The sequence below is a fragment of the Alteromonas profundi genome, assembly GCF_010500865.1.
In the GTDB taxonomy this organism is placed as follows: Bacteria; Pseudomonadota; Gammaproteobacteria; order Enterobacterales; family Alteromonadaceae; genus Alteromonas; species Alteromonas profundi.
In genome coordinates, this window is record NZ_JAAAWN010000014.1 from 1 (window position 1) to 57671 (window position 57671).

General features: G+C 45.5%; 51 protein-coding genes, 3 tRNA genes and 1 pseudogene (1 of these 55 running past the window's edge). 45 read left to right on the top strand and 10 right to left on the bottom strand.

The window, feature by feature from the left end; genetic code table 11:
* Window positions 1-125: 125 nt before the first annotated feature.
* From GTH32_RS11405 to ppnP, 32 genes and pseudogenes are all read left to right on the top strand, one after another.
* Window positions 126-533: pseudogene (locus tag GTH32_RS11405) on the top strand (flagellar basal-body MS-ring/collar protein FliF); the annotation flags it as partial.
* Window positions 534-546: 13 nt separating this feature from the next.
* The gene (gene fliG, locus GTH32_RS11410) at window positions 547-1587 is read left to right on the top strand and encodes a flagellar motor switch protein FliG (RefSeq protein WP_163085818.1); all 1041 of its coding nucleotides are present in this window, start codon (window positions 547-549) and stop codon (window positions 1585-1587) included.
* 92 nt (window positions 1588-1679) lie between these two features.
* Window positions 1680-2462 carry a flagellar assembly protein FliH gene (gene fliH / locus GTH32_RS11415; protein ID WP_163085820.1) on the top strand — a complete coding sequence of 261 codons (783 nt, stop codon included), beginning with the start codon at window positions 1680-1682 and terminating at the stop codon, window positions 2460-2462.
* Window positions 2455-3789, top strand: a complete 1335-nt coding sequence (fliI, locus tag GTH32_RS11420; RefSeq protein WP_163085822.1) for a flagellar protein export ATPase FliI — start codon at window positions 2455-2457, stop codon at window positions 3787-3789. Before fliH ends, fliI begins: the two co-directional genes overlap by 8 nt.
* A gap of 11 nt (window positions 3790-3800) precedes the next feature.
* Entirely contained in the window at window positions 3801-4247 is a 447-nt protein-coding gene (fliJ, locus tag GTH32_RS11425) for a flagellar export protein FliJ (protein WP_163085824.1), read from the top strand.
* Window positions 4248-4507: 260 nt separating this feature from the next.
* The gene (locus GTH32_RS11430) at window positions 4508-6910 is read left to right on the top strand and encodes a flagellar hook-length control protein FliK (RefSeq protein WP_163085826.1); all 2403 of its coding nucleotides are present in this window, start codon (window positions 4508-4510) and stop codon (window positions 6908-6910) included.
* A gap of 146 nt (window positions 6911-7056) precedes the next feature.
* Complete coding sequence (gene fliL, locus GTH32_RS11435; protein ID WP_163085829.1) at window positions 7057-7590, top strand: flagellar basal body-associated protein FliL; 534 nt, start codon at window positions 7057-7059, stop codon at window positions 7588-7590.
* Window positions 7591-7603: 13 nt separating this feature from the next.
* On the top strand, window positions 7604-8662 hold the full coding sequence (gene fliM, locus GTH32_RS11440) for a flagellar motor switch protein FliM (RefSeq protein ID WP_163085831.1): 1059 nt from the start codon (window positions 7604-7606) through the stop codon (window positions 8660-8662).
* Window positions 8663-8679: 17 nt separating this feature from the next.
* Window positions 8680-9081 carry a flagellar motor switch protein FliN gene (fliN, locus tag GTH32_RS11445; RefSeq protein WP_163085833.1) on the top strand — a complete coding sequence of 134 codons (402 nt, stop codon included), beginning with the start codon at window positions 8680-8682 and terminating at the stop codon, window positions 9079-9081.
* A 28-nt stretch (window positions 9082-9109) separates the two neighbouring features.
* Window positions 9110-9529 carry a flagellar biosynthetic protein FliO gene (fliO, locus tag GTH32_RS11450; protein WP_163085835.1) on the top strand — a complete coding sequence of 140 codons (420 nt, stop codon included), beginning with the start codon at window positions 9110-9112 and terminating at the stop codon, window positions 9527-9529.
* Window positions 9522-10280 (top strand): flagellar type III secretion system pore protein FliP, encoded by a 759-nt coding sequence (fliP, locus tag GTH32_RS11455; RefSeq protein ID WP_163085837.1) that lies wholly within the window; start codon window positions 9522-9524, stop codon window positions 10278-10280. The genes fliO and fliP overlap by 8 nt, the downstream gene beginning before the upstream one ends.
* An 8-nt stretch (window positions 10281-10288) precedes the next feature.
* Window positions 10289-10558, top strand: a complete 270-nt coding sequence (gene fliQ / locus GTH32_RS11460) for a flagellar biosynthesis protein FliQ (RefSeq protein ID WP_013785095.1) — start codon at window positions 10289-10291, stop codon at window positions 10556-10558.
* 1 nt (window position 10559) lies between these two features.
* Window positions 10560-11339: a flagellar biosynthetic protein FliR gene (gene fliR / locus GTH32_RS11465; protein ID WP_163085839.1), complete on the top strand. Its 780-nt coding sequence runs from the start codon at window positions 10560-10562 to the stop codon at window positions 11337-11339.
* Between the two features lie 47 nt (window positions 11340-11386).
* The gene (flhB, locus tag GTH32_RS11470; protein ID WP_163085841.1) at window positions 11387-12511 is read left to right on the top strand and encodes a flagellar biosynthesis protein FlhB; all 1125 of its coding nucleotides are present in this window, start codon (window positions 11387-11389) and stop codon (window positions 12509-12511) included.
* A 123-nt stretch (window positions 12512-12634) separates the two neighbouring features.
* Window positions 12635-14734, top strand: coding sequence for a flagellar biosynthesis protein FlhA (gene flhA, locus GTH32_RS11475; RefSeq protein WP_163085843.1), 2100 nt, complete (start codon window positions 12635-12637; stop codon window positions 14732-14734).
* Between the two features lie 30 nt (window positions 14735-14764).
* Window positions 14765-16168 carry a flagellar biosynthesis GTPase FlhF gene (flhF, locus tag GTH32_RS11480; protein ID WP_163085845.1) on the top strand — a complete coding sequence of 468 codons (1404 nt, stop codon included), beginning with the start codon at window positions 14765-14767 and terminating at the stop codon, window positions 16166-16168.
* The gene (locus GTH32_RS11485; RefSeq protein WP_163085847.1) at window positions 16165-17031 is read left to right on the top strand and encodes a MinD/ParA family ATP-binding protein; all 867 of its coding nucleotides are present in this window, start codon (window positions 16165-16167) and stop codon (window positions 17029-17031) included. The genes flhF and GTH32_RS11485 overlap by 4 nt, the downstream gene beginning before the upstream one ends.
* Window positions 17028-17759, top strand: a complete 732-nt coding sequence (locus tag GTH32_RS11490) for an RNA polymerase sigma factor FliA (RefSeq protein WP_163085849.1) — start codon at window positions 17028-17030, stop codon at window positions 17757-17759. Before GTH32_RS11485 ends, GTH32_RS11490 begins: the two co-directional genes overlap by 4 nt.
* A gap of 36 nt (window positions 17760-17795) precedes the next feature.
* Window positions 17796-18179 carry a chemotaxis response regulator CheY gene (cheY, locus tag GTH32_RS11495; protein ID WP_163085851.1) on the top strand — a complete coding sequence of 128 codons (384 nt, stop codon included), beginning with the start codon at window positions 17796-17798 and terminating at the stop codon, window positions 18177-18179.
* A 34-nt stretch (window positions 18180-18213) separates the two neighbouring features.
* On the top strand, window positions 18214-18969 hold the full coding sequence (locus GTH32_RS11500; RefSeq protein WP_163085852.1) for a protein phosphatase CheZ: 756 nt from the start codon (window positions 18214-18216) through the stop codon (window positions 18967-18969).
* Between the two features lie 12 nt (window positions 18970-18981).
* Window positions 18982-21222, top strand: coding sequence for a chemotaxis protein CheA (locus GTH32_RS11505; RefSeq protein WP_163085854.1), 2241 nt, complete (start codon window positions 18982-18984; stop codon window positions 21220-21222).
* 29 nt (window positions 21223-21251) lie between these two features.
* A complete protein-coding gene (locus tag GTH32_RS11510; protein WP_163085856.1) occupies window positions 21252-22382 on the top strand; it encodes a protein-glutamate methylesterase/protein-glutamine glutaminase in 1131 nt (376 codons plus the stop codon).
* Between the two features lie 53 nt (window positions 22383-22435).
* Window positions 22436-23200 carry a ParA family protein gene (locus GTH32_RS11515; RefSeq protein WP_163085858.1) on the top strand — a complete coding sequence of 255 codons (765 nt, stop codon included), beginning with the start codon at window positions 22436-22438 and terminating at the stop codon, window positions 23198-23200.
* A 6-nt stretch (window positions 23201-23206) separates the two neighbouring features.
* Complete coding sequence (locus GTH32_RS11520) at window positions 23207-24013, top strand: chemotaxis protein CheW (RefSeq protein WP_163085861.1); 807 nt, start codon at window positions 23207-23209, stop codon at window positions 24011-24013.
* A 17-nt stretch (window positions 24014-24030) separates the two neighbouring features.
* On the top strand, window positions 24031-24519 hold the full coding sequence (locus GTH32_RS11525) for a chemotaxis protein CheW (RefSeq protein ID WP_163085863.1): 489 nt from the start codon (window positions 24031-24033) through the stop codon (window positions 24517-24519).
* A gap of 91 nt (window positions 24520-24610) precedes the next feature.
* Window positions 24611-25054: a DUF2802 domain-containing protein gene (locus GTH32_RS11530; protein WP_163085865.1), complete on the top strand. Its 444-nt coding sequence runs from the start codon at window positions 24611-24613 to the stop codon at window positions 25052-25054.
* A 92-nt stretch (window positions 25055-25146) separates the two neighbouring features.
* Window positions 25147-26085, top strand: a complete 939-nt coding sequence (metA, locus tag GTH32_RS11535) for a homoserine O-acetyltransferase MetA (protein ID WP_163085867.1) — start codon at window positions 25147-25149, stop codon at window positions 26083-26085.
* A gap of 3 nt (window positions 26086-26088) precedes the next feature.
* On the top strand, window positions 26089-27159 hold the full coding sequence (locus GTH32_RS11540) for a homocysteine S-methyltransferase family protein (RefSeq protein ID WP_163085869.1): 1071 nt from the start codon (window positions 26089-26091) through the stop codon (window positions 27157-27159).
* 8 nt (window positions 27160-27167) lie between these two features.
* Window positions 27168-29792 (top strand): methionine synthase, encoded by a 2625-nt coding sequence (metH, locus tag GTH32_RS11545; protein WP_163085871.1) that lies wholly within the window; start codon window positions 27168-27170, stop codon window positions 29790-29792.
* A 17-nt stretch (window positions 29793-29809) separates the two neighbouring features.
* Complete coding sequence (locus tag GTH32_RS11550; protein WP_163085873.1) at window positions 29810-30409, top strand: DUF938 domain-containing protein; 600 nt, start codon at window positions 29810-29812, stop codon at window positions 30407-30409.
* Between the two features lie 329 nt (window positions 30410-30738).
* Window positions 30739-32760 (top strand): methyl-accepting chemotaxis protein, encoded by a 2022-nt coding sequence (locus GTH32_RS11555; protein WP_163085875.1) that lies wholly within the window; start codon window positions 30739-30741, stop codon window positions 32758-32760.
* 169 nt (window positions 32761-32929) lie between these two features.
* Window positions 32930-33214 (top strand): pyrimidine/purine nucleoside phosphorylase, encoded by a 285-nt coding sequence (ppnP, locus tag GTH32_RS11560; protein WP_163085877.1) that lies wholly within the window; start codon window positions 32930-32932, stop codon window positions 33212-33214.
* Window positions 33215-33241: 27 nt separating this feature from the next.
* Here the strand turns inward: ppnP and GTH32_RS11565 are convergent, their stop codons facing one another.
* Together GTH32_RS11565 and GTH32_RS11570 are read right to left on the bottom strand one after the other, a co-directional pair.
* Window positions 33242-34141, bottom strand: a complete 900-nt coding sequence (locus GTH32_RS11565) for a LysR family transcriptional regulator (protein WP_163085878.1) — start codon at window positions 34139-34141, stop codon at window positions 33242-33244.
* Window positions 34142-34258: 117 nt separating this feature from the next.
* Window positions 34259-35209, bottom strand: a complete 951-nt coding sequence (locus tag GTH32_RS11570) for a hydrogen peroxide-inducible genes activator (protein WP_163085880.1) — start codon at window positions 35207-35209, stop codon at window positions 34259-34261.
* 131 nt (window positions 35210-35340) lie between these two features.
* Here GTH32_RS11570 and GTH32_RS11575 point away from each other — a divergent pair, with 131 nt between their 5' ends.
* Together GTH32_RS11575 and GTH32_RS11580 are read left to right on the top strand one after the other, a co-directional pair.
* Window positions 35341-35994 (top strand): carbonic anhydrase, encoded by a 654-nt coding sequence (locus GTH32_RS11575; protein ID WP_163085882.1) that lies wholly within the window; start codon window positions 35341-35343, stop codon window positions 35992-35994.
* An 11-nt stretch (window positions 35995-36005) separates the two neighbouring features.
* Complete coding sequence (locus GTH32_RS11580) at window positions 36006-37643, top strand: SulP family inorganic anion transporter (protein WP_163085884.1); 1638 nt, start codon at window positions 36006-36008, stop codon at window positions 37641-37643.
* 176 nt (window positions 37644-37819) lie between these two features.
* Here the strand turns inward: GTH32_RS11580 and GTH32_RS11585 are convergent, their stop codons facing one another.
* The gene (locus tag GTH32_RS11585; protein WP_163085886.1) at window positions 37820-39904 is read right to left on the bottom strand and encodes a M13 family metallopeptidase; all 2085 of its coding nucleotides are present in this window, start codon (window positions 39902-39904) and stop codon (window positions 37820-37822) included.
* A 1-nt stretch (window position 39905) separates the two neighbouring features.
* A complete protein-coding gene (locus GTH32_RS11590; RefSeq protein ID WP_163085888.1) occupies window positions 39906-41141 on the bottom strand; it encodes a GNAT family N-acetyltransferase in 1236 nt (411 codons plus the stop codon).
* 100 nt (window positions 41142-41241) lie between these two features.
* Here GTH32_RS11590 and GTH32_RS11595 point away from each other — a divergent pair, with 100 nt between their 5' ends.
* The 9 genes from GTH32_RS11595 to GTH32_RS11635 all read left to right on the top strand — a co-directional run bounded on the left by GTH32_RS11595 (window position 41242) and on the right by GTH32_RS11635 (window position 49400).
* The gene (locus GTH32_RS11595; RefSeq protein WP_163085890.1) at window positions 41242-41691 is read left to right on the top strand and encodes a RecX family transcriptional regulator; all 450 of its coding nucleotides are present in this window, start codon (window positions 41242-41244) and stop codon (window positions 41689-41691) included.
* A 181-nt stretch (window positions 41692-41872) separates the two neighbouring features.
* Complete coding sequence (gene alaS / locus GTH32_RS11600; RefSeq protein WP_163085892.1) at window positions 41873-44470, top strand: alanine--tRNA ligase; 2598 nt, start codon at window positions 41873-41875, stop codon at window positions 44468-44470.
* A 134-nt stretch (window positions 44471-44604) separates the two neighbouring features.
* Window positions 44605-44796, top strand: coding sequence for a carbon storage regulator CsrA (csrA, locus tag GTH32_RS11605; protein WP_163085894.1), 192 nt, complete (start codon window positions 44605-44607; stop codon window positions 44794-44796).
* A gap of 629 nt (window positions 44797-45425) precedes the next feature.
* Window positions 45426-45516 (top strand) — tRNA-Ser (locus GTH32_RS11610).
* A 39-nt stretch (window positions 45517-45555) separates the two neighbouring features.
* Window positions 45556-45632 (top strand) — tRNA-Arg (locus GTH32_RS11615).
* Window positions 45633-45684: 52 nt separating this feature from the next.
* A tRNA-Arg gene (locus tag GTH32_RS11620) sits at window positions 45685-45761 on the top strand.
* 416 nt (window positions 45762-46177) lie between these two features.
* Window positions 46178-46438 (top strand): OadG family protein, encoded by a 261-nt coding sequence (locus GTH32_RS11625; RefSeq protein ID WP_163085896.1) that lies wholly within the window; start codon window positions 46178-46180, stop codon window positions 46436-46438.
* A gap of 16 nt (window positions 46439-46454) precedes the next feature.
* On the top strand, window positions 46455-48266 hold the full coding sequence (gene oadA / locus GTH32_RS11630) for a sodium-extruding oxaloacetate decarboxylase subunit alpha (RefSeq protein ID WP_163085898.1): 1812 nt from the start codon (window positions 46455-46457) through the stop codon (window positions 48264-48266).
* A 3-nt stretch (window positions 48267-48269) separates the two neighbouring features.
* Window positions 48270-49400 (top strand): sodium ion-translocating decarboxylase subunit beta, encoded by a 1131-nt coding sequence (locus GTH32_RS11635; RefSeq protein ID WP_163085900.1) that lies wholly within the window; start codon window positions 48270-48272, stop codon window positions 49398-49400.
* A gap of 153 nt (window positions 49401-49553) precedes the next feature.
* On the opposite strand, the gene GTH32_RS11640 is transcribed toward GTH32_RS11635, so the two are convergent.
* Window positions 49554-50477, bottom strand: a complete 924-nt coding sequence (locus tag GTH32_RS11640; RefSeq protein WP_163085902.1) for a LysR family transcriptional regulator — start codon at window positions 50475-50477, stop codon at window positions 49554-49556.
* A gap of 108 nt (window positions 50478-50585) precedes the next feature.
* Between GTH32_RS11640 and GTH32_RS11645 the strand changes: the two genes are divergently transcribed.
* Together GTH32_RS11645 and GTH32_RS11650 are read left to right on the top strand one after the other, a co-directional pair.
* Window positions 50586-51614, top strand: a complete 1029-nt coding sequence (locus GTH32_RS11645; protein WP_163085904.1) for a zinc-binding alcohol dehydrogenase family protein — start codon at window positions 50586-50588, stop codon at window positions 51612-51614.
* Between the two features lie 229 nt (window positions 51615-51843).
* Window positions 51844-52740 (top strand): L-dopachrome tautomerase-related protein, encoded by an 897-nt coding sequence (locus GTH32_RS11650; protein ID WP_203565471.1) that lies wholly within the window; start codon window positions 51844-51846, stop codon window positions 52738-52740.
* Window positions 52741-52822: 82 nt separating this feature from the next.
* Here GTH32_RS11650 and GTH32_RS11655 read toward each other — a convergent pair whose 3' ends face one another.
* The 5 genes in view from GTH32_RS11655 to GTH32_RS11675 are tightly spaced (at most 1 nt apart) and all read right to left on the bottom strand, a layout consistent with a single transcriptional unit that may run on beyond the window.
* Window positions 52823-53629, bottom strand: a complete 807-nt coding sequence (locus GTH32_RS11655) for an ATP-binding cassette domain-containing protein (protein WP_163085906.1) — start codon at window positions 53627-53629, stop codon at window positions 52823-52825.
* On the bottom strand, window positions 53626-54621 hold the full coding sequence (locus tag GTH32_RS11660) for a peptide ABC transporter ATP-binding protein (protein ID WP_163085908.1): 996 nt from the start codon (window positions 54619-54621) through the stop codon (window positions 53626-53628). Before GTH32_RS11660 ends, GTH32_RS11655 begins: the two co-directional genes overlap by 4 nt.
* A gap of 1 nt (window position 54622) precedes the next feature.
* Window positions 54623-55516: an ABC transporter permease subunit gene (locus GTH32_RS11665; RefSeq protein WP_163085910.1), complete on the bottom strand. Its 894-nt coding sequence runs from the start codon at window positions 55514-55516 to the stop codon at window positions 54623-54625.
* A complete protein-coding gene (locus tag GTH32_RS11670; protein ID WP_163085912.1) occupies window positions 55503-56534 on the bottom strand; it encodes an ABC transporter permease subunit in 1032 nt (343 codons plus the stop codon). Before GTH32_RS11670 ends, GTH32_RS11665 begins: the two co-directional genes overlap by 14 nt.
* Window positions 56531-57671, bottom strand: the 3' portion of a protein-coding gene (locus GTH32_RS11675) for an ABC transporter substrate-binding protein (protein WP_163085914.1). Its footprint extends 482 nt past the window's final position; 1141 of the gene's 1623 nt are visible here — the last part of the coding sequence; its start codon lies off the right edge, out of view; its stop codon occupies window positions 56531-56533. Before GTH32_RS11675 ends, GTH32_RS11670 begins: the two co-directional genes overlap by 4 nt.

The following is a 57671-nucleotide window of genomic DNA, read 5'->3' on the forward strand; positions in this document are numbered from 1 at the left end:
GCTGTCGCTTGCCGAATACGATTCACTATGCGACAGTGGAAAGCTGCACTCAAATGGTACAGCTCTATAGTAGACGGGGCCTGGGCCGGATGTGCATGAAATTAAATTCGTGGGGATCCCTCAGGGTTAGTGTACCCTTTACGCGTATGGATTCTGGTGTGTTAGAAGAAGCGCCATTGTGGGAGCAACCCGGATTTTTGCCTATACTAAAACTTATCGTGGGTGGGTTAGTTATAATAGTGCTTATCATTTTTGTGATAAGACCTATGTTACGTCGTTTGATAAATCCAGATGAGAGCAAAGATGTTGAAGACTTTGATGCTGATGAAGGGCTGGATCTTGGTGATGAAACGATTAGTATGCTGTCTTCAGACTTCGATGAAGGTCAGGTAGGCTTCGCGGCCGATGGTTCACTAATGTTACCTGACCTGCATAAAGACGAAGATGTATTAAAAGCGGTTCGTGCGCTCGTTGCAAACGAACCTGAATTGTCAGCCCAAGTTGTTAAGGGCTGGCTGATGCAAGATGAGTAAGTGAGAGCGTATTATGGCTGAAGAACTCGCCAATATTGAAGAGCCGTCATACGACGTCAGTAAACTTGAAGGTGTTGAGAAAGCGGCAATCTTATTGTTGAGTTTATCAGAAGAAGATGCGGCACAAATCCTTAAGCATCTTGAGCCTAAGCAAGTGCAAAAGCTAGGTTCAGAGATGGCTAAAGTTGATGATATGACACAGACAAAAATTACTGCTGTGCATAAACACTTTATTGAAGAAATTCAAAACTACAGCACCATTGGTTTCCAAAGCCAAGATTTCGTCAAGCGTGCGCTTACTGCTGCCTTAGGTGAAGACAAAGCCGCGAACCTTATTGATCAAATTCTAATGGGAAGCGGCGCTAAAGGCCTGGACTCGTTGAAATGGATGGACTCGAAGCAAGTCGCCAGTATTATTCGTAACGAACACCCCCAAATTCAAACGATTGTGTTGTCGTACTTAGAGCCTGAACAAAGCGCCGAAATTTTGGCACAGTTTCCTGAGAAAGTGCGTCTTGACTTACTGATGCGTATTGCAAATCTTGAAGAAGTGCAGCCTGCTGCGCTGCAAGAGCTTAACGAAATTATGGAGAAACAGTTTGCTGGTCAAGCGGGTACCCAAGCGGCGAAAATGGGCGGCCTGAAATCTGCAGCAAATATCATGAACTACCTCGATACGGCTATTGAAGGGCAGTTAATGGATGCTATCCGCGAGCAAGATGAAGAAATGAGCCAGCAGATTCAAGATCTTATGTTTGTGTTTGATAACCTGATTGATGTAGACGATAAAGGTATTCAAGCTATCTTGCGTGAAGTACAGCAAGACGCCTTGTTGAAATCTATCAAGGGCGCAGACGAAGAGCTTAAAAACAAGATCATGAAAAACATGTCGAAACGTGCCGCTGAGATGCTATCTGACGATTTAGAAGCCTTAGGGCCCGTGCGTATTTCAGAGGTCGAAACCGCTCAAAAAGAGATCCTCTCTGTGGCCAGACGATTATCCGATTCAGGCGAGATTATGCTTGGCGGTGGTGGTGGCGAAGAGTTCTTGTAAACGCGTTATGAGCTCTTTTTTCGTCTATTTTGTTGCGGGTGCGTCTACGTGCATTGTGCTCAATAGTCATTTTAATTCAGCTAGGTAGTCACATGTCATCTACTAAAGGGTTTAGCGAGAACGAACGCAGCGAAGCAAAGAAATGGGACATTCCGTATGTAGAGGCGAAAGCAAAACAAACGGACGACGGCAAAACCAATGCATTAAACTTTCGCTCAGATTGGAAATATGAACCACCGGAGGAGGAGCAGGAGATTCTGCCGCCTACTGCCGAGGAAATAGAGGCCATTCGTCAGGCTGCACATGATGAAGGTTTCGCCCAAGGCAAAGCGCAAGGTTTTGAAGAAGGGAAACGAGAAGGATTAGAGCAAGGGTTAGCTGAAGGTCGCGAGACCGGTTACAACGAAGGATTAGCGCAAGGGCAGGAAGAAGGGCGAGGCGATGTTCAGGCCCAGGCTGAAGTATGGCAACAACTTGCCGAAAAATTACATGCCCCTTTATCACAAGCTAATGATGAAACCAGAGACCAATTAGTTAAGCTCGCGGTCACCTTAGCACGCTCGGTACTTAAACTTGAGCCTGTGACTAATTCTGATGTCATCTTACAAGCCCTAAGTGAGGGCATGAAAGCGCTGCCTATCAATCAAACCCGCTACCAAATTCATATGCACCCAGAAGATATCGAATTGGTTACCTCTCACTTTGGTGAGCAAACCATAAAAGATAAAGGCTGGTCGTTTGTAAGTACACCTACCATGCAGCGCGGTGGTTGCGATATAACCACTGAGCATAATGCGGTAGATGTTTCTATCGAACGTCGCTGTCGTGATGTTATTGATAAGTTTTTACTGAACCAAGGGTTATCTGATGACTAGTCCCTGGCACGAGCATTTAACGTCGTTAACTAAGCAGGTAACTTCGCCTCCTATTGTGGCGGCGGGAAAGCTTGTACGGGGGATAGGCTTAACGTTAGAAGCTATTGGATGTCAACTGCCGGTGGGAAGTCAGTGTTTAGTGCAGACCATTGAAGGTGAGATAGAAGCGGAAGTCGTGGGTTTCGGCGATGATATTACCTACCTAATGCCTACCGAAGCGGTGAGGGGGATAGTCCCCGGTAGCCGCGTTATGCCGTTAAATCGCCAAGGTGGTTTGCCTGTGGGAATGGGCCTATTAGGCCGTGTTGTCGATGGTAACGGTCAACCTCTTGATGGTTTAGGCGAGATAGAAGCAGAAAGCCGAGCGCCCACTACCCGCCCACCCATGAACCCATTATTGCGCCGTCAGATTACCCAACCGATGGACGTAGGTGTACGCGCAATTAACGCACTTAATACCGTCGGCGTAGGCCAGCGTATGGGGTTATTTGCCGGCAGTGGTGTGGGTAAAAGTGTGCTACTTGGTATGATGACGCGAGGCTGTGAAGCAGATGTAGTGGTGGTGGGCCTAGTGGGGGAGCGGGGGCGAGAAGTAAAAGAGTTTATTCACGATATTCTCACCGAAGAAGAGCGCGCCCGCGCTGTTGTGGTTGCTGCGCCGGCGGATACCTCGCCATTAATGCGCTTAAAAGGCTGCGAGGCGGCGGTGACTATCGCTGAATATTTTCGCGACAAGGGAATGAATGTCCTACTTCTTATCGACTCTCTTACCCGTTATGCCATGGCTCAGCGAGAAATTGCCTTAGCCGTGGGCGAACCCCCTGCAACTAAAGGGTATCCACCTTCCGTGTTCGCCCGCTTACCTGCGCTGGTTGAAAGGGCGGGTAACGGTAGTGAAAAGCAAGGTTCTATTACTGCTTTTTATACGGTGTTAACCGAAGGTGATGACTTACAAGACCCAGTAGCAGACGCGGCCAGGGCTATATTAGATGGTCACGTGGTGCTTTCCCGCGCGCTTGCTGATAGTGGACATTATCCTGCCATAGATATTGAGGCGTCGATCAGTCGAGTGATGCCTATGGTGGTCAGTGATGAGCATCAAACGATGGCGCGGCGTATACGCCAGGTGTACTCGAACTATAAGCAAAATCAAGATCTCATATCCATAGGAGCTTACGCGAAGGGTTCTGACCCCCGCATCGATTTAGCTATAAGGGCAGAGCCTGCTATCAATGCATTTTTGCAACAGGGGATGAAAAACACATTGCCCTATGATGAATGTTTAGAGGGCATGGCGGCGTTAGCGAAAGGGCTAGGGAATGGATAAGGAGCGTTATTGTGTCTAAACAGTTAGAGCGTCTTGCCGAGTTCGAACGAGAAAAAGAGCAACAAGCGGCCCAATTATTTCAACAAGCACAATTAAACGTGAATCAACAAAAGCAAAAGTTGACGAGCTTAGAGCATTACAAACTCGATTATATACGCGGCATTCAACGCACCGGACAAGCAGGTGTCAGCGCCCAGCATTATCAACAACATTTATCGTTTGTAGGCAAACTCGATAAGGCCTGCGAACAACAAATGAACGTAATAGCACGCGCTAACATGGCAGCAGATCAACGCAAACAAGTGTGGCTAAAGCAGCAGCAAAAAGTAAAAGCAGTAACTCTTTTGCTAGATAAAAAGCAACGCGCCGTTCAAGTGAAGGAAGCGAAGGCTGAGCAGGCAATGATGGATGAATTTGCCAGTCAGCGTTTTTTCCGCGCGAAGAAAACGTCTTTCTAAACCCTATCGTTACCTCTCCATAAGGGCCTGGCGCCACGCCGCGCAGAAATAAATATCCGAAGTGGAACGCTCCTTGCAAAACCAGCATATATAAATGCCTATGGGGTGGGTAAAGCGAGCTAATTGATCGTGTACTCATCTCACTTTGTACCAAGATGAAATATTAAAAATCAGCGTAATATCAACGCAATAAGAATATCGTTTAGGTACAACAATAATAGTTTACTGACTGTATAGTCACTGTAGGACGGTAAAAACATATGATGCAACAAGTTGCCGCGAGTCATTCAGAGGTTGCCGCTTTACCCTTTTCTGCCAGTAGCACTGCGAAAGCGGTAGAGGCGGGCTTAGAAGCTGAAAAAAGTACAGATAACAGTCAGGCGTTTCAGGCACTGTATCGTGATGCAAAGTCAACAGGCGCCCAGCCACGCAATCATCACGATAATGCGCGGCAATCGCAAAACACAGATACAGCATCGTCGTCACTAGCGGGGAAACGAGATTCCTCCACCGACGTCAATACGGATTTACCTGATGCACATACAGATGCTACAGATACAGATGGCCACCAATCTGCTACCCCGGTGGCAGGTAAACGAGATACCTCTACCGATGTAAATACTGACCTTCCCCCGAGACACACAGATACATCCACTGATGATGCTAGGAATGTCGCTCGCCTAGAGAGTGAAAAACGAGACAGCGCTACAGACGTACATACCGATCTGCCGTCGGCGCCAACGGATAGTAACGAGGAGGGGATTTCTCAGCAGGTTACGATTGTTCCCGATAACGATCAACAATTATCAGGCGGTTTACACCCAGCAGATAATACCTCTGGGGAAGGGACAATCCCTGCCACATTGAATGGGTATTCCCAGCCTCATCAACAAGAGGGTATAGACGAAGTATATGAGGTGGATAAAAACGGGAAAAAGTTAGCAGATCCTATTTATACCAGCCTGCCTATCGATGAAGAAAGCGCATCAGCGAGTGATTTCTTAACGCAAAGCCAAGCCGACAAAGCGGCAAATCAAACCGATACATCTTGGGTTGATTTTATCGATGCGGTGAGAAAAACTCAGGGCAATACCTCACTTGAGAAACCGGGACAGGATGGTGGTGTCAAGCATGATGACATGAGCGAGGCGCTTGCTGCTTTGGGTATGTCTGCGAGTAATAGCGCAGAAGATACCGAACTAAGTGCGCTAATGCGTCAATTCAGTGGCGAAGGTGTAGATGCTGGTGGTCTAAACGAGACAGAGACGGTAAAAATAGCCGAGCAGCTATTCACGCAGTTATCGACAGACGACACTAAGCTTAGCGAAGAAACTATCGCCTCTTTAAAAGCACTTGCAGCAGCCTTGAGCGACATGAGCGGTAGCACAAAGGCGCCATCTAGCGGCGAACTAAAAAACGGCGAAGTAAGTGATGAAGCATTATCACTAGATGCATTGCTTGCTCAATTCGCGGCCCCATCTGAGAAAACGGCCACACATCCAAGCAGCACTGGCGAACAAGATGTTGACAGTAACCTACGCGATGGCGAAGCCTTAGCCGATGAAACTACACCTAACCAAGCCCTAAGTGAAGATGAGCAGCTCATTCTTAGCTTATTCAACGATGCATTAAATGAAGCCGCGCAGCGGGTTTCTGACGCGCAAAGCAGTGCGGCACAAACTAGCAGTACCGAGCAGGGTTTAACCAATAGCGCCGAGCCTACGTTGGCGGGGCAAACGCCTTTTGCTAGCAGCACTATAACGGGGGAAACGGTGGAAGAATCTGGCCGTTTATTATTAGATTCACTCGCCAGCCTTAGCCCTCAAAGTGCGCAAAAGGCCACAGAAGCCCTTGCTGAACGTGTGGTTTCTAGTTTACCTGTAGCCTCTAGCACCAATCAGCAAGAGGCAATAAAAGGTAATATCATCGCAGGTATTAATGAGTATCAACAGCAGGTAGCGCAAGGCCGAGAGCCTGGCATCGACCTTTCAACTATCGTCGAGCAAGCGGCCCTTGATGCAGGTTTACCTTTAGCACACGCTCAGCAGCTTATGGCAGGCGTAGAAGCACAGGCTGGTCAGTTTTTACAGTTAGTTCACAACACCCAAAGCGCCGCACACAACGCCCTTGCAACCCAGTTTTTAACGGTAGACAGCCAGATAACCGAAACCCAACAAATACGCAGCGAAGCGTCAAAATCTCAACAGCAATTCGAGGGCTTTGATAAGGCCGTCAATATTCATAAGCCGGAAGGCCAACAACAGTTAAACGAAAAAATTCGCTGGATGGTTAATGCGCGTAATACCATGGCGGAAATTAGACTGGACCCTCCAGAACTTGGCAGTATGCAAGTTAGAGTGAATGTGTCCGGCGATGCAGCCAGCGTCAGCTTTGTAGTGCAGTCGCAACATGCGAAAGAAGTGCTGGCTGATGCCATGCCGAAGTTGCGAGATATGTTAAGTGAACAGGGCATTGAGCTAGGTGATGCCCAAGTACGAAAAGATAACTCATCTCAAAGTGGCGAACAAAATGGCCAGCAACTTGCAGGTTCAAATAACAACGATGGCGCTGCCGATGCTGACGGTATTGCCGCCGGTGAGGGACAAATTATTGAGCAGGCGGTAAGCCGAGAGGCGAAAGGTGGGATTGATTACTATGCATAATCAGAGAAAGTCGCGCATTTGTTGATGCGGGCGATAGTATTAGGCGAACGATTGCTCGTAAATGCGAAATATCGCCCTTCTCAGCATTGCCATTTATAGCTGAAACTTGATAATACCTACCTAGACGTAATATTAACGGAATAAACATGGCTGACGAAGAGTTACAAATTGAGGAAGGCGGCAATAAAAAAAGCAAAATGATGCTTATTATCATTCTTGCCATTGTGCTAGTAGGTGGGGGCGCAGCCGCTTATTTTTTCTTGTTTGCAGGGGATGATTCGCCAGCAGTTGATCAACTCGCAGAGGTAGATCAGCAAGCTGCATCGTCAAGTAGGGCCGCCTCAGCGAATGCTGAGATAGGCACAGCGCTATATGTAGCCATGCCACGGCCCTTTGTATTCAATGTGCCGGGGACCGGGCGAGATAGGTTAGTGCAAATTAAAGTGCAGTTGTTAGTACGCGGCAGTGATAACGAAGAGTTGGCGAAAACGCATATTCCGCTTATCGAAGGCGCACTATTACAGGTGTTTAGTAGCGCAAATGCCGATGATTTAGTCACCGAAGCCGGTAAAGTCGAGTTACGTGAGCAAGCCGTAACAGAAGTGAAAAAAGTACTACGAGATTTAACGGGAAGCGACGTGGTTGAACGCGTTTTGTTTACCGGTTTCGTAATGCAATAACAGGTATAAAACTGTGAGTGATTTACTATCTCAAGATGAAATCGATGCCCTATTACACGGGGTAGATGATGTAGAAGAAGAAGAGGTTGGCGGCGCCGACTCTGACGCTTCTACACTCGAGTACGACTTTTCCTCGCAGGACAGAATTGTGCGTGGGCGAATGCCTACGCTTGAAATTGTGAACGAGCGATTTGCGCGGCATATGCGCGTTAGCCTTTTTAATATGATGCGTCGGTCTGCTGAAGTGTCGATAAACGGCATTCAGATGATTAAGTTTGGCGAGTATATTCATACGCTATTCGTGCCCACGAGTTTGAATATGGTGCGGTTTCGTCCATTAAAAGGTACCGGGCTTATTACTATGGAAGCCCGCTTAGTTTTTATTTTGGTGGATAACTTTTTTGGCGGTGATGGACGATATCACGCCAAAATTGAAGGGCGCGAATTTACGCCCACAGAACGACGTATTATTCAGATGCTACTGAAAATCATCTTTGAGGATTACAAAGAGGCGTGGGCGCCCGTTATGGATGTGTCGTTTGAGTATCTCGACTCAGAAGTTAACCCAGCGATGGCGAACATTGTCAGTCCAACGGAAGTGGTTGTTATAAGCTCGTTTCATATTGAGTTAGATGGCGGGGGAGGCGATTTCCACGTTTCACTACCCTATTCAATGTTAGAGCCTATACGTGAATTGCTAGACGCTGGTGTTCAAAGTGATAAAGAAGACACAGACTTACGTTGGAGTAAGGCACTGCGTGACGAAATTATGGACGTGAAGGTGGCACTTACCACCCACATGTTGGACGTTGATGTGCCACTTCGTGATGTTATGGAGTTTACGCCGGGTGACATTATTCCAGTGGAAATGCCGGAACACATTACGGTGCTTATTGAAGAGTTGCCAACGTTTAGAGCGAAACTAGGACGTTCACGAGACAATCTCGCGCTTAAAATAGTAGAAAAAATTGCAAGGCCGACTTCTGTGAAGTCTGAGCTACAGTTATTAACCCGCGGCGGGCGCATTATTGATAATGACGCAGAGCTGCAAGTACTCGAAGAAGACCTGTAAGGTAAGGGGAGACTCCCATGAGTGAAGATGGTATGGACGACTGGGCTGCTGCGATGGCAGAACAGGCAGAATCTGAAGATGCGGAACAAGATGGTGATGACGTGCGGGTTGCCGAACTTGACGAATTAAGCGACGATGCGCCTATCAGCCAAGAAGAAAAAAAGAAACTGGATACAATATTGGATATCCCCGTCACCATTTCGATGGAAGTCGGTCGTAGTCAAATTAGTATCCGAAATCTGTTACAGTTGAACCAGGGCTCTGTGGTTGAACTGGATCGTGTCGCCGGTGAACCATTAGATGTATTGGTAAATGGCACGTTGATTGCTCATGGTGAAGTAGTAGTGGTCAACGACAAATTCGGTATCCGGTTAACAGATGTTATTAGTCAAATTGAGAGAATTAAGAAGCTTAGATAAATCTTCTTTTAAAATAAGGGGTTGCGCAATGCTTCCCCTATTATTTCCCGGGTTTGTTAGCGCACAATCCACCCAGTCGATAACGAACCCCACGTCGGTACTGTCAATTTTCTTATCGTTATTATTAGTTGTAGGCATTATTTTTGCGCTCGCGTATATTGCGCGACGGTTTAGTGTCGCAAGCTTAGGTAATCAGCATGTCAAAGTGGTGGCGAGCATGGTTGCAGGCACACGGGAAAAAATAATGGTGATTCAAGTAGGTGACGAACAGCACCTTATTGGTGTCACCAGTCATAATATCTCCCATTTAAGTAAGCTTGAAAATAACATTGTGATACAAAAAGACGGCTCCAACGGAACCGGGAAAGACCAGTTTAAGCAAAAATTAGTTGCGGCTATGGCAGGTAAGATAGACCCTAACCATAAGGGAGATAACACGGATGCGTAAATATACCCTGGCCCTAATAGCGTTATTAGGCACCCTCTTTTTTGTCGATACCGCCTTCGCGCAACAGGGTATTTCAGCGGTAAAGGTAGTGACCAATGACGATGGAACACAAGACTACAGCATGACACTACAAGCGCTGTTTATTATGACAGCGCTCAGTTTAATACCGGCGTTTATTATGATGATGACATCGTTTACCCGTATTATTGTTGTGTTATCTATTCTACGCCAAGCAATCGGATTGCAGCAGTCGCCCTCCAACCAAATACTCATAGGCGTAAGCTTGTTTCTATCTATGTTTATTATGGCGCCGGTATTTGAAGAGGTGAACGAGCGAGCATTGCAGCCCTATTTAAACGAAGAAGTGACAAGTCTTGAGGCTATAGAGCAAGCAAAAGGCCCAATGCGCGCTTTTATGCTTTCTCAAACCAGGGTAAAAGACTTAGAAACCTTTGTGCGCATTGCAGGCGATGAGGGTAAGTATGCCGATACGGATGAAGTTCCATTGACTATATTAATTCCCGCCTTCGTTACCAGTGAATTAAAAACCGCTTTTCAAATCGGATTTATGTTATTTATTCCTTTCCTAATCATAGATTTAGTAGTGGCATCTATACTTATGGCAATGGGGATGATGATGCTTTCGCCAATGATTGTTTCTCTGCCGTTTAAGCTTATGCTATTCGTGCTGGTGGATGGTTGGAATCTCATTTTTGGTACGCTTGCCACAAGCTTTGGTATGGGCGTCTAGGGGGACATATGTCACCAGAAGTATTTGTAGAAATACTCCGCGAAGCCATGTTTATGGTAATTGTTTTGGTGTCTGCGGTTATTGTTCCCAGTTTGATTGTAGGGTTAGTGGTTGCCGTATTTCAGGCCGCTACATCTATTAACGAACAAACCATGAGCTTCCTTCCGCGTTTGCTCGTCACCTTACTTGCATTAAGCTGGGGAGGTAACTGGCTGGTGCAAAAACTAATGGACTTTACTTTCCACATGGTCGAAATGATCCCGCAGGTGGTGGGGTAATATGGAAGTTGAGCTGGCCACTATTAACCAGTTTCTCGCTGATATGTTAATGCCATTTATGCGTATTAGCGGCTTATTTGCCGCCATGATAGGTTTTAGTGGTAAGTCGGTTCCTACCCCCGTGAAAGCATTGTTGGCCATAATGCTGACACTTATCATTATGCCAGTGGTGCCGCCATCACCGGTAACTGATTTGGTAAATGTAGGGACATTCGTGCTCGGTATTCAGCAGCTTATAATAGGCATAGGTATAGGCTTCATTTCGATGATGGTGCTAAACACCTTTGTTTTAGCGGGCCAAATAATTGCAATGCAAACAGGTTTGGGGTTTGCCTCAATTGTTGACCCAGTAAATGGAATTAACGTGCCCGCAGTGGGCCAATTTTACTTAATTCTTGCCACCTTATTGTTCTGGACCTTTGACGGTCATCTAGCAATGATCCAAATGATAGTGATGAGCTTTCAGGCGTTTCCGATTGGCGAAGCGTGGTGGACGGGAGAGCAGTTTCGCAGTATCGCCCACTGGGGGGGCTGGATGTTTATTTCTGCTGTCACCTTATCGTTGGCGCCTATAGTGTCGCTATTGATAGTTAATCTAGCCTTTGGCGTTATGACGAAAGCCGCCCCCCAGTTAAATATTTTCAGTATTGGTTTTTCTATAGCTCAGGTAATGGGGCTACTGATTATTTGGGTGAACCTCGATAATTTCACCGTGCATTTTGAAACTCAGTGGATACGCGCTCAGCAACTTATGTGTGAACTGCTAAGGATTTGTCCGTGATGCATTTAACTTCGATAGCGCCTACTAACTTGAAGCGAAGCGACTAGATGGCTGATTCAAGCGAAAAAACAGAAGACCCCACGGGGAAAAAACTCGACGATGCCCGAAAAAAGGGCCAGCTTGCGCGATCAAGAGAACTTTCCACTACCTTGGTGTTGGTGGTGAGTGCGTTTATGTTTTTAATGGTAGGGGGCTGGATAGCTGAGTCAGTTTTTAAGCTTACCCAACGTATGTTTGTTCTTTCTCGTGATGAAACTTACGATACGACACATATGTTTGCTGCGTGGGGCGAGGCCTTTTCCAGCATAGCGGCGCCGGTATTAGTGTACATGGTAGTGGCTATGATAGCCGGGATATATGGCTCTATCGCCTTAGGTGGCTTTAACTTTACGTGGGAAGGGGCGAAGTTTAAAGGCAATAAAATGAACCCGTTAAGCGGGTTTAAACGCATGTTCGGTACCAACGGCTTGGTAGAATTAATCAAATCTATCGCTAAGGTGGTGGTTATTATCGGGATGGCCATTACAGCGTTATTGTTCTTCCAAGATGAAGCGCTTCACCTTGATATGGAAGTGTACCCAGGCAATTTGTTTCACGCTATGGATATGCTGCAGTGGGCGTTTCTTATGCTGGTATGCGGTATGATCCCTATTGTCGTCATCGATGTGCCTTATCAAATGTATAAGCACAACGAAGAAATGAAGATGTCGAAACAAGAGGTTAAGGACGAGCATAAGAATGCGGAAGGCGATCCTATGGTTAAAGGTAGAATACGCCGTTTACAATATCAAGCAGCGACTAAGCGTATGATGCAGGATGTACCTAAAGCCGATGTTGTGGTAACTAACCCCACTCACTATTCGGTTGCTATAAAATACGACGAAAGTGGCCATCGCGCCCCCGTTGTTGTTGCTAAGGGCGCTGATGAGCTGGCCATGCACATTCGTAAAATAGCCACAGCCAATGATGTTCCACTAATACCTTCGCCGGTGTTAACCCGTGCCATTTACTACTCAACAGAGGTTGATGACGAAATCCCCAACGGCCTATTTATGGCTGTGGCACAAGTATTAGCGCACGTTTACCAGCTAAAGGCCCACCGTGAAGGTAAGGGCAAACGACCTAGTCCGCTTAAACGAGATCTTCCAATACCACCAGATTTGCGCCGTTAAGTTAGTGTTTTATTAGGCGCTAAGCGCCCCGTATTTGCCCCGTTAGAAAAGCTGGCACGTTAGTTGTAATACTCGCTACAGATAATCAAAAGCGTCAATTTTCTGTTAGAGAGACTTCCTTAAATGCAGTTATCCGGTTACCTTCAGCGATTCGACAAAAGTCAGCTGCAGAACTTTACGAGTGGCTTGGGCGCACCCATCGTTTTACTCGCTATTATGGGCATGGTTATTTTACCCATGCCTCCGTTCTTATTAGACGTACTATTTAGTTTTAATATCGCCCTTTCTTTGGTCATTATCTTAGTGGCGGTATTAACCCAAAAACCCGTCGATTTTGGTATTTTTCCTTTAGTTCTGCTTATCGCAACCGTATTACGCTTGGCGCTAAACGTCGCCTCAACCCGTGTTGTATTACTCTACGGCCACGAAGGGGGAGATGCCGCCGGTAAGGTTATCGAAGCCTTCGGTGCTGTGGTTATCGGGGGTAACTATGCAGTGGGGGTTGTCGTTTTTGCTATCTTGCTCATTATCAACTTTAAAGTGGTTACAGCAGGGGCTGGACGTATCTCAGAAGTAAGTGCTCGCTTTACGCTTGATGCTATGCCAGGAAAGCAAATGGCTATCGATGCAGACTTGAATGCTGGGTATATCGACCAAGATCAAGCCCGCGCACGTCGTGAAGAAATTACCGCAGAAGCCGACTTCTATGGCTCTATGGACGGTGCGTCTAAATTTGTTAAAGGTGACGCCGTTGCCGGTCTGTTCATTATGTTAATTAACATTGTAGGCGGCTTGTTTATCGGTATGTTTCAGCACGATCTAAGTTTTGGACGTGCCATCGAGGTGTATACCATATTAACAATTGGGGATGGCTTGGTTGCGCAAATCCCATCGCTACTACTTTCCGTGGCTACCGCCATTATCGTTACCCGAGAAAATGAAACCCAAGAAATGGGTAAAGAAATTCGCGGTCAACTTGGGAATAATCAAGCCCTCTATATAGCCGCGGGCGTCTTGTTCGTAATGGGGATTATTCCAGGTATGCCCCATGTGGCCTTTTTAGGTTTCGCAGTATTAATTGCTGGCATTGCGTTTTGGCAGGGGGTAACAGCGAAGCGCAAAGCGGCACAACCGGTTGAGCCTACAGGCATGGTAAAAGATGAAAGCGTAGCGCCTGAGGTTAAAGAGCTCGGGTGGGATGACGTTCAGCAGGTAGATACCATAGGGTTAGAGGTGGGTTATCGACTTATCCCACTGGTAGATAAGTCGCAAGGCGGCGAGCTACTTACCCGAATTAAAGGGGTAAGGAAAAAGCTGTCGCAAGAGTTGGGGTTTTTGATCCCGCCTGTGCACATTCGCGATAACTTAGATTTAGAACCCAATACCTACACCATAGCGATGTTAGGTGTCACCATTGGTGATGCACAAATTAGTCACGAAGAAGAGTTGGCGATAAATCCAGGCCAAGTATTTGGAAAACTTGAAGGACGTGCCACCCAAGACCCAGCCTTTGGTTTAGACGCGGTATGGATTAAACCCAGCAAGCGTGAACATGCGCAAACCTTAGGTTATACGGTAGTAGATGCCGCCACAGTAGTTGCAACACACCTTAGCCAATTGCTTACCAACAATGCTTATCAGCTTTTAGGCCATGAAGAAGCACAGCAGTTATTAGATATGTTGGCGAAGCAACATCCGAAATTGGTGGAAGGCTTAGTACCAGATATATTGCCGCTTAGCACCATGGTTAAAGTGCTTCAAACTTTATTGTTTGAAGGCGTGCCTATTAGAGATATGCGCACCATAGTGCAAACCCTTAGCGAGTACGGGCCCCGTAGCCAAGACCCAGATGTATTGGTTTCTGCCGTACGTATTGCGCTTAAGCGTTTAATCGTCCAGGAAATTACCCAAGGCGCCAAAGAAATACCTGTCATAACCTTGGCGCCAGAGTTGGAACAGATGTTGCACCAGTCTTTACAAGCAGGTGGCGAGGACGGCGCTGGTATTGAACCAGGACTGGCAGATAAGTTGCAAAAATCATTGCAACAAGCGAGTCAGCAACAAGAACTTGAAGGTGAGCCTGCGGTATTACTCACCTCCGGCATGTTGCGCCCAGTACTTTCTCGCTTCTTAAAATACTCCGTTGCAGGCCTACATGTACTTTCGTACCAAGAAGTGCCTGACGACAAGCAGATAAAAATAGTCAGTTCGGTAGGTCAATAATCTGACGCTGGGTGATTGGAGAAGGTTGCAATGAAAATCAGACGTTTTTTTGGTAAAGACATGCGTGAAGCTCTGAGTCAGGTAAAAGCAGAGCTGGGAAGCGAAGCAGTTATCATGTCAAACCGAAAGGTGGCCGATGGAATTGAATTAGTCGCGGCCTATGACAAAGAGCCTGAAGGGCAATTCGCGGTAAAAAAACCGGTTCAACAGGCGGCTGCTAAGCCAGCGCAACAAAAAACCACCCCAAGTTTAAGTGAAATTATTGGCGACGATGGCCCTGATAGTTTAAAAGCGCTATTAGAAAAGCAACACGGTGGTAATAAACCCCAAGCTAAAGGCTACGAAGACGCACCCCGTCCAGTAGGTGGCAATCCGCAACACGCCAATGATATTGCATCGCACCTCGATTTTTCCGATGCGTTTATCGATGATGTTGAAGAGCAGCAGACTGCGAACGAATTTCCTGCACATCAAGCCGCGGGAATAGAAGACGTACCGCAGGTGCCATCAGCAGAGCTTTCGCAAATAAAGGAAGAGTTGGCCTCGTTACGTAACGTACTGCAACATCAAGTCGCCGACTTGATGGAAGCCAAGCAGCGCCGCCAGCAACCCGTTCACCATTATCTTATTCAACGTTTGACCGATATGGGCTTAAGCCCCGCTCTCGCAAGCCAGCTAATTAGCTATACGCCATCACACTATAACGAGCGTGATGCATGGGTATACCTTTTAAACCTATTGGCTAATCGTATTAATACAACAGGTAACGATATACTCAGCGAGCAAGGTGCAGTTGCATTAGTTGGTCCAACCGGCACGGGGAAGACAACAACAGTTGCAAAATTGGCTGCGCGTTACGCACAAAAATATGGCGCAGACTCGGTAGCAATGATTACCATAGATACTTATCGTATTGCTGCCTTTGAACAATTGGCAACCTATGGCAAAATCATCGGTTGTACCGTGAGAAAAGCACAAAGCAGTGAAGAACTCGCTGATTTGCTATTTCAATTACGGCACAAGCGTTTAGTGCTTATTGATACTGCGGGCTTTAGTCAGCGTGACAGTAGATTAATTAAACAAATTCAGCAATTTGACAATGGGCAAATGCAATCAGTGAAAAAATACTTGGTCGCGCAAGCGAATACCCAATATCCTGCATTGCAACGCATCATTGAAGCGTATGATGGTATTGAATTAAGCGGTTGTATCTTCACTAAGTTAGACGAGTGCTACTCTTTAGGAGAAGTGCTTAGTGCAGCGGTTGAATATCAACTTCCTGTAAGCTATGTGACGGACGGGCAGAAAGTTCCAGAAGATATTAAGGTAGCGGAAGCAAAATCTTTAGTATCTGCTGCTGCAAAGCTTTATAAAAAGTACGGTTTGAATCATACTAGTACCAATAATGTGATCAGAACAGCGCGAGCAGTATGATTGATGATCAAGCGAGTAGCTTACGAAAAATGAAGCAATCACGGCTAATTAAGGTTATCGCCGTCACCGGTGGTAAAGGTGGCGTGGGAAAAACCAATATTACCCTTAACACCGCTATTGCGATGGCTAAGCAAGGGAAACGTGTCATGGTATTGGATGCAGACTTAGGTCTGGCCAATGTTGATGTGATGCTAGGACTTAGGGTAGAAAAAAACCTATCTCATGTTCTTTCCGGCGAATGCACACTCGATGAGGTGTTAGTTACAGGGCCCCACGGAATAAAAATAGCACCAGCTACGTCTGGTTCTCAGTCTATGGCGGAACTCTCCCCTACAGAACATGCTGGGCTTATTCGTGCATTTAGTGAACTTCGTTCACAGATAGATGTGCTAATAGTGGATACTGCGGCCGGTATATCCGATATGGTACTTAGTTTCTCTAAGGCATCTCAGGATATCATGGTGGTAGTATGCGATGAGCCTACCTCTCTTACCGACGCCTATGCCCTTATCAAGATTCTTAATCGCGAACATGGCGTGTTTCGCTTTAAAGTTGTGGCCAATATGGTTCGCGATGTACGTGAAGGGCAAGAACTGTTTAGCAAATTGTCAAAGGTGACCGGGCGCTTTTTAGATGTAGCATTAGAATTAGTAGCAACCGTTCCGTTTGATGAAAATATTCGCAGAGCTGTGAGAAAGCAAACCTCTATTGTTGATGCCTATCCAAGTTCGCCTGCGGCAGTGGCAATCAGTCGTTTAGCGACTAAGGCACTCACCTGGCCTATTCCTTCTCAGCCAGGGGGGCATTTAGAGTTTTTCATTGAACAGTTAGTTTCAAACAAAGCAGTAGGAAATCAGCGTTGAACAGTAAGGCAGCCGCTTATCGACAACAAACCGATAAAGCGCAATTAGTTGAGCGACATGCGCCGTTAGTTAAGCGTATTGCCCACCACCTAATTGCGAGATTACCTGCCAGTGTATTAGTGGACGATTTAATCCAATCTGGCATGATAGGATTACTTGAAGCCGCACGAAATTTTGACGGCTCTAAAGGGGCCAGTTTTGAAACGTTTGCAGGTATTCGTATTCGCGGTGCCATGCTAGATGAAATAAGAAAAGGCGATTGGACACCCCGTTCGGTACATAAAAATGGACGCGCTATTACCGAAGCGATTTCTCAAGTTGAAGGAGAAACGGGGCGCGACGCGCGCGATGTAGATATTGCTGCAAAACTGAATGTTAGCATGCAAGACTATCACCAGATGTTAAATGAGGTAAATGCAGGTAAGCTTGTCGGCATTGAAGATTTAGGTGTATCAGAAGACGTTATATCCACTGATAAAAATCGCGGCATTGATGCACCCCTTGATGACCTTATGCAAGGCGCCTTCCAAAAAGCGTTAGCACAAGCTATAACCACGTTACCAGAGCGAGAAGCTATTGTACTGTCGTTATACTACGATGAAGAACTTAACCTAAGAGAAATAGGTGAAGTGCTTGATGTGAGTGAATCGAGAGTCAGTCAAATTCATAGTCAGGCCATGTTAAAACTCAAATCTCGAATGAAGTCTTGGCGAGCTGACGAAGAATAGATATTAATAACAATTAACCCCTCACTGGAGGCTATTTTGGATAAAAATATGAAGATTCTTGTGGTTGATGATTTTTCCACCATGAGACGTATCATAAAGAACCTGCTTAAAGATTTGGGTTTCGCCAATATCCAGGAAGCGGACGACGGCAATACCGCGTTACCTATGCTTCAGCAAGGCGACTTTGACTTTGTCGTCACCGACTGGAATATGCCTGGCATGCAAGGTATTGATTTGTTGCGTGCTATCCGCGCCGACGAAAAACTAAAACACCTGCCTGTATTAATGGTAACTGCGGAAGCCAAAAAAGAACAAATTGTTGCCGCCGCACAAGCGGGCGTTAACGGATATGTTGTCAAACCTTTCACGGCCGCAACCTTGAAAGAAAAACTCGATAAAATTTTCGAACGTTTAGGTTAATCCAGGCGCTCACAAGAAAAATGAGGTTTACTGGATGACAGCAAACGTAAATGTGCCCATTTCCCTAGACGAAGCTAAACAGTTAGTCAGGTATTTGGAAGAAGGTGACAATGCGTCAGCGAGTGCCATCTTAGAAGCGGTTTCAATGAAAGAGTCGATAGAGCTCTTTGCAGAGGTAGGAAAATTAACCCGTCAACTTCATGACGCGTTAAATAACTTTCAAATTGATGAACGCATTAAAGATCTCGCCAACGACGATATCCCAGACGCACAAACTCGTTTGACCTACGTTATTGAAGAAACAGAAAAAGCCGCCAATACCACGATGGACGCTGTTGAAGAAAGTATGCCTATCGCCGAGACTTTGTCAGGGCGAATTGAAAAGGTGATGCCAGAGTGGAAAAAGCTGATGAGCCGTCAAATAGAACTAGGCGAGTTTAAAGCCCTGTGTGGTGATCTCGACGAGTTACTTGAAGAGGGCGTAGATCAATCAGCCAAACTAACCCAGTTACTTACCGAAGTGCTAATGGCACAGGGGTATCAGGATTTAACCGGACAAGTTATTCGCCGGGTTATAGATTTGGTGAAGGAAGTAGAAGAAAGCTTAGTGAATATGCTTACCATGTTCGGTGAGCCTGAGTCGTCAGATACGACCAAACCAGCGGTCAAGACAGTCAAAAAAGCCGATAATGTTGTGGCAGAAGGCCCTATTATCGATGCTGAGAAACGCGATGACGTTGTTTCGGGGCAAGATGACGTCGATGATCTTTTGTCTAGCTTAGGTTTTTAGGGGAGCAGGCGCATGTCGTTTGATGTTGACGAGGAAATATTACAGGACTTTCTGGTGGAAGCCGGAGAGATACTTGAACAATTACAAGAACAACTCGTTGATCTTGAGAACCACCCAGAAGACGCTGATTTACTTAATGCGATTTTTCGCGGCTATCATACAGTAAAAGGCGGGGCTGGCTTTCTTTCACTTACCGAATTGGTAGAAATTTGCCACGGAGCGGAAAACGTATTTGACGTTATGCGTAATGGGCAACGTACACTTACACCCGAGTTGATGGATATTATTCTACAGGCAACCGACGTTGTTGTAGATATGTTTGAAAAGGTGAAATCGAGAGAACCTTTGGTTCCCGCTGATGCGCAACTTGTCGATACACTTCATAAACTCAGTCACCCCGAAACCCCTGATGAAAATATTTTTGCTACGGACAGTGAAACGCAACAATCCAGTGAGCCAGTGGAAGAGTTTTCAATAGAGAAACCAGCCACAGACCCATTTTCATCAAAAAGTGACGGCGGAATTGACGAGATTACTGAAGACGAATTTGAAGCATTATTAGACGAGCTCCATGGCGCTGGTGGCCCAAGCGGTAGCAAGCCCACTACAGCCGCACCTACGCCAGTTGAAGCCGAACCTTCAACCGCCGGTGATGATATTACCGATGATGAATTTGAAGCCTTGTTAGATGAGCTTCATGGAAAAGGTCAGTTTGGCAAAGAAGATACGCCGCCAGCGCCAGCTGCACCTGTAGTGACAGAGCCCTCTACAGATACTACCAGTAATGGTGATGAAATATCGGACGATGAATTTGAAGCTTTGCTAGACCAATTACATGGCGCAGGACAGGGGCCATCAACGTCGGTAAGTGCGCCCACCAATAAGCCGCCTGTAGATACAAAGGCGACTGATGCCATAAATAAGGCGAAGCAAGAACAGCAAAAATCCACGCCAGCGGCCCCCGCTAAAGCACAACAACCTGCTGCGAAGAAACCAGAGGTTAGTGCGCCTGCTGCGCAAAACAAAGGCAAGAAAGAAGACAAAAAAGACGACAAAAAAGCGTCTCCTTCAGCGCCTCAGGGTGAAACTACAGTTCGTGTAGATACCAAGCGACTCGACCAAATTATGAATATGGTAGGGGAATTGGTATTGGTGCGAAATCGGTTATTAAGTTTAGGCATTAACTCAAACGATGAGAGTATGTCGAAGGCAATCGCCAACCTCGATGTAGTTACCGGAGACCTACAAGGCGCGGTAATGAAAACCCGTATGCAGCCAATTAAGAAAGTGTTTGGCCGCTTCCCTCGGGTAGTACGCGATCTTGCCCGTAGTCTTAAGAAAGAAATTACACTTGAGCTTGAAGGCGAAGAAACAGATTTAGATAAAAACTTGGTAGAGGCGTTGGCTGATCCTTTGGTTCACTTAGTGCGAAACTCAGTGGATCACGGTGTAGAAATGCCTGATGAGCGCGTGGCAGCAGGCAAGCCTCGGATGGGAACAGTTAAACTGTCTGCGTCCCAAGAAGGGGATCATATCCTACTTACCATTGAAGATGATGGTAAGGGGATGGATCCTGAAAAGTTAAAAGAGATTGCTATTAGCCGTGGGGTGCTCGATGCAGATGCCGCCGCACGCATGTCAGATGTTGAAGCGTTTAATCTTATCTTTGCGCCAGGCTTTTCGACCAAAACTGAAATAAGTGATATTTCAGGTCGGGGCGTGGGCATGGATGTGGTAAAAACTAAGATTAACCAGCTAAATGGTACGGTTAATATCGACTCACAGCTTGGTAAGGGTACGCGCCTTGATATCAAGGTACCACTAACATTAGCCATACTGCCTACGTTAATGATTGTTGTTGGTAAACAAACCTTTGCGTTACCCCTTGGGGCGGTGAACGAAATTATTAATATGGACATCAAAAAGACCAATACGGTAGATGGCCAGTTAACAATGATCGTGCGTTCAAAGGCGATCCCACTCTTTTTCTTAGCAGAGTGGTTAATACGTGGTCCAAAGGATATCGAAAGGGACAAAGGCCATGTAGTTGTTGCCCAAATAGGAACACAGCAAGTGGGTTTTGTAGTTGACGCGCTAATTGGTCAAGAAGAAGTGGTGATAAAACCGCTGGACGCGTTACTCCAGGGTACTCCGGGAATGGCGGGTGCAACGATCACTTCCGATGGCGGTATCGCACTCATTTTAGACGTTCCAAGTTTACTCAAGCGCTACGCACGTAAACCCTTGAAGTAAGACGACGAAGCAAATAGGAATAAACATCCATGGTCTTTAAAGTCCTGGTCGTGGACGATTCAGCTTTTTATCGTCGTCGAGTACGTGAAATACTTGATGATGATAGAGAGCTAGAAGTCATTGGCGAAGCCAGAAATGGTCGTGACGCCTTAGAAAAAATTGAAACGCTATCACCTGATGTCATCACAATGGATGTTGAAATGCCGGTGATGGACGGGATTTCGGCGGTGAAAGCAATAATGGCATCGCGCCCTCTTCCTATTCTAATGTTTTCCTCGCTTACCCATCATGGCGCGCAGGCGACCCTAGATGCCTTAGAAGCCGGCGCCCTCGATTTTCTACCGAAAAAATTTGAAGATATTGCTAAAGATAGAAAAGATGCAGCGCGATTATTGTGTACTAAGGTACGTTTAATTGCACGTAGGGGTTTAGGTCTAAGACGATTAACCACTAAACGCATAGAGCCAAGAAAGCTTCCCGACAATGCACCAGCGCCAAGGTTGATACGATCATCTGGCTTATTGTCGGGTAGGCAAGGGGCCGCTTTGCAGCCTACTGTTTCGTCTGTCAAAGCCTCCGGAAAGCATTATCATTGTTTAGCCATAGGTGCGTCCACCGGCGGTCCTGTAGCCCTTCAAAAGGTCTTAGCCCCCTTACCGGCTAACTTCGCCTATCCCATTGTATTGGTTCAGCATATGCCAGGAACCTTCACCACCGCTTTTGCCCAACGATTAAATGGGCATTGCAACATTAATGTGAAGGAAGCTGAGCACGGCGATATATTGAAACCGGGCTGGGCTTATTTGGCACCCGGTGGGCGACAACTGTTAATTGAAGCAAAAGGCCCTTATAAAACCATCGCCATTACCGATGCTAATCCGGGCGGGAAGATAAGTTATAAACCCAGTGTCGATTTAACGTTTGGGTCATTAGCAAAAGCCTATGGTGGTGACGTGTTAGGCATTATTCTTACCGGTATGGGAGCTGACGGTAGAGAAGGTAGTCGATTACTGAAAGATAAAGGGGCCACCATATGGGCGCAGGACCAAGATTCCTGTGTCGTTTATGGTATGCCACAGGCGGTAACTATGGCCAATATTTCGGTGAAAAGTATTAATATTGATGATATGAGTAACTGTATACAAACTGAAATGAAGTAAATGTTTTCATTGAAAAGGCGTATACACGCATGCGTTGTGCTAGGAATTGCTAAATGAAAGTGTGGACCGTCGCAAACCAAAAAGGTGGTGTAGGTAAAACCACTACTACCGTATCGCTCGGTGGCTTGTTAGCACAGGCGGGAAAGCGGGTGTTAATGGTAGACACAGATCCTCACGCGTCATTAAGCTACTATTTCGGCATTGATACCGAGGCGTTAAGTCACTCGGTATACGATATTTTTATTCAATCTCGGAACATTACTGCCGATAAGGTATTGGATTGTTTGTGTCCGACCAAACTAGATAATTTGTATGTGCTACCTGCTACCATGGCATTAGCAACCCTAGATAGATCTATGGGAAGCGAACAGGGGATGGGGTTGGTATTGAAAAAAGCATTGGCAAAAGTAGCGCATGAATTTGATGTGGCCATTATTGACTGTCCTCCTGTGTTAGGGGTGCTGATGGTTAATGCCCTTGCTGCATGCAATAAAGTTATTGTGCCAACACAAACAGAATACCTTGCATTAAAGGGGCTAGATAGAATGATACGAACCATGGAAATCATGGGTAGGTCGTTGCAAAAGTCCTTCGATACGGTGATTGTACCTACCATGTTTGACAAGCGTACCAATGCAGCCCTCGCATCGCACAAGCGGCTTGTTTCTGATTACGGTGAGCGTGTATGGCGGGGAGTGATCCCCGTAGATACTCATTTTAGAGATGCCAGTTTAGTACAGTTGCCTATTTCGGTTGCCTACCCGAAGACACGAGGCGTAAGCGCATATGCTAAACTACTAGAGGCGCTGGAGAAATAACGTAACATGAGTAAGCAATCACCCTTTGCACGTGAAGACGTTATGGAGGCATATCTAGATAGCCTTCTTAACGAGCAGGTAAAGCCTGACGATGCTAGCGTTCGTGCCTCTCGCTTGCTTGAACAAGCAGCGCAACAGATTGCCGATGAAAGTCAGACATCAGGGGTGGATATAGGTCTAGGGGAGCAAGAGATTGCACAAGACACCCCTCAAGTTTCATCGATTGATGATATAGATGTAGCCAGGCAAGACGATGCGCAGTTTATTGAAGATATAAACCAACAGGTTGCAAGTGACGATGCGAATACCATTGATGATAGCGTAGTAAGCAATCCAAAGCTGGCATTAAAAGATAGACTCGATGAGCATTTTCAGGCGCTATTTTTTGACGTTGCCGGGTTAACCCTAGCCGTGCCGCTGATTACGCTTGGTGGTATACATCAATTAGGTAAAATAGGCCCCTTATTTGGTAAGCCTGACTGGTTTATGGGGGTGATGCTACATCGAGAGGAAAAACTCAATGTAGTGGATAGTGCAAGATGGGTAATGCCAGAAAAATATGATGAAACACTCGAACAATCGCTTAACTACCGATATCTTATTATGTTAGGCGAGAGTCAGTGGGGGCTGGCTAGTGAAAAACTAGTCAACACAGTCACTCTATCAAAAGCTGACGTCAAATGGCGTGAGTCTGTAGGAAAACGTCCTTGGCTAGCCGGGATGGTAAAAGAAAAAATGTGCGCGTTAATCGACGTTAGCGAATTAATAATTATGCTTAACAAAGGCTTAGGCAGTAACGACCAGACGCCATAGTATTGGGAGCCAGGTTCATGAGCGATGAAAGAACAAATAGTAACAACACTGATAACGATGAGATCCTTCAGTGGGTAACCTATCGTTTAGGTGAAGAGACGTATGGGATTAACGTAATGCAGGTTCAAGAAGTATTACGTTATACCGAGATAGCCCCCGTGCCCGGTGCTCCAGATTACGTTTTAGGGATCATCAATTTACGGGGTAATGTAGTCACTGTTATTGATACACGTGCTCGCTTTGGGCTGCCGCCGGCGGAAATGACCGATAACACCCGTATTGTGATTATAGAGTCAGACGAGCAAGTTGTTGGTATCTTGGTGGATAGTGTAGCCGAGGTGGTTTACTTGCGATCTTCTGAAATTGATAGTGCGCCAAATGTAGGCACTGAAGAGAGTGCTAAATTTATCCAAGGCGTGAGCAATCGAGATGGCGAGCTACTTATCTTAGTCGATCTTAACAAGTTGTTAAGTGATGAAGAATGGGACGAATTAAGTAGTATATAAACGCGTCTTAATCACAACGACAAAAAAGAGCAGCATGTGTTGTCTGCTCTTTTGTTTCATCTTTTCTAGGGTGTAAAGAGGCATAGTTCACATGGAAATGCAGTGGGTAGCGCCAACGACAATTGAACTTGCACTAATCGTGGTTGTTATTATTTTAGCCGCGCTGATAGGCGTGATATTTGTAAAGATAAGAACGGTCTATCAACTACTTCACACTCATGAGCAGCAAAACGCACAGAAAATAGCCGCCGCGGAAGCAGCAGTGCGTAACTTTGCCCACCAACAAAACGAAGACCAAGCCCGCAGTCTTGTGGTCACACGTCATATTCAATCATTGCAACAAAAGTTTGATGAATTTGAAAGCCAAATTCGAGAATTGAAACTGCAAGATCCTTCCCTGCGACTTTATCAACGCGCTGCAGAGCTAGTAAAACAAGGCGCTTCTATAGAAGAGGTGATGGAAGCCTGCGATATTCCCCGCGCTGAAGCAGAGATGCTAAGTATGGTACATAGACAACCCGACACAGGGTTATAGAAAATTCATTTGGACGTCTAGACGTAAAGATGTTGACATACTCTGGTTAATTGCCACAATACAGTCATAGTAAATAATGACTGGAGCTTTGTATGCCGATTCGTATCCCCGACCAACTCCCCGCACAAAATGTGTTATTAGGTGAAAATATTTTCACTATGGATATGGACAGGGCTGCAAGCCAGGAAATTCGTCCATTAGAAGTTGGTATTTTGAATTTAATGCCAAATAAAATTGAGACTGAAGTACAACTGCTCCGCCTACTGTCTAATACGCCGCTGCAAATTAATGTAGACTTTATTCGTATTGATAATCAAGCACCAAAGCACACGCCGCAGTCTCATATGGACGCCTTCTATCACGACTTCTCTTCAATAGCGAATAAGAAATACGATGGCCTTATCGTAACTGGGGCCCCCCTTGCTATGCTTGATTATGAAGAAGTGAAGTACTGGGATACTATGACCACTATCCTTGAATGGGCGCAGCGCCATGTAAACTCAACACTGTATCTTTGTTGGGCGGCCCACGCGGCCATGTATCACTTTTACGGTGTAACCCGTAAACTGCGTGAAAATAAATTCTCTGGGGTGTTTTCTCATCGTGTAAACGACCCTAATAATGAGCTTCTACGTGGTTTCGACCCGGTGTTTTATGCCCCTCACTCACGGTACGGTCATATAGACACATCGTTATATAATAAGGCAGATGGCTTGCAAGTGGTGGCAGAGTCTGATGATGTGGGTGCATATATTGTGGCGTCCCATGATAAGCGTATGGTGTTTGTTACTGGGCACCCTGAGTACGATCCCGATACTTTAAAAGATGAATATTTTCGTGATCTGCAGTCAGGTCAGCAACCCGCAATTCCGAAGAACTATTTTACGAATGACGACCCGACCCAATCACCCATAGTACAATGGCGCTCCCATGGAAGTTTGTTATTTACCAATTGGCTAAACTATTACGTTTACCAGACCACGCCATATGATTTAAACCAGCTTGCTGAAAAACCGCAGCCTAAGAGGTAACCCGTGAGCCGACAAACCACTTCAAACCAAAAGCGCGCCCTATTACTAGAGGCAGCGAAACAGCGTATTCTTATTCTTGATGGTGCAATGGGTACCATGATCCAAGAACATAAACTGGAAGAAGAAGACTATCGCGGTACACAGTTTGCCGATTGGCATTGTGATGTAAAAGGAAATAACGACCTGCTATCGGTTACCCAGCCAGATATTATTTATAATATTCATTGTGACTATTTTGCCGCTGGCGCAGATATTGTAGAAACCAATACGTTTAATGCCACCACGATAGCCATGGCAGATTACGATATGCAAACCCTATCACGGGATATTAATTTGGCGGCTGCGAAAGTAGCACGTAAAGCCGCAGATGCGTTTACCGCCAAAACACCCGAAAAGCCCCGGTTCGTTGCGGGCGTTCTTGGGCCCACGAACCGCACCGCCTCTATCTCTCCCGATGTAAACGACCCGGGAAAGCGTAACGTTACTTTTGATGAATTAGTTGAAGCGTATACTGAGTCCACCGAAGCGCTTATCGAGGGCGGTGTAGATTTGATCATGTTAGAGACTATTTTCGACACCCTTAACGCTAAGGCCGCGGCCTATGCGGTGGAAGGTGTATTTGAAAAACTTGGGGTGTCGTTACCGGTTATGATCTCAGGTACCATAACCGATGCATCTGGTCGCACATTATCGGGGCAGACAGCTGAAGCGTTCTATTACTCTATGTGTCATATTTCACCATTCTCCTTTGGCTTAAATTGTGCGTTAGGGCCCGACTTATTACGCCAATATGTAGAAGAAGTCGCTAATGTTAGCGAGTGCTTAGTATCGGCGCATCCTAATGCCGGACTGCCCAATGAATTTGGCGAATATGATATGGAAGGGCCGGAAATGGCCGCCCATATTAAAGAGTGGGCGACCTCTGGGTTGGTCAATATCGTGGGCGGTTGTTGCGGAAGTACCCCGCAACACATTGCAGAAATAGCCAATGCCGTGGCCGATATTAAGCCCCGCATCGTGCCGACACTAGCGCCAAAAATGCGTTTGTCGGGCCTTGAGCCATTTGTACACTAGGAGGCAGTGTGAGCGCAGATTTTTCAAATTTTATTAATATCGGTGAACGTACCAATGTTACTGGTTCTGCTCGCTTCAAGCGTTTAATACTTGAAGGCGATTATGAAACGGCCTTAGACGTCGCCCGTCAGCAAGTCGAAAATGGAGCACAAATCATCGATATTAATATGGATGAAGCCATGCTCGATTCTGAGCAAGCGATGGTGACCTTTTTAAATTTAATTGCTTCTGAACCTGATATTAGCCGTGTACCAATTATGATCGACTCCTCAAAGTGGGATGTTATCAGAGCGGGGCTAAAGTGTGTGCAGGGCAAAGCTATTGTAAACTCTATTAGCTTAAAAGAAGGGGAGCAAAGCTTCCTATCGCAAGCCAAAGAGATAAAACGTTTTGGTGCTGCTACCGTGGTAATGGCATTTGATGAAAAAGGTCAAGCCGATACCAAACAGCGCAAAGTAGAAATATGCCAGCGCAGCTATAAGTTACTGACCGAAGAAATAGGGTTTCCGCCAGAAGACATTATTTTTGACCCAAATATCTTCGCTGTCGCCACAGGCATAGAAGAGCACGATAACTACGCAGTGGACTTTATCGAGGCCACGCGAGAGATTCGTAAAACGTGCCCCTACGCCCACATTTCAGGCGGTCTTTCGAATATTTCTTTCTCATTTCGTGGCAATAACCCCGTGCGTGAAGCCATGCATTCGGTGTTTCTTTATTATGCTATTCGCGCCGGTATGGACATGGCAATTGTCAACGCGGGGCAACTAGAAGTTTATGATGAAATTCCAAAAGAACTGCGCGATGCAGTAGAAGATGTAATATTAAACCGGCGTAGCGATTCAACCGAACGCCTTCTTGATATAGCGCCAAATTACCAAGGCGATGGTAAAGCCGCAGCAAAAGATGACCTGAGTTGGCGTGAACAGCCGGTTACTAAACGTTTAGAGCATGGGCTAGTAAAAGGGATCACCGATTATATAATCGAGGATACTGAGGCTGCGAGGTTAGAAGCAGAGCGCCCCCTTCATGTTATTGAAGGGCCGTTGATGGATGGAATGAACGTGGTAGGTGATTTGTTTGGTGAAGGTAAAATGTTCCTTCCCCAAGTAGTAAAGTCAGCCCGTGTAATGAAAAAAGCCGTCGCGCATCTTCAGCCCTATATCGAAGCCGAAAAGTCCGATGGTGCTAAGAGCAACGGCAAAATATTACTGGCAACAGTAAAAGGCGATGTACACGATATTGGTAAAAATATTGTGGGTGTTGTACTTCAATGCAATAATTTTGAAGTTATTGATTTAGGCGTAATGGTGCCTGCGGCAACCATCCTTCAGATTGCAAAAGAAGAGCAGGTAGACATGATTGGCCTATCAGGCCTTATTACACCTTCACTTGACGAAATGGTGCATGTCGCCAAAGAGATGGAACGTCAAGGCTATGAAATTCCATTGCTTATTGGTGGTGCGACAACGTCTAAAGCGCATACCGCAGTTAAAATAGAACAAAATTATCATGCCCCTGTAGTGTACGTTCCAAACGCCAGCCGTGCGGTAGGGGTATGTCAAAAGCTATTAAATAAGGGATCTCGCGATATATTTTCAGCTGAGTTAAGCCGCGAATATGACAAGGTACGAGAGCAGCATGCACGGAAGAAACCCCGCAGCAAACCTGTGCCGTTGGCCCAAGCAAGGGAAAATGCGTATCGGCCAGACTTTACTGTGCCCCCTATAGTTCCTAATAAGTTGGGCGTAACCCCAGTTACTGTAGATTTAGCTACGCTTCGCGAGTATATCGATTGGACACCGTTTTTCTTAACCTGGTCTTTAGCTGGAAAGTACCCGCGCATTCTTGAAGATGACGTGGTGGGTGAGCAGGCGCGCTCGTTGTTGGCTGACGCAAATGAAATGCTTGACAACGTAATTGAAAACGGTCAATTACAGGCCAAAGGGGTTGTGGGGTTATTTCCTGCAAACCGGGTTGGCGACGATATCGAAATTTATAAAGATGAGGATCGAACACAGGTTATAGGGGTGGCTCATCACTTACGACAGCAAACGCTAAAAGAAAAGTTTGCAAACTATTGCTTGTCAGATTTTGTCGCTGAGAAAAGCGCTAATATTGCTGATTACATTGGCGCCTTTGCAGTAACGGGTGGCATTGGAGAAGATGAATTAGCAAATAGCTATATTGCTGCGGGCGATGACTATAATGGCATAATGGTCAAAGCAGTTGCAGACAGATTGGCTGAAGCCTTTGCTGAGTATTTACATGAAAAAGTTCGCAAAGAATACTGGGGTTATGCATCAGATGAGGCATTATCTAATGACGATCTTATCCGTGAAAAATACCAAGGTATTCGGCCGGCGCCTGGTTATGCAGCGTGTCCAGAGCATACTGAAAAACAGTTGATTTGGGAATTGCTTGATGCGCAAAAGCATACTGGAATGAAGCTAACGGAAAGTTATGCAATGTGGCCTGGCGCTTCAGTATCGGGGTGGTATTTCTCTCATCCTGAGTCGAAATACTTCGCGGTCGCTAAAATTCAATCGGATCAGATGGAAGATTATGCCGCACGTAAAGGATGGACCTTAGAAGAAGCCGAGAAGTGGTTGGGGCCAAACTTAAATGACTAGTTACTCGCGATAATGCCATGATGGAAAAACCATTTAGCCAAGCTTGCGAAAACAACAAGCACCCCATTTTGCGGGTGCTTAGTCGTGCCTTTAGCCAAACCCAGCGTGTTTTAGAGATAGGTAGCGGCACTGGCCAGCACGGCGTATTTTTCGCACAAGGTTTGCCCCACTTAAACTGGCATTGTAGTGATCAGGTTGGCTACCATGGCGGTATTAATCGTTGGATAGCTGACGCTGGATTAAACAATATCCTGCCACCCACTTGTTTTAAAGTGGGTGAGGATGAATTCCCAGGTATTACCGAAAACCTCACATTTGATGGCGTTTTTAGCGCAAATACGGCCCATATCATGCAAAAGCATGAGGTTGTACAGCTTATGTCATTAATCGACAAGCACCTCCCCAAAGAGGGTGTATTTTGCCAGTATGGCCCCTTCACCCGCGACGGTGAATTTTCCTCGCAAAGTAACGTTAATTTTCATCATGATCTGCTTCGCCGTGGTTGCGGCGGATACCGTGATGTTAATGAATTAACGCAGTGGGCGCCCTCCCTTACATTAGTAACTGTCCACAGTATGCCCGCGAACAATCTGCTTTTAGAATGGCGAAAAAACTAGCTTTCTGTCTGTTTACCGCGCAATCTTTTAATTTGTTTTAAATTATATACGTTAGTTTAATTGTGTTTTTCAAAATACATAGTTGTAAAGCGGCGCATTCTATTACACAGTAAGAATATCAACCTCATGGGTCCACGATAGGTTATTTCACCAGGGCCTCTATACGCTATTTCTTTCTTCATCATTTGATGAATATGCAGCATGACGCTACCAAGCTATAGAGAGACAGCGAATGCTTACCTGATGTGGAAATTTTATACTCTTGTGTTCACAACGAGGTTGGTGCGAAGTTAATCCTAAATAACAATAAAAAATTTTGAGAAGTACCTATGACAACGCTTTCACTCCAGAAAAAATTCATGTTAATTGTCGGCGGAAGTATTGCTGTTATGCTACTTATCGCTGCTATCTTTCTCGTTAATTTGGTTGCCGATAGCACACGCACAAGAGTAGAGCAGGAAGTGTCTTCCTTAGTTGCTCGGGAAGCTAACGCTGTGGAGGGGTTTTTTAGTAAATACGGGGGAGTCGCCGACACGTTTCTAAGTAGCCCGTTCGTAACAGACTTTTTTTATCAACATACGGCTCGGGGCATTAACGACCAACAACTTACCAATAGCACACGTATCTATCAACTATTTAGTAATATCAGTGACGCAGACCCAAATATTAAATCGGCGTTTTTCGGCTCCGCCATAACAGGTGAGTATTTTTATGAAGAAGGGCGGGTAGGTGTTGATAGTAGTGGAGAGCATGCAGGAGACCCAGCCTACGGTTACTTCACAACTAAGCGTCCGTGGTTTAACACCGCAGTGGATAAGGGGCAGTTGTACGTCACGCCACCGGCTGTTGATTCTCAAGACGGCAGCGTGTCAGCGGTAGTACAAGCGCCGGTATATTCTAAGGGCAAGCTTATTGGGGTTGGCGGTGTTGATATTCTTATCAGCACAATTGGTAGTGTTATCGATAGTATTCGCTACGAAGGACAAGGCACCGCGTTTTTACTCGATGATGAACAAAACATTGTTTATTTTCCAAAGCAAGAGGAGGCGCTACCGTTAAGTTCGCCTATTGCCGATTTTGACAAGGTGTTCCCCCAATCGTCTTCTTTTTCATCGTTGGCCACCACTATCGCCAATAGCAAAGAAGGGATAAAAACGGTAACGTGGAAAGGGCAAGAATATGTTGCTGTTTTTCGCCACGCCTCTTTAACTACACCTACCATGGATTGGTCGTTAGGTATTTTGATACCAGCGAGCATTATCAATACGCCAATCAATAATGCGATTACTGCTGCGGTAATTATTGCTGCGGTAATTATCGTCTTAATTGCGGTTATCACCTTTTTAGCCAGCGCTAAAATTACTCAGCCTTTGGTGAAAATGCGTAATGCAATGGCGGAAATTGCCAGTGGTGATGGTGATTTAACGCAACGATTAGACGTATCCAGCCACGATGAGATTGGCGCACTAGCGAAGGAGTTTAATAAATTCACCGATAAATTGCGTAGTTTGCTAAAAGATACCGCAGAAAATACGAAAGCGGTGGCGGCGGCTGCCGATCATCTAAGGGATGTGTCGCAAAATACCAGTAAAGAAATTAATCAAGGCCGCAACCAGGTAGATAATGTGTCGACAGCGGTTACTCAGATGACTGAAAAGGTTGTTGAAATATCGAGCAATCCCTCTCAATCAAGTCGAGCGGCTACCGAAGCTGACGCGCTTGTGCGAAGCGGCCAACAGCAAGCTAAAGAGGCGGTGGCAGAAATTCACGCATTGGCAGCATCAGTCACTGAAGGGGTGGAAGTGGTAAGCGGTCTTAGTAAGGAATCTGACAATATTGGCGCCGTGATTGATGTAATTAACAGTATTGCCGAACAAACGAATCTGTTGGCATTAAATGCCGCAATCGAAGCCGCCCGGGCAGGTGAACAAGGCAGAGGGTTTGCTGTAGTGGCTGATGAAGTTCGCTCGCTGGCTAGCCGTACACAAAAATCTACCACAGATATCAGAGGCATGGTGGAACGTTTACAACATATGGCAGAGCAGACCGATACGGTAATGAACAACGGCAAAACACGCTCTAAGCTTAGTGTGGAGAAAACAGAAAAGGTGGTGGCTACGTTAGGGCAGATTAACCAAGCTATAAGCCAAGTACACCAACAAAGTACCCACATTGCTAACGCGACGGAGCAACAAACCGACGTGGCACAAGAAATTAACGCCTCGTTACTTGCTATAACTGACTTAAGCGATAGAACGAGTCAACATGCAGAAGAACTGGCGGTTGAAGCCACACAACTTAGTGGCGTATCGAACGATCTGAATGACCTGGTAGGCCAATTTAAAATATAAGGTTATTTCGCGATAAGGTGCTTCCATTACGCGCAATGTCGTGAAGGAAGCACAACCTTTGAATAAGGCTAATTTTTACTAACTTATTTGAATATAGTTGTTTGCTATCAATGCATAACGAGCAGAAGTAAGTTACTGTGAGAGCACTTTTTTTAACGAAGGAAAAATTATGTCTTTTTCAGTAAACCACTATTTCGATAATAAAGTGACCTCAATTGCGTTTGAGTCGGCGAATGGCCCTGTCACCTCCGGTGTTATGTCTCCCGGTGAATATACGTTCGACACGAGTAAACGTGAACTAATGAAAGTAGTGGAAGGTGAACTTACTGTTCGTTTACCGGGTAATGATGAGTGGCAGTCATTTCCAGCGGGTAGCGAATTTAATGTAGACGCGAATGTTTCGTTTGACGTGAAAGTCGCCTCTGCTACGGCATACCTATGCTTCTATAGCTAGTTCGCCTATAGGGTATAATGGCACGCGCTAATCGTTATTCACGTTATTGTGGCTTAATGCAAGTTCGATAAATGCGTCCACAAAGCCTAGTGGGTCACTGTCTTTGCGGTGGCCCAAGTAGAGGGTCTTCTTTAAACCGTGCTCGCCTAAGGGCCTATAGCCGAGTTGCTGTACCTCTCTTGATTCATCAATCAACCACTTTGGCAACGCTGTTATACCACGTCCCGACGCCACCATTTGCAAAATTATTTCCGTAGTTTCTATTTTCCTATGATCTTTAACCGTGCAACCAGCCGGGGTTAAAAAGTGGGAAAATATATCTAAACGGCTTTGCTCTACGGGGTATGAAATAAGTGTTTCTTCGGCTAATTGGTCGGGGCGTACATACGGCTGGGTAAGTAGGCTATGCCCACGATGCATAACAAGTACCTGTTCGTAATCGAATACTGCAGTATAGTTTATGGTTGCTAGGTGTAATGGGTCTGGGGTAAGAAGTAAGTCTATATCATACCCATGCAACGCCTGAAGACCGCCAAAAGAAAACGCCCTACGTACGTCCACATCAACATCTGGAAAGGCCTTTAAAAAGGGGGCCACCACTTTAAGTAGCCACTCAAAACAGGGATGGCATTCCATACCGATACGCAAGGTACCTTGCTTACCCTCGGCTATTTTTCGTAATTGCGCCTCGGCGTGCTCAAATTGGGGAAGTACCCGGTTCGCCAAACTTAATATGCTCTTGCCTGCTTGGGTTAATACCAGGGTTCTTCCTTCTTTTCGCCATATAGGGACATTAAAGGAGTTTTCCACTTTTTTCATGGCGTGGCTTAATGCTGACTGGGTTAAAAATAGTGCTTTTGCTGCTTCTGTCATGGTTCCATGCTGTGCAATAGCGCTAACTATTCTCAAATGTTGACGTTCTATCATGTTCGCTATGAATTTTTCTCATTAGTTTAGACGAAATGTAGCATAACTGTTCATTGCTTTGTTGGGATTTGATGCGGCGACGGAGGTTCTCGCATAACTAGCGCACGCATTGAGGCACTACTCATCGTAATTTACGATCTTCACTGCGTTAGACAGCCTCGAGTAAATAATATCTCTTATAATACTGCTAATCTCTCGAAATGTTTGTCGACCTGGCGCGGTGTTACGCCACGCTAACGCGTGCTGACGCTCAATGGGCATGCCATCAATTTCACACACATGCAGTGCTTCGGGGTTATGTAGTTCTGAGTGAATATAAAGCCCGGGTAAAAAAGCCACCCCCATGCCCATAACAACCATCTGTCGTAGCGTATCTAAGCTGGTACCTTCATAGTCTCGTTGTAAGCTGGCGCCAATTTCATTGCATATATTTAGTACTTGATGGTGAAAGTGGTGTCTATCTTCCATGGTGAGTACTTTTTCACCGCGCAGTTCGCTTGCTTTTACAAATGCCTTACCTGCTAATTTATGGTCCGAAGGCACCACAAATTTAAGCGGCTCTTTAAACAATGGGCTGGTAATAAGTTGCGAATTTTCACCGGTAAGCGGCGATAATATTAGGTCGTATTCGCCGTGAAGTAGTCCTTGTTGCAGTGCCTGAGGTGCCGCTTCACGGACATAAAACCGCAATCCCGGCTTCTTTTGATGTAACTCGGGTAGTACATGAGGCAATAAGTAGGGGCCTAGGGTAGGTGGGATCCCTAAGCGGAAAGTAATCACTTCGCCTTCGGCAAGATCCCGAGCGGTTTCACTGAATCTTTGGGCTGAAGCCAGCACTTCTTCTGCTATTTTTAAAAGCGACTTCCCTTGCGGCGATAATAGCGTTCCAGTGCGCGAACGTTCGAATAAGACTAAGCCTAAATGCGCCTCTAGCGCACTAATCTGACTCGTCAGGGTAGGTTGACTTATACCAAGTACCGCCGCTGCTTGGCGAAAACTCAAGTACTTTGCTACGGTAACAAAATAGCGTATTTGGTTAATTGATGGAATTTTACCGTTTAAGTGCATGGTGGTCCTATTAAAAATAAGAGTAAAATACGAACCTGATAGTCAATGTCTATCACGAGTTGGTATATTAATCTATCAGGTGACACTCACTTACACGATAAATGAAAATAATTACTATAGTGGAGAATATTATGGATCACGTCATCTCAGGTGTTGCTAAATTCCAGAAGGAAGTGTACCCCGGCAAGAAAGCGAAATTTCAAAAGTTGGCGAACGGACAGAATCCAGAAGTCCTATTTATCACGTGTTCAGATTCACGTATCGATCCTAACTTAGTGACGCAGACCGACCCAGGTGAGCTATTTATTTGTCGAAATGCTGGCAACATTATTCCGCCTCATAGCAATCAAACAGGGGGAATGACTGCTTCTATCGAGTTTGCTGTGGCAGCATTAGGCGTTTCTCATATTGTGGTATGTGGCCACACAGACTGTGGCGCAATGAAAGGCGCAATTAACCCAGACGGTCTTGATTCGCTCCCCCATGTGAAAGAATGGTTAGGTCACTGTCGCGTGGCTACGGATGTGGTTAAAGAGCGCTGCGGCTCCAACGAACTTTCTTTAGATGATTTAGAAGCGGTAACGAAAGAAAATGTTGTTCAGCAAATTCAACATCTCCGTACCCACCCATCAGTGGCGGCAAAAATCTCTACTGGTCAAGTGAAATTGCACGGTTGGGTTTATAATATTGGAAGCGGCGAAGTGCTTTGCTACAACGAAGAAAATGGCGAATTTAAAGCGATGGACCAAAGCGCTGCAGAAGCGCAATTAGCGCGTAAAGAATAGGAGCTGGTCTTATGATTAAGCTTAACCTTAGTAATCTTCGTGGTGATTTTACCGGTGGTTTAACCGCCGGTATTGTTGCCTTGCCTCTTGCATTAGCATTAGGGGTAGCGTCTGGGCTTGGGCCTATGGCTGGCTTGTATGGCGCAATCGCAGTAGGTTTTTTTGCTGCGCTATTTGGCGGCACGCCGTCTCAAATTTCCGGGCCAACAGGCCCTATGGTTGTTGTATTAGCAGGCTTGTTTGCGAGTTTATCCGGTGATGCGAGCCTTATTTTCACCGCAGTGGTGCTTGCAGGTGTTTTCCAAATTGTGTTTGGGGTACTCGGTGTAGGTCAATACATTCGTTTAGTCCCTTACCCGGTCATTTCCGGCTTTATGTCGGGAATTGGCGCTATTATCATTATTTTGCAATTGGGCCGTCTATTAGGTCACGAGCCTCCAGGCGGTACTATCGGAGCGCTGAGTTACCTACCCACAGCGTTGGCTGACATTAACTTTTATACCCTAGCCCTAGGGGTGGGAACCTTGGTTATTGCCTATAAATGGCCGCCTGCATTGGGTAAATTTGTGCCGGGCGCGCTAGCGGCGTTAATTATTGGTACCTTAGTGAGCCTTGCGATTAGTGTTCCTGTGCTTGGTGATATTCCTACTGGCTTACCAAGCTTACATCTACCCGTATTTGACCAAAGTAAAGCGCTACTTATTATAGAGGCGGCGTTTATTCTTGCCATATTAGGGGCTATAGATAGCTTGCTTACCTCATTGGTTGCAGACAACATGACACGCACCCGTCATGACAGTAATAGAGAACTGATTGGTCAAGGTATTGGTAATACAGTAGCAGGCTTAATCGGAGGTATTTCAGGCGCTGGTGCCACTATGCGTACTGTGGTGAATATTCGTAGCGGCGGTAAATATAATATATCAGGTATGGTGCATGCACTTGTACTGCTCGCTATAGTGTTGGGTTTAAGCCCCTTAGCGGCGCAAATTCCTCATGCTGTACTTGCCGGAATTCTGGTTAAAGTTGGCTTAGATATTATTGATTGGAGCTACTTAAAACGCGCGCACAAAGGCCCTCGTTGGGATTTTGCGCTTATGCTTACCGTTTTGGGGTTAACCGTATTTGTTGACCTTATTACTGCCGTGGGTGTGGGTGTTGTTTTTGCCGCGCTCGCGTATGTAAGGCAAATTGCGCAATTACAAATTGAGGAACTTAGAAAAATTCCTGAAGCGCTTAACGATCCGAAAGAAAATGCGCTACTAGAAAAGTTAAAGGACAAAGTCACTATATTCAGTTTCGGCGGTCCTCTAAGTTTCGGCGCTGCAGCTGATGTAGGACATCATGTTCGCGAACGTGTGAAGCCAGGTTCTAAAGTTACCATCCTTGATTTCACCCGAGTGCCACTGATGGATGTGTCAGCAGCTATGGCTGTTGAAACGGTTACCTCGGACGCTAAATCTGCAGGCAGACAGCTTGTCATTTGCGGTGCGAATGCTGACGTGAACAAGGTATTGGAAAGTATAAACGCCCATCACCCTGAAATCGTCGCCTTTGATAACCTTCATGACGCACTTGTTTATGCAGAAAAGCAGGTAGCAGGAACTGATAGCACAAACCCACGCTTTCAAGCCGCCACCCAAGTGTAAATAACCCTTTTGTTCCCATCCCTTTTTGAGCCCTCTTATGAGGGCCTTTTTTTACCTAAAATGGCGCGGTGAGATAGCGTGCAAAACAAAAAAAACGTATAAGGCTATCCTTATACGGTTTTTATATTTACACAGGCAAGGTTGTCATAGCCGTTGCCTTTATGTGAAGTTTTGAATTACCAGATACGTACTCTTTCTTCAGGTGCAAGATACAATTCGTCTTCTGGCTGAACATTAAAAGCTTCATACCATGCATCATGATTACGAGGCGCTTGTGCTCTATAGCGACCAGGCGCATGAGTACCGGCACGTAACTGGTTCAGCATGCTTTGCTCGGTACGTTTTTCACGCCATACTTGTGCCCATGCGAGGAAGAAACGCTGATCGCCAGTAAGCCCGTCAATAACAGGGGCTTCTTTACCGTTTAGGCTAAGTTTATAAGCGTGGTATGCCATTGCTAGCCCACCTACATCACCAATATTTTCACCTAAGCTATTGCGGCCATTTACGAAGTTTCCTTCTATTGGTTCATATTGACTATATTGGGCAGCGAGCTTATCAGCTTTTTCATCGAAAGCTGCTCTATCTGCATCTGTCCACCAATTGCGTTGGATACCATTAGCGTCTGATTTAGAGCCTTGGTCGTCGAAGCCATGGCCCATCTCATGGCCTATAACCGCGCCAATTGCGCCGTAGTTTACAGCAGGATCTGCATTTGGATCGAAAAATGGCGGTTGAAGTATGGCAGCGGGGAAAACAATCTCGTTGAACGAGCTGTTATAGTACGCATTTACCTGTTGTGGCGTCATACCCCAACGCTCACGATCGGTTTTTTCTAACTCTTTATCCACCGATTGCTGGTGGAAGAAAGAACGTAAATTTCTAACATTGCCAATGAGATCATCAGAACTTATGCTAAGCCCATCAAAGGATTGCCATTCATCTGGGTAGCCAATTTTAGGATTAAACGCCATTAGTTTTTGTTTGGCATTAGCTTTAGTTTCTTCACCCATCCAATCAAGGCTATCAATACGCTCGTCAAGCGCAGCTCTTAGGTTTTCAACCAATGCGGCCATTTGTTCTTTTGAGCTTTCTGGAAAGTATTCCTTCACATAAAGCTTGCCGATTGCAAAACCAAGAGATTGTGTACCTGACATTTGGCTTACAGCGCGCTTCCAGCGTGGGCGAGGTTCTTTTTGACCGCTTAAGGTAGTGCCGTAAAAGTCGAAGTTGGCCTGGTAAATATCTTGTGATAATAAGCCCGCGTTATTTTTAATTGTATGGTAGGTTAAATAGGCCTTCCATTTATCCAAGCTCGTTTCATTGATAATTTCAATGGCATCTTTTACCGGTTGTGGCTGCGTAATATTAAGTTCTGGAACCTTATATCCCATCTGGGCAAAGTAAGTGTCCCAGTCAAACCCGGGATAGTCATCCGACAACTTGTCACGCTCAATCTGGTTAAGAGTAAGATCGCGATCTCTACGCTTTTCCCGTGGCCACTGAATTTCAGCAATCTGGGTTTCAAGAGCAAGAATTTCAGCGGCTTGTTCTGCTGGGTTTTCTACCTCAGCGAAACCTAACATTTGTTCGATATGTGCTACATAGGCTTCACGGATTTTTACAAAGCGCTCGTCATCACTTAAATAGTAGTCGCGATCAGGTAGGCCTAGACCACCCACGCCCACACTCAGTTGATACTCATTAGGGTCTAGACGGTTGTACCACATGCTACCATTAATGGGTGAGCTTGCGCCTGTTAGCCATGCGTTACCGAATACTTCAGTCAGATCTTGTTGTGAGCTTATTTGGCTAATTTCTGAAAGCACATCAGAAATAGGGCTTAACCCTTTTTCATTGATGGTATCTACATCCATATAGGCAACGAAGAAGTCATGTACTAACTGCTCATCTTCGGTGAGGGTGTCTTTTTCAAGCAAACTATCAATAATGTTTTTTACTTGCTTTTCGCTGCGTTCAGCTAAACCAGTGAAGGCACCATAGCGTGTTTTGTCCGCGGGTAACTCGTAATTGTCGTACCATGAGCCACTGGCATACATAAAGAAGTCATCGCCAGGTTTGACGTTTTCGTTACGGGCAGATAAATCAACCCCAAAGCTGCCTAATTCAGCTTCATTAGTACCTGCGGTATCAGCCGTCGCGGCGTGATCTGAGACCTGTTTTTCTGGCGTTTCAGGTTGACTACATCCAAGTAGGCCCAAAGAAGCGGCAACTGCCGCGGCGAGGAGTGTTTTTCTCATTTTATTTTCTCATTGTTGTCGTTGTTGTGTTTGTCCTTAACCCAGAGGCTAAGGGGTCAGAAACACTTGTTGTTTTAAGTTTTGGTGTAAAAAGGCTATTAAACGGTAAAACATTTCTTGCTTGATTAAAATATTGCGTCATTTGACGAGTATCTTGTTGTAAAAATTCTGCTACAGCTTGTTGAAAGGCCGGATGGAAAAGCAAATGTTGTGATTGGCAATAAATAGGCTCGAAGCCTCTTAATAATTTGTGTTCGCCTTGCGTACCAGGGTTAAAAAGGGGAAGACGATGCAAAATAGCAAATTTGATACCTTCGAAGTAACAGGCTGCGAAGTGTAGACCATCAATCTCTTTTAGCGTCCCCCAGTAACGACCATATAGCCCAGCGTCGTTAAATAAAAATAAGGCGCAAGCAACCGGTATTTCATTTTCATATGCGGTTACAAATAACAGGTTCTCTGCCATTGTGGAACATAATTGCTCGAAGAAGTCTTGGTTTAAATAGCCTAGGTGACCGCTACGTTTTAAGTATGTGGCTTGATAACATTTCACAAAAAAGGCCACTACCTCGCTATCAATTTCCTCGGCTGAGGTATGAGTAAAGGTAATACCTGCTTCACGAATTCGTTTTTCAGTCTTTCTGATCTCCTTACGCTTTCTTGCTGTTAGCACAGTAAGGAAGTCGTCGAAGGTATCGTAATCATAATTGTGCCACTGAAATTGCACAGCATAGCGAGTTAACACGTTTTTTGATAATGATAAGTGCGCTTGGGAGGCTGAATCAGTAAACAGCCAATGCATAGAAGATACAACGCCATTGTCGTAGGCTTCGATGGCCGTCTGAATACGAGAAAGGAGTACGGGAGTTAACGGGTAATCCCGCTTTACCAGCATCCGAGCGCCAGTGACAGGTGTAAATGGGATCGCCGCTACCCATTTGGGGTAGTAGCTAATTCCATGCTGGTGATAGGCGTTGGCCCAACCTTGATCGAAAACGTATTCGCCATAACTGTGGGTTTTTAGATAGCCCGGAACAAGTAAGACAATTTGGTGGTTTTCTTTAACCACAATATGCATAGGTTGCCAGCCAGAAGCGCTATTGCAACATTCACTTTGTTCTAGCGCATTTAGAAACGCGTGGCGCAAAAATGGACCTTCACCCTCTGAAAGTGCATCCCAGTCTGTGGGGGCTATATCAGAAATTCGATGTACAATACTTACTTGGCTATTTGTCATTAATACGGCTTTATACTGAAGTGGGCAAGACTAAACACTATCATTGTCGATACAATAGCAGCATACAGTAAAACAATGAACATAGTTGATAGGGTCTACAGTGTCAGACTTTGACAGAAAACTCATTACAGACGCGATTACTCGCATGCTTGCAAGACGAGAGCATAGCTATAACGAAATTTGCCAAAAACTTTCGTTAAAGGGGATAGAAAACGAAGACTTTATCCCCATTTTAGAAGAATTCAAGCAAGCCAACATCCAGTGTAATAGGCGTTTCGCTGAAAGCCGCGCCAGAGCGCTTTATTTAAAAGGCGCTGGGCCGCGCAAAATAAAACTCGATTTACAGCAACATGGTGTTGATGAAGCCGATACCGAAGCCGCGTTTAATGAGATTCAGCCAGATTGGTTTGCGGCAGCGCATAAAGTAAAAGTAAAAAAATTTGGTGCCGACAAAGCAACCGACTTTAAACGTGCGATGAAGCAAAAACAGTTTTTACAATACCGCGGTTTTTACCACGAACATATTGAGTTTGCCGTGAACGGGGAATAATCGCCGTTTTTCTGCAAATTACCGCCACAAAGGTGGCATTTTTATTGGCTGGCATACTGCACCGCACTTAACAAAAAAGTGACATTCGTGGTATTGTTGAGCACCTCCGTGCGGCGTTATTGGCAATTTGAGCTGGCTGCATCGCACTTTTATTAATTGTATTAAGGAAGTTAGGTTTTCAATGACATTATCAACTGCTGACTTACGCCAAAAGTTTTTCGATTATTTTAAAAGTCATGGCCATCAGACCGTCTCAAGTTCGTCCCTGGTGCCGGCAGATGATCCTACGCTCCTGTTTACCAACGCGGGCATGAATCAGTTTAAAGACACTTTCTTAGGTACTGAAAAGCGTAGTTATACCCGCGCGGTATCCTCACAGCGATGCGTACGCGCAGGGGGAAAGCACAATGATCTGGAAAACGTAGGCTATACCGCACGCCACCATACGTTTTTCGAAATGCTCGGTAATTTTAGTTTCGGTGACTATTTCAAAAAAGAAGCAATTACTTTTGCGTGGAACTTTTTAACCCAAGAATTGCAACTGCCGAAAGAGAAGCTTCTGGTCACGGTGTATTCTGAAGACGATGAAGCTTTCGATATTTGGGAAAATTTTATTGGGGTACCAAAAGAAAAGATCATTCGTATAAGTACCTCGGATAACTTCTGGTCAATGGGCGATACAGGGCCGTGTGGCCCTTGCTCTGAAATATTTTATGATCATGGCGAACATATCTGGGGTGGCCCTCCTGGTACGCCTGAAGAAGACGGTGATCGTTTCATTGAAATCTGGAACCTTGTTTTCATGCAATATAATAAACAAGCTGACGGTACTATGGAACCTTTGCCTAAGCCTTCGATAGATACAGGCATGGGGCTTGAGCGTATTTCAGCGATATTGCAAAACGTTCACAGTAATTACGAGATTGACCTGTTTCAGAACCTTATAAAAGCTGCCGCTGAGATAGTGGGCACCGACGATTTGCATAATAAGTCGCTGCGTGTAATTGCCGATCATATTCGTTCTTGTAGTTTCCTTATTTGTGATGGTGTGATGCCCTCGAATGAAGGTCGCGGCTATGTGCTACGCCGTATTATCCGCCGAGCGGTAAGACACGGGAATAAAATGGGTGCCGAGGACATTTTCTTCTACAAATTGGTTGCGGCGCTAAGTGAGGAAATGGGGGCGGCATATCCCGAGTTGGTTGATCAACGTCCAGTTATCGAAAAAGTACTAAAAGTTGAAGAAGAACAATTTAGTAAAACGCTGGCACGCGGTATGGCAATGCTAAATGATACGCTTGAATCGTTAGAAGGGGATACCATTCCAGGTGATGTGGTATTTAAACTTTACGATACCTATGGTTTTCCTACCGATTTAACCAATGATGTGGCCCGCGAACACGACCTTAATATCGACGTTGAAGGCTTTGAAGCCGCTATGCAGGCGCAGCGCGCTAGAGCGCAGCAAGCCAGTAACTTTGGTGCAGACTACAACGACAAACTCGTGATTGAACATCAAACCTCGTTCACCGGCTATAGCGATATTGAAGGTCAAGCCGAAGTTGTAGAACTTATTGCAGATAATGCATTTTGTGAACGTTTACAGGACGGACAAGAAGGCGTAGTCGTTCTTGATAGTACGCCTTTTTATGCAGAAAGCGGTGGCCAGGCGGGAGATAAAGGTATATTGCGGGTGGCAAATGGTGAGTTTATTGTCACCGATACCCAGAAAATGGGGAACGCATTTGCACACAAAGGCAAAGTAAAAGGCACCATTAATAAAGGCGATACCGCCACCGCCGCCATTGATAGTAGTAACCGTGAAGCGGTGAAGAAGAACCACAGCGCTACGCATTTATTGCATGCTGCCTTAAGAGAAATTCTAGGCGAGCACGTTACGCAGAAGGGCTCCCTAGTTGAAGCCACTCGTATGCGTTTTGACTTTTCGCACTATGAAGCACTTACTACCGATCAAATTGCGCTTATCGAGCGCAGAGTGAACGAAGAAGTACGCGCTAATCACGTGCTTAAAACTCAGCTTATGGGGCTGGAAGAGGCAAAAGCATCGGGTGCTATGGCCTTGTTTGGTGAGAAGTACGATGAGAAAGTGCGCGTGGTGACTATGGGGCCATTCTCAGTAGAGTTATGTGGTGGGACCCATGTAAACAGTACAGGCGAAATAGGCTTGTTTAAAATTGTCACTGAAGCGGGCATTGCCTCGGGGGTTAGACGTATAGAAGCGATAACCGGGGAACACGCGGTTAACCACGTACAAAAACAGCAAGAAGCCCTCGCAGAAATTGCAGCTTTACTTAAAACTGACACTCAAAATGTAGTGGAACGGGTAGTTTCATTGCAAAATCATACTAAAGAACTAGAAAAATCACTTACTTCTGCGAAACAAAAACTGGCGAGTCAGCAAGGCGCTGATATGCTTAATAGTGTAGTAGAAGTAAATGGCACCAAGGTATTGATTGCCAAGCTAGAAGGTGTTGAGTCTAAGTCATTGCGTGGCATGATGGATGACATAAAGAACCGAATTGGCGAAGGGATCGTAGTACTAGGTGTAGCAAACGATGCAAAAGTGAATCTTATTGTAGGCGTAACCAAAGGGTTAACAAGCAAAGTGAAAGCCGGTGAGTTGGTAAACTTTGTTGCAGCACAAGTCGGTGGCAAGGGCGGTGGTCGTCCTGATATGGCACAGGCGGGCGGCGATAAGCCCGAGAACCTAGGCGCAGCGCTAGATTCAGTTAACGCTTGGCTAGAAGATAAGCTATAATCACCGGGTAGTATGCAGTAAGTTTTTGAAGTGACACAAAAACACGGAATTGCTGCTGCCGCTGTCGGGTCGTGCCGGCATCGCGGCGAACTAATGAAGGATACGTTAAGTATAGAAGGAACAGGAGCAAGCGAATGCTTATTTTGACTCGTCGAGTTGGTGAAACACTTATGGTTGGTGACGATGTGACTGTTACCGTTTTGGGTGTTAAAGGGAATCAGGTTCGAATTGGTGTTAATGCGCCAAAGGAAGTATCTGTGCACCGTGAAGAGATTTATATGCGTATTCAAGCGGAGAAGGGCGGTCAGTCCGAAACTTCAGAATAAGCAATTGCTTCACAAATAAAAAAGGCAGCAAAACGCCTAACGTCATTCAGTAGTGACGCTTTTACTGAATGGAGCAAGATGTTTTGTTGTAACGAACGGTCCTATTTTTGGGCCGTTTTCTTTTTCTGGCTATATGAATACCTTAACTTTATTTCTCATGGCTCTTAGCATCTGAGTGAAACGCTCCGTCTTTACTAGACGGACTTTGTTTGAATTTTTTTAGCTTTTCATAAGCAGGTGTCGGTGTTTTATTCGCTTCGCCATGCTTGCCTCTAGCCATCTCCAGCGCATATTAAAAAGCCCCGACCACCAAGGGAAAACTGTAATTTTGTCAGCCTGAAAAGAGAGACCAATCGGTCAGGGAAGACACTTTACCGTTAGGTGCTAAGCAGAATGTTGGCCTTTTTTCGTGAGATGAAAAAATAAATTTAAAACTTTTTAGGTTTTTTAGCATATTAACTAATATGTCTCGTTAGCGTCGTTATTTTTTGGCTCATTGTTTTTTGCTCGCCGAATGAGCAAAAAACGTGTTTTTTGAACGATTTGTTCAAAATCTCAGCGAGTAAACATTTTTCTATAAAAAAGGTTTGACTCCGGCCAATGAATCCGTAAAATGCAGCCCCACTTAAGGAGAGGTGGGTGAGTGGCTGAAACCAGTTCCCTGCTAAGGAACCATACGCATTACGCGTATCGAGGGTTCGAATCCCTCCCTCTCCGCCATTATTCGTTGATAGTGGCGGTCGACAAAAAGTTTATTGCGCGTGTGTAGCTCAGCTGGATAGAGTACCTGGCTACGAACCAGGCGGTCGGAGGTTCGAATCCTTCCACACGCGCCACTTACTTTAATCGTCACCTTTCGGTTTAGCACCCGAGAGTATACAAGTTAACGCGTGTGTAGCTCAGCTGGATAGAGTACCTGGCTACGAACCAGGCGGTCGGAGGTTCGAATCCTTCCACACGCGCCATATTGAAGAGCCCACCTCATTGAGGTGGGCTTTTTCATTTCTTTCATTCCAAATATATTATCTTCCTTGCCTATACGGTTTCTGCTTATGCGTCTCTATAAGACTCGCTGCTTGTATTTCTTTTATGCTCTACACTTGTTGCTTCTATTTTCTATAACGGGCGTGTATTGCCGTACAGCGCCCTACTGAAGCCTTATAGATGTCGAAACGGGGGCAACACCAACTTAATGCCACATAGTGGCGTTTTGCCTATGCCGTTATTTTTGCAAAAATATTACACTGCATCGCATAAACATATGATAAAAATTGAATTTAGTGCATAAATGTAAGCTTTTATTCATTTAATTACTGTGGGGAGTTGTGTTTGTACCAGCCACATGGTAATTATTCTGCATCACAACATTACAAGGTCTATCATGGAACAAAGCGCAGTTACCAGTTTGCTACTAGAAGCCGGCTCACTGATGCTTATCGGAATGCTGTTTGTTTTTGCATTTCTAGGCTTACTTATAATCGGTGTGCAGTTAATCACTAAGTTCTGTAACGCGTTTGAAGGGGACGCAGTTCAGCCTCCCACAATGTCGAGGCTGAAAGCCGCACAACCCGGCGTAGACGGCAACATTGTTGCTGCTATTACCGCTGCGGTTCATACTCATCGTCAAGCGAATAAAAAATAATTATTTAGGAGTTTCCATGTCTAAGCCACTGGCCTTAACCGAGCTAGTCTTGCGTGACGCTCATCAATCGTTGCTTGCTACTCGCATGCGGATTGAAGATATGTTACCGATTGCTCAAGAATTAGATAAAGCTGGCTTTTGGTCAGTGGAGTCTTGGGGAGGCGCTACCTTTGATGCCTGTATTCGCTATTTAGGTGAAGATCCCTGGGATCGTATACGTAAACTGAAAGCGGCGATGCCAAATACCAAGCAACAAATGCTACTGCGCGGTCAAAATTTGCTCGGTTATCGCCACTACGCCGATGATGTGGTAACACGCTTCGTCGAGCGCGCCCACGAAAATGGCGTTGATGTATTTAGAATTTTCGACGCAATGAATGACATGCGAAATCTAGAAACTGCGATCAAAGCTACCGTAGAGTGCGGTGCGCATGCTCAAGGTACAATTTCATACACCGTGAGCCCAGTGCATAACCTTCCCCTATGGTTAGATATGGCGAAGCGTCTTGAGGATATGGGTGTTCATTCTATTTGTGTGAAAGATATGGCTGGGCTTCTTAAGCCGTACGATTGCGAAGCGCTTATTAGCGGGCTTAAAGAAACCGTAGATGTTCCTATAGCCATGCAGTGTCATGCTACCACAGGCTTGAGCACAGCAACGTATCAGAAGGCTGTGGATGCAGGCATTGATATGCTAGATACGGCCATTTCTTCTATGAGTATGACCTATGGCCATACTGCCACTGAAACCATGGTATCCATTGTGGAGGGTACTGAGCGGGACACGGGCCTTTCATTGCCGCAGCTTGAAAAGATCGCAAGCTACTTTCGTGATGTACGCAAAAAATACAGTAAATTTGAGGGCAGCCTTAAAGGGGTTGATGCCCGTATTCTATTGGCGCAGGTGCCCGGCGGCATGCTAACAAACATGGAAAGCCAGCTAAAAGAGCAGGGCGCTGAGGATAAATTCGAAGAGGTGTTACAAGAAATACCTCGGGTTCGAGAAGATTTAGGCTTTATTCCGTTAGTAACGCCTACCTCGCAAATTGTTGGCACGCAATCTGTGCTTAACGTACTGACCGGCGAGCGCTATAAGAGTATTACCAAAGAAACCGCAGGTGTACTAAAAGGTGAGTACGGTGCGACGGCTGCCCCGGTGAATGGTGAACTTCAAGCTCGCGTACTTGATGGTAATGAGCCTATTACTTGCCGCCCTGCCGACAATATAGCGCCAGAGCTTGAAAGCCTAGAAGTTGAGCTATCTGAACTTGCTAAGAATCAATCTATCTCGTTAAGTGATGAAAAAATTGACGATGTACTTACCTACGCGCTGTTTCCTCAGATAGGCCTTAAGTTCTTACAAAACCGTGGTAACCCTGACGCATTCGAGCCGGCCCCAGGAAATGAGCCGGATAGTGATAAGTCTGCCAAGGCGCCTACGGGGGCAGGGGACTCTAAAGAAACAAAAGGCACTGCCGCTGCTTATGATGTGAATGTAGATGGCAAGCTATATCATGTGCAGGTAGCACCGAGCGGTGAATTAAGCAGTATTACACCGGTAAAAAATACGCAAGCTACTTCTACCTCAACCTCCGATGCTGCTACACCCAGCACCAGTGAAACCATTAACGCACCGCTTGCAGGAAATGTGTTTAAACTCATGGTTCGCGCTGGAGATGCTGTTTCTGAAGGTGATGTAGTGATGATTTTGGAAGCCATGAAGATGGAAACTGAAATTCGTTCTGCGTTTAGCGGCTCTGTTAGCGATATTCTCGTTAAAGAAGGTGACGCTATTACCAGTGGTCAACCTTTGATCGCGCTGGGGTAATAAATGGATAAGTTATCAGTGCTATGGGATAGCACCGCATTAGCTCATTTTGAAAGTGGGCAGCTTATAATGATGGCAGTGGGTTTTGGCCTACTCTATTTAGCCATCGTAAAAAAGTTTGAACCCTTGTTACTAATCCCTATTGGGTTTGGCGCCTTGCTAACCAACATCCCTCTGGCGGGGTTTTCAGAAGCAGGAGGCCTTCTTCACTATATTTATGAAGTAGGAATAGATACAGGTGTCTTTCCTTTACTCATATTTATGGGGGTTGGCGCAATGACCGACTTTGGTGCGCTTATCGCTAACCCACGTATGTTGTTGCTAGGCGCAGCAGCGCAGTTTGGCATTTTCGCTACGTTATTCGGTGCCATTGCGCTTAATTTAGTACCTGGTTTTGAGTTTACCCTTAAAGATGCCAGTGCAATTGCTATTATTGGCGGCGCTGATGGGCCTACGGCCATTTTTCTGGCCTCTAGGCTTGCCCCTGATTTACTCGGTGCGATTGCTGTGGCCGCGTATTCTTACATGGCGCTTGTACCTATTATTCAACCTCCTATCATGCGTGCGCTAACCAGTAAAGAAGAGCGCAATATTGAAATGGCACAACTGAGACCGGTTTCAACCCGTGAAAAAATCTTGTTTCCATTGGCGGTGCTGTCATTAACCGTGCTTTTTCTTCCTTCAGCTACGCCCCTTGTGGGCATGTTCTGTTTCGGTAACCTGATGAAAGAATGTGGCGTAGTGGATAGACTTAGCAATACGGCGCAAAACGAGTTAATTAATACAGTTACGATCTTTCTTGGTTTAGCCGTAGGCTCAAAGCTTTCAGCTGATAAGTTTCTAACAGTAGAAACGCTGGGGATATTAGGGCTAGGGGCTATCGCGTTTGCTATAGGAACCGCCACTGGCGTTTTAATGGCCAAGTTGATGGGTAAGTTTAGTAAAGACCCAATCAACCCGCTTATAGGCGCTGCCGGCGTTTCTGCCGTCCCCATGGCGGCCCGTGTGGTTAATAAAGTAGGCTTAGCGTCTAACCCGCATAACTTTTTGCTTATGCATGCCATGGGCCCGAATGTAGCGGGCGTTCTCGGCTCTGCCGTCGCAGCCGGTATTCTACTAGCCCTTGTAGGCTAGAGAAAAGGTTCGAGTCTTAGTAAAAAGCTAAGGAAAATGAACCATATAACAAGGTTAACAGCGTAGTAAAACAGCACCTTTCAGGTGCTGTTTTTTTTGCTACTGCAATGACATCTGTCTAATGTTGCAAAGCACCATTTTCGTTATCAAATCTTACGGTTTTATTCCAATGTCATTGAGCTGGTCTAGTACATGATGGCAATTTTCAATAAGGTGTTCTCGTAACTTTCTAATCGCAGGCGTGATAAGTTGCCGAGAGGGGCAAATTAACCAAAGCTCTCCGGTCTTAGGCGGGTATTCAGGTAATAGTTGAACCAATCTGTTAGCAAGTAAGTCGCGCGACATATCTAACGCTGATTTAACTGCAATCCCTTTCCCTGCTACACACCAGCGCCTTACTAATTCAGCATCGTTGGTGGCCCTATCGCCCTTTACCTTCACTTTAATGTTGTCTTCTGTACTTGATTGGAATTCCCATACATTGTGCACAATGTCGTGAAGCTCATACAAAAGCGCATTATGTGACAATAATTCGTTTGGCTGCTTTGGTGTTCCATAGCGCGCAATGTAGTTAGGTGAAGCGCAGGCAACGCGGGGGACGTCACATATTTTAAACCCATAAAGTCTGGAGTCAGCAGGGGCCCCGTAACGCAAGGCAACATCTACAGGCTCGCGATAAAAATCTATATTGCTATCACTGATGTGCAGTTTTAGGGTTACCTTAGGGTACATATCTATAAAATCATCAAGCCAACCCAGCACAAAATTACGCCCTAGGTCGGAGGGCACGGCTAAACGGATCTCACCCTCAACTAACCCTAAATCATTCTTTGAGCTTTGTTTAATTTGGCTAAGTAAGAGCACCGCTTGCTCAATTTGCGGAATATGCTTTTCCCCCGCACTTGAGAGTTTTAACTGGCGCGTAGTACGCTGGAAAAGTGCCACACCGAATGCTTTCTCCACTCTGATAACGGCGGCGCTAGCGGTGGCGGTTATCATATCTAGGCTGTCAGCCGCTTTTTTTATGCTCTTAAATTCAGCTACTTTGAGCACCACTTCTAAATCACTTATTAACATATTTTCAAATAATAATTGATAGTAATACAAATATTAGCCTGTTTTTGCATTACAAAACAAGCGCTACACTTACTCCAGTTAAAGCGATTCTTACTGATGGAGTGACCTATGAAAGCAATTGGATATAAAAACGCAGCACCAATAGTTACCGATGACGCATTGGTAGATATTGAACTTGAGCTACCCGTGGCAACAGGAAGAGATTTACTTATTAACGTTCGTGCAATCGCGGTAAACCCAGTGGACTTTAAAATTCGTCAGAATGTATCTTCGACTGACGATAGCTATAAGGTGCTAGGTTGGGACGCCGTTGGTGAAGTAGTCTCAATAGGCGATGAAGTCGAGTTATTTTCCCCCGGCGACCTGGTTTATTACGCTGGCGATTTAACTCGCCACGGTAGCAATGCCCAATACCAGTTAGTAGACGAACGCTTAGTAGCACATAAACCTGCGCGTTTAAGTGATGCAGAAGCAGCCGCTATGCCGTTAACCACGATTACAGCATGGGAACTACTTTTTGATCATCTGGCGATTAAAAAGCGGGAATCAGCTGAGCATAACAGTGATAGTAAAGATGTATTACTGGTAGTGGGCGCCTCGGGGGGCGTGGGCTCTATATTGGTACAATTGGCGAAACAACTGACCAACGCCACCGTTATTGCCACCGCTTCTCGCCCTTCAAGTCAGCGTTGGGTAGAGGGGTTAGGGGCAGACTATGTTATCGATCACAGTAAGCCCTTAGTTGAGCAGATATCAGCATTAAATATCGATGCGGTTACCCATGTGGCAAGCCTTACTCATACCGATAGCTATCTTGATGCTTATGTCGACGTACTCAAACCTATGGGGAAAATAGCACTTACCGACGATCCTGACTCGCTTGACGTGATGAAACTCAAGACTAAAAGCATATCTCTGCATTGGGAGTTTATGTTTACACGTTCAATGTTTAAAACCCACGACATGGTTGCTCACCACGCGTTATTAACGGAGGTGGCCACCTTAATTGACAACGGGGCTATCAAGACCACAGTGGGCCAACATCTGGGCACAATTAATGCCAAAAACCTACTTAACGCGCATACTATTTTAGCGTCGGGTAGTGCTATTGGTAAATTGGTTTTAGAAGGCTTTTGAGCTATTACCTATAAGGGCGAACAAACATGATGAATACAAAACTATCCACACTTCCATTGCTTATTACAATGCTTTTTACGGGCTCATCCGTTATGGCAAATCAAGCCACTGAAATAGAAACCGTTGCTAAATTTAACGGGTCACGGGCCGCTGGGGTCGCTATCACCGACAATGGGCGGATTTTCGTTAGCATGCATCCCCTAGATAACCCCACTTATCGAGTACTGGAGTGTCAACAAAGGGCGGAGAGAAGCGCCCGTTCCCCACACAGGATTGGGCGGATGGTCCAGAAACCGGCAGTGTTGGCTTAACGAGCGTGTTGGGTATTCACTCAGATAGCAAAGGCGTGGTCTGGATGCTTGATATGGGTGGCAAAAGTACGCCGGCGCAGTTGGTGGGCTGGGACACTAACAGCAACACACTAGAAAAAGTGATAAAAATACCTCGCCAGGTGTTAGCGGATAACTCGTTTATACAAGATTTTGTGGTTGATGAGAAACGAGAAAAAGTCTATATCGCGGATATGTCATTTGGCAATTTTGAGGGCGCCACAAAGCCTGCGATTATTATAGTAGATATGAATAGCGAACAATCCCGTCGTGTATTAGAAGGCAACGCAGCCTTCATTGCACCCGATAAAGACATCGTTATTGAGGGAAGTTTACTCGCATCGAAATCACCTAGCGGCGAAACAAACCCGTTGCGATTTGGCTTAAACCCAATAGCAACTGATGAAAATTTTGAGTGGGTGTATTTTGCAACTATGAATGGAGAGCTTATCTACCGTATACCAGCCTCACAGTTAGCAGATGAACAGGCTAGTGATGCTACTATGGCTGAAAAAATAGCTCCTTTTGGCCCTAAAAAAGCGAGTGACGGTATGTTATATATTGCCGGTAAAGGCATAGCGGTTACTGACTTAGCTAATAATGCGGTGGGGTTGTCTTCTGAAGGAAGATATCAAGTTCTGATCAAAGACAAGCGTCTTTCTTGGCCTGATAGCATGGCTTACCATGATGGGTATATCTATGTGACCGCAGACCAACTACATAAACATCCAGCATTTAGCCAAGGTCGTGGAGGGGCAAAACCGCCGTACAGACTTATGCGTTTTAAACTGGATTAGTAGGAAAACCGAAGCAATAGAGGCAAAACGAGCACGTTAGATCTTTATCTCTCTATTTGACTAAATGCCTCAGCGCACCCCATCAGCGAATGGTGTGTTGAGGCACGAGAGATTGGTATGCTAACACCAGCTTTTTAGTGGTCGCGTGTTGGGGCCAGCGGAAAATGGTTTCCGTCTTTCCTTCTTCTACGATATTGCCATTCTCCATTACAATAATACGGTCTGCTATATGCCTTACTATGCCTAAATTATGGCTGATAAAAATAAAGGCGAGCCCTAATTCCTGCTGTAGCTGCAAAATTAAATTGACGGTCTGTGAACGAATGGTGGGATCTAACGCCGCAAAAGGTTCATCGGCAACTAACACTTTGGGTTTGAGCATAATAGCGCGGGCTAGGGCAACCCTTTGCTGCTGACCATCTGAAAGCATGTGACGATAAAAATAGTAATGTTCTCGAAGTAAACCTACCTTGGTAAGCATCTCTTCTATCAAGGGCTTACGTTCTGCTTCACTAAGTTCGGTATTAAGTCGCAGCGGTTCATCTAAGATTTTTCCCACAGGTACGGCAGGGTTCATCGATTCGCTGCTGTGTTGCAATATCATACGAATATCATGTGTACGTTTCTGCTGGGTATCTTGTTTATTGTATTTCGCCAAATATTTATGATTATTAAGCTCAATTTCCCCTTTGCTTGCCGGTATCGCGCCTACCAATAACTTTGCTAATAAGGACTTTCCCGCTCGATTTTCACCTATGATAGCAATGGTTTCACCGCGCTTTACTGATAGATCGATTGGTCCTAATTGAAAAATTTCCGGCTTTTTCAGCCAACGCTTGGTGTCACTATGAAAAAACGTAAGGCCGTTAACCTGCATAATATCTGTCATAACTTCTCCATGTGTAAGGGGAAGTGGCAGCTATAAGTATGATCGTGAATGCGTCTTACTTCTGGTGTTACAACACAAGGGCGCTGGGCACGAGGGCAGCGCGGTCCTAAGCGACAACCGATAGGCAAGTGTTGCAGTGTAGGGATAGAACCTTCAAGGGTAGGCAATAGCGACTTAGGTGCTAAATCTTTGCGGAAACTAGGCGCACTGTCGAGCAGCGCCTTAGTATAGGGGTGTAAGGGGCGCTTTTTAAGGTGCTTCATTTTACCAGACTCCACCGTTTGTCCGGCATAAAGTACCGTCATTGAGTGGGACATACTGGCAATCGCTAATAAGTCATGACTAACAAACAAAATACTCAGGGATCGAGTCTGATTTAAACGCGTAAATAGCTTCAGTATCTGGGTTTTCGTCGTTGGTTCCATACCACGGGTAGGGTCATCGGCAATAAGCAGCGATGGTTGCGATACCAGTGCCATAGCTATCATAAATTTTTGGCCAATGTCACTGGGTATTTGGTGAGGATAAGCACTTAGATAATGCCTATGATGTTTAATTCCCACTTTATGAACGGTACTAATTGCGATCTTTTTGCGATGTTGTGCCCGTTGCCAAAACCAGCGTCCTCGAACAAATTCGTCTGGGATACTTTCTTCAAGTTGCTCACCTAGTGTGGCGGAGGGGTCTAAACTGGCCTGTGGATTTTGAAACACCACCGCGATTTCCCGACGCATAACTTCCCGTCGTTGCTGATTCGACAAGCCTAGTAGGTTTTCGCCATTCCAACTCATTCTATCTGCGGTTAATTGCCACTGCGGGGGAAGCGCTCCGCAAATTGCAGAAACAATCAGGCTTTTTCCAGAACCTGATTCACCTACAAGGGCACGAATTTCACCACTACTTACCGACAAGTTTACCTTGTCTAAGGCCTTAATGCTGGTGTCGCCACTCACCATTTCAAGGGTGAGGTTTTTAATATCAAGCATTGGCATGTTATTGGCTCATTCTTTTTCTAAGTGCCGAGCGAAGACCATCACCGACAACATTAATAGAGAGTACTAATACGAAAATAGTGATCCCCGGCAAGGCTACATTCCACGGGGCCAGATAGGCAACGTCTAAGCCATCGGCCAAAATGGCGCCTAACTCAGGCAGTGAAGACTGGGCACCTAGATTTAAAAAGCCCAGAGCAGAGATATCGATCACTGCAATCGACAAGGCCAACGTGCCTTGTACAACCAACATTTCAGTCATATTTGGCAAAATAGAGTGAACGAACAGCTGCCATTTATTTGCGCCATCTAACCGTGAGGCGAGTATGTATTCTTTTTTTGCTTCAGAGCGAACAAAGCGCCTGGTATGGTGAATAAATTGTGGGATAAGTGCTAGCGTGATAGCCCACATGCTATTGACTAAACCTGTGCCCAATATAGCAACAATTATAATGGCGATGAGCAAGGTAGGAATAGCCATTAAGGCATCAAGCAGGTGGTTTACAATGCTTGAACGCACACCTTTGAGCATACCTGCAAGTGTACCTATACTCACGCCGATGAGCATGGCAAGCACCACCATTAATAGGCCTGATCCTAAAGTGATCCTACACCCATACATAATGCGCGAAAATAGATCCCGCCCTAGAGCGTCAGTACCAAACAAGTTTGAAATTGACCCGCTCATTGCCCAGCTAGGGGGGATAAGTAAGCCGTCAATATTTTGCGCATTAGGATCATAAGGGCTAAGTACCGGGGCAAAAACAGAAAACACAACAAACATGCCCAGTACAAACAAACCGATAATAGCAATATGGCTCTCACGAAAAGCTGCCCATGTTCTGTGCCATGGGGACGGGTGGAAGGCTTCTTCGTATAAACTAAACTGTGGCACGTTCGTACTTTTCCCTACTCGGGTCGATAATTCGGTTAAACAAATCAATAAGTATGGTCAAACTGATGACCAAGGTAGATACGGCCAGCATACCAACTCTCAATGCTGGGTAATCCCGTTGATATATGGCTTGAATTAGCCAATTTCCTATTCCAGGCCAAGAAAATAACGTTTCTACTATCATTGCATTGGTAATAAGCGTGGTTATTTGGATAGCCATTAAAGGCAGTATAGGTAATAAAGCATTGCGAATAACGTGTTGGGAGAAAATTCGCCACCCAGATAGTCCACGGGAACGGGCCGCAGTAATGTAAGGGCGGTTTTTAACATCAATCACCGAGCGGCGAATTAGCCGCACCACCGATGCTGTTGTAATCGCGCCTACAGCAAATGTTGGGAGGGCAAGATGAGAGAACGCGTCTCGCATAGCTAAGCCCTTGTCGATATTCTCTGTCATCATAATATCAATAAGAATAAACCCTGATACCGGGGGGATGTCGAACAGTAAACTTATTCTGCCTGATATGGGCGCGATATCTAAATTTAAGCTAAATATCAGTATGAGAATCAAGGCAAACCAATACACTGGAATCGAATAGGTGGTCACACTGAGCGCATTAATACTCTTATCGGAAACCGAATAACTACGAATGCCAGCATAATAACCTAGTGGGATCCCAATCAACAAAGCCATTAAAATAGCATAGAAGCTCAGCTCTATTGTGGCTGGCATAGCAATGCCTATTTCTTCACGAAGGGATAAGCCAGATGAAAAGCTATAGCCCCAATCCCCGCTGGCAAGGTCGCCTAGGTAATGGACAAACTGTACTACCACATTTTGATCCAAGCGATATTGGCGCATTAACGCTTCTCGTTGCATATCGTTTTGGGGCGTAATGCCCGTCAGGTTTTCAAGCACATCGCCAGGAAATAGATAGGCTAGGGCAAACGATAAAATCGTTAACACCAATAAGGTAAGAATAAATAAAATACTGTATCGCGCTAAAATTCTTATCACAGTGTCTTACTCACTCCACCAAAGCGTACGCCACCAAAAGGGTTGATACTCATACCTTTGAGTTCATTTCTGTATGCCTGATAGCGATAGGCATGAGCAATAGGAACAAGGGGGAGGCGTTCATAGAGCAAACGATTTACCTGCTGATAAATGGCTTTTCTTTCTTCTAAATCGTCGGTGGCTAGGGCCCTATCTAGTAACTTATCATAGTCGCTGTTACACCACATAGCGCGGTTCGTTCCAGAAGGAATGGCGCCGCAGCTTAATAAAGGGCGATAAAAGTTATCTGGATCACCGTTATCTGCCGACCAGCCAATCAGTACCGAATCGTGCAGGCCATCTTGAAGGTGGCGCCGAAACGTTGCCCAGTCGTAGCTAACAATAGTGGCATCAATGCCCACTTCTTTAAGGTAGCGCTGAATAAGCTCGGCCATTTTTGTGGCATTAGGGTTATAGGCTCGCTCCACGGGCATGGCCCAAATTGTCATCGAAAACCCCGCTTCAATACCTGCACTTGCGAGTAGTTTTCGTGCTAAAACAGGGTTATATGCAGTATCGTCTGCGTCATTTTGAAATGCCCAACTTGCTGCTGGAAGTAAGGTTTTAGCGCGTGTTGCGCTGTCGAAATAAACCGCTTCCAACAAAGTGTTTTTATCTATCGCAGCAGCAAGAGCGCGCCTAACATCAGGGTTATCAAAGGGAGGGCGCTGGGTGTTAAAGGCCCAAAAGCCTATATTCAGGCCAGGTTTTTCCGCCAAGGTAAGATCTTCGCGATTTCTTATTATTTCTAATTCTGTTTGTGCAGGAAAGGCGGTCGCATCGCATTCACCTGTTATCAGTTTAGCCAACCGCAATGAGCTTCGCGGCGTTATGTCGTAAATAAGCCGCTCGGCGATAGTAATATCGCGCCAATAATCAGTATTTTTAGCGTAACGGATAAAATGGTCTTTTCGATAACTTTCAAATTTAAACGGGCCGGTACCGATAGGGTATTGGTCAATGCGGTTAGGGAACCCTTGCTGCATTAGTTGCTTGCCGTATTCTGACGACAGTATTACCGAAAAATCGGTGGCCAGATTGGCAAGAAATGAACTATCCCGGCGTTTAAGGGTAATTTCTATTCGATAACCATTAATG

What these genes read in the sequence shown, in the direction of transcription:
- GTH32_RS11485 (WP_163085847.1), top strand. Translation starts at nt 16,165, where the DNA reads ATGATTGATGATCAAGCGAGTAGCTTACGAAAAATGAAGCAATCACGG.
- fliP (WP_163085837.1), top strand. Translation starts at nt 9,522, where the DNA reads ATGCGTAAATATACCCTGGCCCTAATAGCGTTATTAGGCACCCTCTTT.
- GTH32_RS11555 (WP_163085875.1), top strand. Translation starts at nt 30,739, where the DNA reads ATGACAACGCTTTCACTCCAGAAAAAATTCATGTTAATTGTCGGCGGA.
- GTH32_RS11430 (WP_163085826.1), top strand. Translation starts at nt 4,508, where the DNA reads ATGATGCAACAAGTTGCCGCGAGTCATTCAGAGGTTGCCGCTTTACCC.
- GTH32_RS11570 (WP_163085880.1), bottom strand. Translation starts at nt 35,209, where the DNA reads ATGCACTTAAACGGTAAAATTCCATCAATTAACCAAATACGCTATTTT.
- GTH32_RS11530 (WP_163085865.1), top strand. Translation starts at nt 24,611, where the DNA reads ATGGAAATGCAGTGGGTAGCGCCAACGACAATTGAACTTGCACTAATC.
- GTH32_RS11640 (WP_163085902.1), bottom strand. Translation starts at nt 50,477, where the DNA reads ATGTTAATAAGTGATTTAGAAGTGGTGCTCAAAGTAGCTGAATTTAAG.
- ppnP (WP_163085877.1), top strand. Translation starts at nt 32,930, where the DNA reads ATGTCTTTTTCAGTAAACCACTATTTCGATAATAAAGTGACCTCAATT.
- GTH32_RS11515 (WP_163085858.1), top strand. Translation starts at nt 22,436, where the DNA reads ATGAAAGTGTGGACCGTCGCAAACCAAAAAGGTGGTGTAGGTAAAACC.
- flhA (WP_163085843.1), top strand. Translation starts at nt 12,635, where the DNA reads ATGCAGTTATCCGGTTACCTTCAGCGATTCGACAAAAGTCAGCTGCAG.
- GTH32_RS11500 (WP_163085852.1), top strand. Translation starts at nt 18,214, where the DNA reads ATGACAGCAAACGTAAATGTGCCCATTTCCCTAGACGAAGCTAAACAG.
- GTH32_RS11590 (WP_163085888.1), bottom strand. Translation starts at nt 41,141, where the DNA reads ATGACAAATAGCCAAGTAAGTATTGTACATCGAATTTCTGATATAGCC.
- GTH32_RS11525 (WP_163085863.1), top strand. Translation starts at nt 24,031, where the DNA reads ATGAGCGATGAAAGAACAAATAGTAACAACACTGATAACGATGAGATC.
- GTH32_RS11645 (WP_163085904.1), top strand. Translation starts at nt 50,586, where the DNA reads ATGAAAGCAATTGGATATAAAAACGCAGCACCAATAGTTACCGATGAC.
- GTH32_RS11660 (WP_163085908.1), bottom strand. Translation starts at nt 54,621, where the DNA reads ATGCCAATGCTTGATATTAAAAACCTCACCCTTGAAATGGTGAGTGGC.
- GTH32_RS11655 (WP_163085906.1), bottom strand. Translation starts at nt 53,629, where the DNA reads ATGACAGATATTATGCAGGTTAACGGCCTTACGTTTTTTCATAGTGAC.
- flhF (WP_163085845.1), top strand. Translation starts at nt 14,765, where the DNA reads ATGAAAATCAGACGTTTTTTTGGTAAAGACATGCGTGAAGCTCTGAGT.
- GTH32_RS11625 (WP_163085896.1), top strand. Translation starts at nt 46,178, where the DNA reads ATGGAACAAAGCGCAGTTACCAGTTTGCTACTAGAAGCCGGCTCACTG.
- fliL (WP_163085829.1), top strand. Translation starts at nt 7,057, where the DNA reads ATGGCTGACGAAGAGTTACAAATTGAGGAAGGCGGCAATAAAAAAAGC.
- GTH32_RS11505 (WP_163085854.1), top strand. Translation starts at nt 18,982, where the DNA reads ATGTCGTTTGATGTTGACGAGGAAATATTACAGGACTTTCTGGTGGAA.
- fliG (WP_163085818.1), top strand. Translation starts at nt 547, where the DNA reads ATGGCTGAAGAACTCGCCAATATTGAAGAGCCGTCATACGACGTCAGT.
- metA (WP_163085867.1), top strand. Translation starts at nt 25,147, where the DNA reads ATGCCGATTCGTATCCCCGACCAACTCCCCGCACAAAATGTGTTATTA.
- csrA (WP_163085894.1), top strand. Translation starts at nt 44,605, where the DNA reads ATGCTTATTTTGACTCGTCGAGTTGGTGAAACACTTATGGTTGGTGAC.
- GTH32_RS11520 (WP_163085861.1), top strand. Translation starts at nt 23,207, where the DNA reads ATGAGTAAGCAATCACCCTTTGCACGTGAAGACGTTATGGAGGCATAT.
- oadA (WP_163085898.1), top strand. Translation starts at nt 46,455, where the DNA reads ATGTCTAAGCCACTGGCCTTAACCGAGCTAGTCTTGCGTGACGCTCAT.
- fliI (WP_163085822.1), top strand. Translation starts at nt 2,455, where the DNA reads ATGACTAGTCCCTGGCACGAGCATTTAACGTCGTTAACTAAGCAGGTA.
- fliO (WP_163085835.1), top strand. Translation starts at nt 9,110, where the DNA reads ATGCTTCCCCTATTATTTCCCGGGTTTGTTAGCGCACAATCCACCCAG.
- GTH32_RS11510 (WP_163085856.1), top strand. Translation starts at nt 21,252, where the DNA reads ATGGTCTTTAAAGTCCTGGTCGTGGACGATTCAGCTTTTTATCGTCGT.
- GTH32_RS11565 (WP_163085878.1), bottom strand. Translation starts at nt 34,141, where the DNA reads ATGATAGAACGTCAACATTTGAGAATAGTTAGCGCTATTGCACAGCAT.
- fliR (WP_163085839.1), top strand. Translation starts at nt 10,560, where the DNA reads ATGGAAGTTGAGCTGGCCACTATTAACCAGTTTCTCGCTGATATGTTA.
- fliQ (WP_013785095.1), top strand. Translation starts at nt 10,289, where the DNA reads ATGTCACCAGAAGTATTTGTAGAAATACTCCGCGAAGCCATGTTTATG.
- GTH32_RS11550 (WP_163085873.1), top strand. Translation starts at nt 29,810, where the DNA reads ATGATGGAAAAACCATTTAGCCAAGCTTGCGAAAACAACAAGCACCCC.
- flhB (WP_163085841.1), top strand. Translation starts at nt 11,387, where the DNA reads ATGGCTGATTCAAGCGAAAAAACAGAAGACCCCACGGGGAAAAAACTC.
- fliN (WP_163085833.1), top strand. Translation starts at nt 8,680, where the DNA reads ATGAGTGAAGATGGTATGGACGACTGGGCTGCTGCGATGGCAGAACAG.
- GTH32_RS11580 (WP_163085884.1), top strand. Translation starts at nt 36,006, where the DNA reads ATGATTAAGCTTAACCTTAGTAATCTTCGTGGTGATTTTACCGGTGGT.
- fliH (WP_163085820.1), top strand. Translation starts at nt 1,680, where the DNA reads ATGTCATCTACTAAAGGGTTTAGCGAGAACGAACGCAGCGAAGCAAAG.
- GTH32_RS11635 (WP_163085900.1), top strand. Translation starts at nt 48,270, where the DNA reads ATGGATAAGTTATCAGTGCTATGGGATAGCACCGCATTAGCTCATTTT.
- GTH32_RS11575 (WP_163085882.1), top strand. Translation starts at nt 35,341, where the DNA reads ATGGATCACGTCATCTCAGGTGTTGCTAAATTCCAGAAGGAAGTGTAC.
- alaS (WP_163085892.1), top strand. Translation starts at nt 41,873, where the DNA reads ATGACATTATCAACTGCTGACTTACGCCAAAAGTTTTTCGATTATTTT.
- GTH32_RS11585 (WP_163085886.1), bottom strand. Translation starts at nt 39,904, where the DNA reads ATGAGAAAAACACTCCTCGCCGCGGCAGTTGCCGCTTCTTTGGGCCTA.